General features: G+C 68.2%; 57 protein-coding genes (2 of these 57 running past the window's edge). 31 read left to right on the top strand and 26 right to left on the bottom strand.

Annotation, left to right across the window (positions count from 1 at the left end):
* The 3 genes from BLV31_RS06315 to BLV31_RS06305 form a co-directional block, all read left to right on the top strand.
* Positions 1–373: the final stretch of a class I SAM-dependent methyltransferase gene (locus BLV31_RS06315; RefSeq protein WP_006552681.1), read on the top strand. 383 nt of this gene lie to the left of the window's left edge; 373 of the gene's 756 nt are visible here — the last part of the coding sequence; the start codon falls outside the window, past its left edge; the stop codon is at positions 371–373.
* 22 nt (positions 374–395) lie between these two features.
* Positions 396–1,298, top strand: a complete 903-nt coding sequence (locus tag BLV31_RS06310) for an ROK family protein (RefSeq protein WP_006552682.1) — start codon at positions 396–398, stop codon at positions 1,296–1,298.
* A gap of 106 nt (positions 1,299–1,404) precedes the next feature.
* Entirely contained in the window at positions 1,405–1,836 is a 432-nt protein-coding gene (locus BLV31_RS06305; RefSeq protein WP_024102052.1) for a CBS domain-containing protein, read from the top strand.
* 6 nt (positions 1,837–1,842) lie between these two features.
* Here BLV31_RS06305 and BLV31_RS06300 read toward each other — a convergent pair whose 3' ends face one another.
* Positions 1,843–2,259: an Rv0313 family protein gene (locus BLV31_RS06300; RefSeq protein ID WP_006552684.1), complete on the bottom strand. Its 417-nt coding sequence runs from the start codon at positions 2,257–2,259 to the stop codon at positions 1,843–1,845.
* Positions 2,260–2,369: 110 nt separating this feature from the next.
* On the opposite strand from BLV31_RS06300, the gene BLV31_RS06295 reads away from it, so the two are divergent.
* Positions 2,370–2,891: a nucleoside deaminase gene (locus tag BLV31_RS06295; protein WP_033096317.1), complete on the top strand. Its 522-nt coding sequence runs from the start codon at positions 2,370–2,372 to the stop codon at positions 2,889–2,891.
* A gap of 73 nt (positions 2,892–2,964) precedes the next feature.
* Positions 2,965–4,413: an aldehyde dehydrogenase gene (locus BLV31_RS06290; RefSeq protein WP_006552686.1), complete on the top strand. Its 1,449-nt coding sequence runs from the start codon at positions 2,965–2,967 to the stop codon at positions 4,411–4,413.
* A gap of 88 nt (positions 4,414–4,501) precedes the next feature.
* Here the strand turns inward: BLV31_RS06290 and epsC are convergent, their stop codons facing one another.
* Together epsC and cysK are read right to left on the bottom strand one after the other, a co-directional pair.
* Positions 4,502–5,080, bottom strand: coding sequence for a serine O-acetyltransferase EpsC (gene epsC / locus BLV31_RS06285; protein ID WP_006552687.1), 579 nt, complete (start codon positions 5,078–5,080; stop codon positions 4,502–4,504).
* Positions 5,081–5,088: 8 nt separating this feature from the next.
* Positions 5,089–6,024, bottom strand: a complete 936-nt coding sequence (cysK, locus tag BLV31_RS06280; protein WP_033096318.1) for a cysteine synthase A — start codon at positions 6,022–6,024, stop codon at positions 5,089–5,091.
* A 473-nt stretch (positions 6,025–6,497) separates the two neighbouring features.
* Between cysK and BLV31_RS06275 the strand changes: the two genes are divergently transcribed.
* The 3 genes from BLV31_RS06275 to BLV31_RS06265 are packed head-to-tail and all read left to right on the top strand — an operon-like array spanning position 6,498 to position 8,769.
* Complete coding sequence (locus BLV31_RS06275) at positions 6,498–7,064, top strand: SRPBCC family protein (RefSeq protein WP_039585007.1); 567 nt, start codon at positions 6,498–6,500, stop codon at positions 7,062–7,064.
* Positions 7,064–8,233: a zinc-dependent alcohol dehydrogenase gene (locus tag BLV31_RS06270; protein WP_039585081.1), complete on the top strand. Its 1,170-nt coding sequence runs from the start codon at positions 7,064–7,066 to the stop codon at positions 8,231–8,233. Before BLV31_RS06275 ends, BLV31_RS06270 begins: the two co-directional genes overlap by 1 nt.
* Positions 8,234–8,292: 59 nt before the next feature.
* On the top strand, positions 8,293–8,769 hold the full coding sequence (locus tag BLV31_RS06265) for a VOC family protein (RefSeq protein ID WP_039585008.1): 477 nt from the start codon (positions 8,293–8,295) through the stop codon (positions 8,767–8,769).
* Between the two features lie 420 nt (positions 8,770–9,189).
* Here BLV31_RS06265 and BLV31_RS06260 read toward each other — a convergent pair whose 3' ends face one another.
* The 4 genes from BLV31_RS06260 to BLV31_RS06245 form a co-directional block, all read right to left on the bottom strand.
* Positions 9,190–11,022, bottom strand: a complete 1,833-nt coding sequence (locus tag BLV31_RS06260; protein ID WP_006552694.1) for a phosphoenolpyruvate carboxykinase (GTP) — start codon at positions 11,020–11,022, stop codon at positions 9,190–9,192.
* Between the two features lie 280 nt (positions 11,023–11,302).
* The gene (locus tag BLV31_RS06255) at positions 11,303–11,680 is read right to left on the bottom strand and encodes a DUF6802 family protein (protein ID WP_006552695.1); all 378 of its coding nucleotides are present in this window, start codon (positions 11,678–11,680) and stop codon (positions 11,303–11,305) included.
* A gap of 38 nt (positions 11,681–11,718) precedes the next feature.
* On the bottom strand, positions 11,719–13,104 hold the full coding sequence (locus BLV31_RS06250; protein ID WP_064061928.1) for a hypothetical protein: 1,386 nt from the start codon (positions 13,102–13,104) through the stop codon (positions 11,719–11,721).
* Positions 13,101–13,745, bottom strand: coding sequence for a hypothetical protein (locus BLV31_RS06245; protein ID WP_039585086.1), 645 nt, complete (start codon positions 13,743–13,745; stop codon positions 13,101–13,103). Before BLV31_RS06245 ends, BLV31_RS06250 begins: the two co-directional genes overlap by 4 nt.
* 135 nt (positions 13,746–13,880) lie before the next feature.
* Between BLV31_RS06245 and trmB the strand changes: the two genes are divergently transcribed.
* From trmB to BLV31_RS06230, 3 genes are read left to right on the top strand one after another with little or no spacing between them, the layout of a single operon-like run.
* Positions 13,881–14,627 carry a tRNA (guanosine(46)-N7)-methyltransferase TrmB gene (gene trmB, locus BLV31_RS06240; protein WP_006552698.1) on the top strand — a complete coding sequence of 249 codons (747 nt, stop codon included), beginning with the start codon at positions 13,881–13,883 and terminating at the stop codon, positions 14,625–14,627.
* Positions 14,624–15,316 (top strand): NYN domain-containing protein, encoded by a 693-nt coding sequence (locus BLV31_RS06235; RefSeq protein ID WP_006552699.1) that lies wholly within the window; start codon positions 14,624–14,626, stop codon positions 15,314–15,316. The genes trmB and BLV31_RS06235 overlap by 4 nt, the downstream gene beginning before the upstream one ends.
* A gap of 9 nt (positions 15,317–15,325) precedes the next feature.
* Positions 15,326–18,658, top strand: coding sequence for an MMPL family transporter (locus BLV31_RS06230; RefSeq protein ID WP_064061929.1), 3,333 nt, complete (start codon positions 15,326–15,328; stop codon positions 18,656–18,658).
* Between the two features lie 57 nt (positions 18,659–18,715).
* On the opposite strand, the gene BLV31_RS06225 is transcribed toward BLV31_RS06230, so the two are convergent.
* The 3 genes from BLV31_RS06225 to macS form a co-directional block, all read right to left on the bottom strand.
* Complete coding sequence (locus BLV31_RS06225; protein ID WP_006552701.1) at positions 18,716–19,390, bottom strand: DUF1707 SHOCT-like domain-containing protein; 675 nt, start codon at positions 19,388–19,390, stop codon at positions 18,716–18,718.
* 62 nt (positions 19,391–19,452) lie between these two features.
* Positions 19,453–20,079 carry a response regulator gene (locus BLV31_RS06220; RefSeq protein ID WP_006552702.1) on the bottom strand — a complete coding sequence of 209 codons (627 nt, stop codon included), beginning with the start codon at positions 20,077–20,079 and terminating at the stop codon, positions 19,453–19,455.
* Positions 20,079–21,281, bottom strand: coding sequence for a MacS family sensor histidine kinase (gene macS, locus BLV31_RS06215; RefSeq protein WP_039585011.1), 1,203 nt, complete (start codon positions 21,279–21,281; stop codon positions 20,079–20,081). The genes BLV31_RS06220 and macS overlap by 1 nt, the downstream gene beginning before the upstream one ends.
* Positions 21,282–21,455: 174 nt before the next feature.
* Here macS and BLV31_RS06210 point away from each other — a divergent pair, with 174 nt between their 5' ends.
* From BLV31_RS06210 to BLV31_RS06190, 5 genes are all read left to right on the top strand, one after another.
* Positions 21,456–22,955: an adenylate/guanylate cyclase domain-containing protein gene (locus BLV31_RS06210; RefSeq protein ID WP_039585012.1), complete on the top strand. Its 1,500-nt coding sequence runs from the start codon at positions 21,456–21,458 to the stop codon at positions 22,953–22,955.
* Positions 22,956–23,039: 84 nt separating this feature from the next.
* On the top strand, positions 23,040–24,161 hold the full coding sequence (locus BLV31_RS06205) for a lysylphosphatidylglycerol synthase transmembrane domain-containing protein (protein WP_228044692.1): 1,122 nt from the start codon (positions 23,040–23,042) through the stop codon (positions 24,159–24,161).
* 89 nt (positions 24,162–24,250) lie between these two features.
* The gene (locus tag BLV31_RS06200; protein ID WP_064061930.1) at positions 24,251–24,805 is read left to right on the top strand and encodes a YceI family protein; all 555 of its coding nucleotides are present in this window, start codon (positions 24,251–24,253) and stop codon (positions 24,803–24,805) included.
* A 134-nt stretch (positions 24,806–24,939) separates the two neighbouring features.
* Complete coding sequence (locus tag BLV31_RS06195; RefSeq protein WP_006552707.1) at positions 24,940–25,320, top strand: DUF3054 domain-containing protein; 381 nt, start codon at positions 24,940–24,942, stop codon at positions 25,318–25,320.
* 129 nt (positions 25,321–25,449) lie between these two features.
* Positions 25,450–26,922 carry a peptide MFS transporter gene (locus tag BLV31_RS06190; RefSeq protein WP_033096407.1) on the top strand — a complete coding sequence of 491 codons (1,473 nt, stop codon included), beginning with the start codon at positions 25,450–25,452 and terminating at the stop codon, positions 26,920–26,922.
* Positions 26,923–26,943: 21 nt separating this feature from the next.
* Here BLV31_RS06190 and BLV31_RS06185 read toward each other — a convergent pair whose 3' ends face one another.
* The 3 genes from BLV31_RS06185 to BLV31_RS06175 form a co-directional block, all read right to left on the bottom strand.
* Positions 26,944–27,681, bottom strand: coding sequence for a sulfite exporter TauE/SafE family protein (locus BLV31_RS06185; RefSeq protein WP_006552709.1), 738 nt, complete (start codon positions 27,679–27,681; stop codon positions 26,944–26,946).
* A gap of 134 nt (positions 27,682–27,815) precedes the next feature.
* Positions 27,816–29,495 carry an NTF2-like N-terminal transpeptidase domain-containing protein gene (locus tag BLV31_RS06180; protein WP_072740553.1) on the bottom strand — a complete coding sequence of 560 codons (1,680 nt, stop codon included), beginning with the start codon at positions 29,493–29,495 and terminating at the stop codon, positions 27,816–27,818.
* 78 nt (positions 29,496–29,573) lie between these two features.
* Complete coding sequence (locus BLV31_RS06175) at positions 29,574–31,343, bottom strand: penicillin-binding transpeptidase domain-containing protein (RefSeq protein WP_064060500.1); 1,770 nt, start codon at positions 31,341–31,343, stop codon at positions 29,574–29,576.
* A 193-nt stretch (positions 31,344–31,536) separates the two neighbouring features.
* Between BLV31_RS06175 and BLV31_RS06170 the strand changes: the two genes are divergently transcribed.
* The gene (locus tag BLV31_RS06170; RefSeq protein ID WP_039585018.1) at positions 31,537–33,072 is read left to right on the top strand and encodes an ABC-F family ATP-binding cassette domain-containing protein; all 1,536 of its coding nucleotides are present in this window, start codon (positions 31,537–31,539) and stop codon (positions 33,070–33,072) included.
* Between the two features lie 22 nt (positions 33,073–33,094).
* Entirely contained in the window at positions 33,095–33,907 is an 813-nt protein-coding gene (locus BLV31_RS06165) for an alpha/beta fold hydrolase (protein ID WP_064060499.1), read from the top strand.
* A 16-nt stretch (positions 33,908–33,923) separates the two neighbouring features.
* Here BLV31_RS06165 and BLV31_RS06160 read toward each other — a convergent pair whose 3' ends face one another.
* On the bottom strand, positions 33,924–34,514 hold the full coding sequence (locus BLV31_RS06160; protein WP_041803855.1) for a hypothetical protein: 591 nt from the start codon (positions 34,512–34,514) through the stop codon (positions 33,924–33,926).
* A gap of 328 nt (positions 34,515–34,842) precedes the next feature.
* Entirely contained in the window at positions 34,843–36,069 is a 1,227-nt protein-coding gene (locus BLV31_RS06155; protein ID WP_033096324.1) for an acyl-CoA dehydrogenase family protein, read from the bottom strand.
* Positions 36,070–36,203: 134 nt separating this feature from the next.
* Here BLV31_RS06155 and BLV31_RS06150 point away from each other — a divergent pair, with 134 nt between their 5' ends.
* Positions 36,204–37,322, top strand: a complete 1,119-nt coding sequence (locus tag BLV31_RS06150) for an energy-coupling factor ABC transporter permease (protein ID WP_064060498.1) — start codon at positions 36,204–36,206, stop codon at positions 37,320–37,322.
* Positions 37,323–37,348: 26 nt separating this feature from the next.
* Here BLV31_RS06150 and BLV31_RS06145 read toward each other — a convergent pair whose 3' ends face one another.
* Positions 37,349–37,984, bottom strand: a complete 636-nt coding sequence (locus BLV31_RS06145) for a TetR/AcrR family transcriptional regulator (RefSeq protein ID WP_081263394.1) — start codon at positions 37,982–37,984, stop codon at positions 37,349–37,351.
* Positions 37,985–38,038: 54 nt separating this feature from the next.
* On the opposite strand from BLV31_RS06145, the gene BLV31_RS25780 reads away from it, so the two are divergent.
* The 6 genes from BLV31_RS25780 to BLV31_RS06120 all read left to right on the top strand — a co-directional run bounded on the left by BLV31_RS25780 (position 38,039) and on the right by BLV31_RS06120 (position 42,521).
* Complete coding sequence (locus tag BLV31_RS25780) at positions 38,039–38,131, top strand: putative leader peptide (RefSeq protein WP_363890111.1); 93 nt, start codon at positions 38,039–38,041, stop codon at positions 38,129–38,131.
* A 114-nt stretch (positions 38,132–38,245) separates the two neighbouring features.
* Positions 38,246–38,761: a DUF4242 domain-containing protein gene (locus BLV31_RS06140; RefSeq protein ID WP_016694511.1), complete on the top strand. Its 516-nt coding sequence runs from the start codon at positions 38,246–38,248 to the stop codon at positions 38,759–38,761.
* Positions 38,762–38,768: 7 nt separating this feature from the next.
* Positions 38,769–39,818, top strand: a complete 1,050-nt coding sequence (locus BLV31_RS06135) for an acyl-CoA dehydrogenase family protein (protein WP_006553696.1) — start codon at positions 38,769–38,771, stop codon at positions 39,816–39,818.
* A complete protein-coding gene (locus tag BLV31_RS06130; RefSeq protein ID WP_064060497.1) occupies positions 39,794–40,534 on the top strand; it encodes an ABC transporter ATP-binding protein in 741 nt (246 codons plus the stop codon). The genes BLV31_RS06135 and BLV31_RS06130 overlap by 25 nt, the downstream gene beginning before the upstream one ends.
* Positions 40,531–41,703 (top strand): ABC transporter substrate-binding protein, encoded by a 1,173-nt coding sequence (locus BLV31_RS06125; RefSeq protein WP_006553698.1) that lies wholly within the window; start codon positions 40,531–40,533, stop codon positions 41,701–41,703. Before BLV31_RS06130 ends, BLV31_RS06125 begins: the two co-directional genes overlap by 4 nt.
* A 47-nt stretch (positions 41,704–41,750) precedes the next feature.
* The gene (locus BLV31_RS06120) at positions 41,751–42,521 is read left to right on the top strand and encodes an ABC transporter permease (protein ID WP_202399481.1); all 771 of its coding nucleotides are present in this window, start codon (positions 41,751–41,753) and stop codon (positions 42,519–42,521) included.
* Positions 42,522–42,528: 7 nt separating this feature from the next.
* Here BLV31_RS06120 and BLV31_RS06115 read toward each other — a convergent pair whose 3' ends face one another.
* The 4 genes from BLV31_RS06115 to BLV31_RS06100 are packed head-to-tail and all read right to left on the bottom strand — an operon-like array spanning position 42,529 to position 46,327.
* Entirely contained in the window at positions 42,529–43,002 is a 474-nt protein-coding gene (locus BLV31_RS06115) for a nitroreductase family deazaflavin-dependent oxidoreductase (RefSeq protein WP_064060496.1), read from the bottom strand.
* Between the two features lie 4 nt (positions 43,003–43,006).
* Entirely contained in the window at positions 43,007–43,879 is an 873-nt protein-coding gene (locus BLV31_RS06110) for an alpha/beta fold hydrolase (protein WP_019290848.1), read from the bottom strand.
* Complete coding sequence (locus tag BLV31_RS06105) at positions 43,869–44,510, bottom strand: TetR/AcrR family transcriptional regulator (protein ID WP_006553702.1); 642 nt, start codon at positions 44,508–44,510, stop codon at positions 43,869–43,871. The genes BLV31_RS06110 and BLV31_RS06105 overlap by 11 nt, the downstream gene beginning before the upstream one ends.
* Positions 44,507–46,327, bottom strand: a complete 1,821-nt coding sequence (locus BLV31_RS06100) for an N-acyl-D-amino-acid deacylase family protein (protein ID WP_064060505.1) — start codon at positions 46,325–46,327, stop codon at positions 44,507–44,509. The genes BLV31_RS06105 and BLV31_RS06100 overlap by 4 nt, the downstream gene beginning before the upstream one ends.
* Positions 46,328–46,398: 71 nt before the next feature.
* Between BLV31_RS06100 and BLV31_RS06095 the strand changes: the two genes are divergently transcribed.
* The 4 genes from BLV31_RS06095 (at position 46,399) to BLV31_RS06080 (ending at position 49,611) form a co-directional block, all read left to right on the top strand.
* Positions 46,399–47,460, top strand: a complete 1,062-nt coding sequence (locus tag BLV31_RS06095) for an alanine racemase (protein ID WP_039585027.1) — start codon at positions 46,399–46,401, stop codon at positions 47,458–47,460.
* A gap of 92 nt (positions 47,461–47,552) precedes the next feature.
* On the top strand, positions 47,553–47,999 hold the full coding sequence (locus tag BLV31_RS06090) for an FAS1-like dehydratase domain-containing protein (protein WP_019290845.1): 447 nt from the start codon (positions 47,553–47,555) through the stop codon (positions 47,997–47,999).
* Positions 47,996–48,433: a MaoC/PaaZ C-terminal domain-containing protein gene (locus BLV31_RS06085; RefSeq protein ID WP_019290844.1), complete on the top strand. Its 438-nt coding sequence runs from the start codon at positions 47,996–47,998 to the stop codon at positions 48,431–48,433. The genes BLV31_RS06090 and BLV31_RS06085 overlap by 4 nt, the downstream gene beginning before the upstream one ends.
* A 56-nt stretch (positions 48,434–48,489) precedes the next feature.
* Positions 48,490–49,611 (top strand): PQQ-dependent sugar dehydrogenase, encoded by a 1,122-nt coding sequence (locus BLV31_RS06080; protein WP_033096327.1) that lies wholly within the window; start codon positions 48,490–48,492, stop codon positions 49,609–49,611.
* Positions 49,612–49,614: 3 nt separating this feature from the next.
* On the opposite strand, the gene BLV31_RS06075 is transcribed toward BLV31_RS06080, so the two are convergent.
* The 3 genes from BLV31_RS06075 to BLV31_RS06065 are packed head-to-tail and all read right to left on the bottom strand — an operon-like array spanning position 49,615 to position 52,020.
* A complete protein-coding gene (locus BLV31_RS06075) occupies positions 49,615–50,067 on the bottom strand; it encodes a MaoC family dehydratase (RefSeq protein ID WP_019290842.1) in 453 nt (150 codons plus the stop codon).
* 28 nt (positions 50,068–50,095) lie between these two features.
* Positions 50,096–50,842, bottom strand: a complete 747-nt coding sequence (locus BLV31_RS06070) for a GntR family transcriptional regulator (protein WP_019290841.1) — start codon at positions 50,840–50,842, stop codon at positions 50,096–50,098.
* Positions 50,843–50,868: 26 nt separating this feature from the next.
* A complete protein-coding gene (locus BLV31_RS06065; RefSeq protein WP_019290840.1) occupies positions 50,869–52,020 on the bottom strand; it encodes an acyl-CoA dehydrogenase family protein in 1,152 nt (383 codons plus the stop codon).
* Between the two features lie 212 nt (positions 52,021–52,232).
* Here BLV31_RS06065 and BLV31_RS06060 point away from each other — a divergent pair, with 212 nt between their 5' ends.
* Positions 52,233–53,108: an HpcH/HpaI aldolase/citrate lyase family protein gene (locus tag BLV31_RS06060; protein WP_052227260.1), complete on the top strand. Its 876-nt coding sequence runs from the start codon at positions 52,233–52,235 to the stop codon at positions 53,106–53,108.
* Between the two features lie 5 nt (positions 53,109–53,113).
* Positions 53,114–54,133, top strand: a complete 1,020-nt coding sequence (locus tag BLV31_RS06055) for a MaoC family dehydratase (protein ID WP_064060495.1) — start codon at positions 53,114–53,116, stop codon at positions 54,131–54,133.
* A gap of 69 nt (positions 54,134–54,202) precedes the next feature.
* Here BLV31_RS06055 and BLV31_RS06050 read toward each other — a convergent pair whose 3' ends face one another.
* From BLV31_RS06050 to BLV31_RS06040, 3 genes are all read right to left on the bottom strand, one after another.
* Entirely contained in the window at positions 54,203–54,385 is a 183-nt protein-coding gene (locus tag BLV31_RS06050; protein ID WP_019290838.1) for a hypothetical protein, read from the bottom strand.
* Positions 54,386–54,514: 129 nt separating this feature from the next.
* Complete coding sequence (locus BLV31_RS06045) at positions 54,515–55,585, bottom strand: 2-oxoacid:ferredoxin oxidoreductase subunit beta (protein ID WP_039585034.1); 1,071 nt, start codon at positions 55,583–55,585, stop codon at positions 54,515–54,517.
* Positions 55,582–55,761: the end of a 2-oxoacid:acceptor oxidoreductase subunit alpha gene (locus tag BLV31_RS06040; protein ID WP_064060494.1), read on the bottom strand. It continues 1,755 nt past the right edge of the window; the window shows 180 of its 1,935 coding nt (coding positions 1,756–1,935); its start codon lies beyond the right edge, outside the window — the gene reads right to left on this strand; its stop codon occupies positions 55,582–55,584. Before BLV31_RS06040 ends, BLV31_RS06045 begins: the two co-directional genes overlap by 4 nt.

Raw genomic sequence — 55,761 nt, 5'->3', positions numbered from 1 at the left:
CGCGACGCCGTGGGTGATGGCCGACGAGATGCTGCGCGTCACGCGGCCCGGCGGACTGATGGTGCTGTCGTACACCCTGTGGTGGGGACCGTTCGGCGGGCACGAGACCGGTCCGTGGCACGCCTTCGGCGGCGAGTACGCGGCCCGGCGCTACGCGCGCAAGCACGGCAGGGAGCCGAAGAACCGGTACGGGGTGTCGCTGTTCGACGTGGGCGCGAGCGACGGTCTGCGCTGGGCACGTTCGACACCCGATGGCGAACTGCTCGCGGCCTTCCCCCGCTACCACCCGAGTTGGGCGTGGTGGCTCGTGGACGTGCCCGGCGTCCGGGAGTTCCTCGCCAGCAACCTCGTACTGGTCCTGCGCCGACGCTGACCCGTCGCTTAGTGTCGTCGCCATGACCGCATTGGCCCTGGACGTCGGCGGCACCAAGCTCGCCGCGGCCGTCGCCGCCGACGACGGCACCCCGCTCGAAGCCCGATCCGTGCCGGTCCCCCGGAAGGACGTGTGGGGCGCGTGCGCGGGACTGTTGCGGGAGGTCGCGGAGATCGGCGAGGGACCGGTGACCGCCGTGGGTATCGCTGCGGCAGGACCGGTCGACACGAACGCCGGGACGATCGGCCCGATCAACATCTCCGAGTGGAGCTCCGGCTTCGCACTCGTCGACGCCGTGCGTTCGGTGTTCCCCGACGCCCGCGTCGATCCGGTGATGGACGGCGCGGCCGCGACCCTCGCCGAACAGCGCTTCGGTGCCGGACGCGATGTCGCCGACCTGCTCGGGGTCGTGCTCGGCACCGGCATCGGCGGCGGTCTCGTGCTCGGCGGCCGGATCGTGCGCGGCCGCACCGGAAACGCCGGCCACATCGGGCACGTCGTCTCGCCCTACGGCACGACGGTGTGCGCGTGCGGAGGCGTCGGCTGCATCGAGACCGTGGCGAGCGGCCCGTCGGCGGTGCGCTGGGCCCGTGCCCACGGCTGGGAAGGCCCCGACGGTGTCGCGCTGGCCACGGACGCCGAGGCCGGGGTCGGCGTCGCCGCCGCGGCCCTCGAACGGGCCGGGACGGCACTGGGCCAGGTCATCGCGTCGGCAGCGGCACTGACGGATGTGGGACGCGTGGTCGTCGGCGGCGGCTTCGCGCAATCGGGCGGGCACCTGTGGCGGCCGATGCTCGCGTCGGCGGCCCGGCACGCCCGCCTACGGTTCGTGCAGGACCTGCAGATCGTCCCCGCCGAACTCGGCGCACTGGGCACCCTCACCGGCGCATCGATCGTCGCCGCAGGTCACGACTGGATAACCTGATCGGGCACACCCGGTTTTCCGGCCTACCCTGAGGACCACATCGGAGTCCCGGCGGAAACCGGTGAGGGGCCGCCGGGATGCTCTGCGAGCAGATCGGCGGTACCGGATGCGGATTGCTGACATTGTGCGGAACAAGGGCTCGGCGGTGCACACGGTCGAGCCCGACACCACGGTGTGCGAGCTCATCGGCGACTTCGCGCGGTTCAACATCGGCGCGATGGTGGTGTGCGAGGGCAAGACCGTCGCCGGGATCGTCACCGAACGCGACGTCGTACGCGCCCTGCACGAACGCGGACCGTCGATCCTCGCCGCCCCGGCACACGAACTGATGTCGCGGACGGTGACGACCTGCCTGCCCACCGATTCGGTCGACAGTCTCGCCGAGACCATGACCGAACAACGGATCCGGCACCTACCGGTCGTGGTGGACGCTCGGCTGGTGGGGATCGTCAGTATCGGCGACGTGGTCAAGAGCCGCATCGACGAACTACAGACCGAACGCGACCAGCTCGCCTCCTACATCCACGATGGTGGCTAGAACTGATCAGTTCTCGCCGGTCGCGGCGTCGTCGGGAGCGGTGTCGCCGGTGGCACTCTCCTCTGCGGCACCGCCCTCGGTGGCGCTCGGGCGATCGAGGATGCTCACGCTCATCCCGTAGGGCAGGAACCGCACCGAGCGTCGCGGGTCGGTGTTGCCCTTGAGCGTGCGCAGCGCGTCGAGTTCGGTGCGATGGACCTGGTCGACGCGGGCCACGCCGTCGTCCTCGGTGGTGTAGACGACCCAGACGCCGTCGCCCTTCTCACCGGTGGTCTCGGGCCGCGGCTGCGTGCGCGTCGGCGCCACCGGCGGTTCGAGGAAGGAGAAGATACGGTCCTTCAGTTCCCGCAGTTCCTCACCGGCTTCCCGCACCACGCGGTCGAGATCTTCGGGGTCGAACCCGAACGGATTGTTCTCCGCCATGACATGTCTCCTGACCGTTGGGCACCCTCCAGTGTGGTGACGGTCGCCGATTCGCGCCACCCGGCTCCTCCCCCGCCCTACGGTGCAGTCGAGGGAGGAAGGAGACGTCCATGGTGAACGACACGGATCTGCAGCATCTGCGGCGGTGCGTCGAACTCGCGGAGGAGGCGGTCGCGGCAGGTGACGAGCCGTTCGGGTCGGTGCTCGTCGACGCGGACGGCACGGTCCTGGCCGAGGACCGCAACCGCATCGCCGGCGGCGACCGCACCCGGCATCCCGAGTTCGCGCTCGCGCGGTGGGCGGCCGAACATCTCGAACCCGACCGGCGTGCCGCCGCCACCGTCTACACCTCCGGTGAGCACTGCCCGATGTGCGCGGCCGCGCACGGCTGGGTGGGCCTGGGGCGGATCGTCTACGCGGCGTCCTCCGAGCAACTGGTCCGGTGGCTCGGCGAGATGGGCGTGCCGCCGGCACCGGTACGTCCGCTGCCGATCCGCGAGGTCGTGCCGGAGGCCGTCGTCGACGGGCCCGTTCCCGAGTTCGAGCAGGAGATTCGGCTCCTGCACCGTCGCTGCCATCTCGGGGATCGAGCCTTCCCATCCCGTCCGGTCTGGTCACCCCCTGGTCAATAGTTGTAACGTGTTCTAGTGTTCGAGGTCACACGAATGCGGCCGATACACGAGCACAGCCAGGTGAGGAAGCGACATGACCGACTACGACAAGTTGTTCATCGGCGGCCGATGGGTGGCACCGTCGACCGACGAGAGACTCGAGGTGTTCTCCCCCGCCACGGAAGAGCGCGTCGGTTCCGTGCCCGTCGCGGGACCGCAGGACATCGATGCCGCGGTGTCCGCCGCCCGCACGGCCTTCGACGAAGGCCCGTGGTCGCGCACCACCCCGAGCGAGCGCGCCGAGATCCTCGGCAAGGCAGCAAAGCTCATCGAGGAGCGTCGTGCGGAGATCGGCGCCTCGCTCACCGCGGAGATGGGCCAGCCGCCGGCCTCGGTCGAGATGATGCAGCTGACGTCGGGCCTGGCCACACTCGACTACTATGCGGGGCTTGCCGATTCGTTCCCATGGACCGAGGAGCGCACCGGCCTGTTCGGTCGCAGCCGCGTCAGCCGCGAACCCGTCGGCGTCGTCGCCGCCGTCATCGCGTGGAACGTGCCGCTGTTCCTGATGCTCAACAAACTCGGACCCGCCCTGCTCGCCGGATGCACGGTGGTCCTCAAGCCCGCTCCCGAATCGCCGCTGACGACGAACGTCCTCGCCGAGATCTTCACGGAGGCAGGGCTTCCCGAGGGCGTCCTCTCACTCGTGCCCGGCGGCGCCGAGACCGGCGAGTACCTGGTCTCGCACCCCGACGTCGACAAGATCACCTTCACCGGTTCGACGGCCGTGGGTCGTCACATCGGTGAGATCGCCGCGCGCGGACTCAAGCGCTGCTCGCTCGAACTCGGCGGCAAGTCGGCAGCGATCATCCTCGAGGACGCCGACCTCGACTCGACGATGCCGATGCTGGTGATGTCCGGCCTGATGAACACCGGTCAGGCCTGCGTCGGGCAGACCCGCGTCCTCGCGCCGCGGTCGCGCTACGACGAGGTGATCGAGAAGATGACCGCGACCGCGGCCTTCTTCCCCGTCGGACTGCCCGATACCGAAGGCGCACAACTCGGTCCGCTGATCTCCGCGAAGCAGCGCGATCGCGTCGAGTCCTACATCGCCAAGGGCAAGGAGGAAGGCGCGCGTCTCGTGCTCGGCGGTGGTCGCCCCGAGGGCATCGAGACGGGCTACTTCGTCGAACCGACGATCTTCGCCGACGTCGACAACTCCATGACCATCGCCCGCGAGGAGATCTTCGGACCCGTCATCTGCGTGATCCCCTACGACAGCGTCGACGAGGCCGTGAAGATCGCCAACGATTCCGACTACGGCCTGGCCGGTTCGGTGTACACCACCGACGTCGAGAAGGGCCTCGAGATCGCCTCGCGCGTGCGCACCGGCACGTACGGAATCAACTGGTACGCATTCGATCCGGGTTCACCGTTCGGCGGCTACAAGAACTCCGGCATCGGCCGCGAGAACGGTCCCGAGGGCGTCGAGGCGTACTGCGAAACCAAGTCGGTGCTGTACCCGCTCGGTTACGAGGGCTGATCCCGGAAAAAAAGGGGAGGATATGTACGTTCTCGACGGAGAACTCGCACATATCCTCCCCTCTTTCGTGTTTCGGGAGGACGCGACCTCAGATGTACATCGCGGGATCGATGTACGTCGTCGGATCCACGAGCGGTTCGTGCTTCTTGCGGGACCGGACGGTCGCGGGGATACCCGTTGCGATCGAATCCGCCGGCACGTCGTGGGTGACCACGGCGTTGGCGCCGATCGCGCTGTCGTCCCCGATCACCACCGGGCCGAGGACCTTCGCCCCCGCCCCGACGGTGACCCGGTTGCCCAGCGTCGGATGACGCTTCTCCTTCGCCAGCGACCGGCCGCCGAGCGTCACGCCGTGGTAGAGCATCACGTCGTCGCCGATCTCGGCCGTCTCTCCGATGACCACGCCCATGCCGTGGTCGATGAAGAAGCGCCGGCCGATGGTCGCGCCGGGGTGGATCTCGATGCCGGTGAGGAACCGGGTGAACTGCGCGAGGATCCGCGCAGGTCCCTTCAGGGCGGGCACCTGCCACATCCGGTGCGCGATGCGGTGCGACCAGATCGCGTGCAGCCCCGAATAGACGATGGCGTTCTCCGCGTCGCTGCGCGCGGCCGGATCGTGGCCGCGCGCCGACTGCAGATCCTCCCGGAGAGTGTGCAGGATACCCACGACGGCGATCAGTCCCGGATGTGCTCGAAGAGCGGGGTGGAGATGTACCGCTCACCGAAGTCGCAGACGACGGCGACGATCAGCTTGCCGGCGTTCTCGGGACGCTTCGCCAGCTCGAGGGCCGCCCAGACGATCGCACCCGACGAGATGCCGCCGAGAATGCCTTCCTGGGTGCCCAGATCGCGCGCGATACGAATCGAATCCTCGAACGACACGTCGACGATCTCGTCGTAGACCTCGCGGTCGAGCACGTCGGGCACGAAGTTGGCGCCGATGCCCTGGATCTTGTGCGGTCCGGGCTCGCCACCGTTGAGGATCGGCGAGTCGACCGGCTCGACACCGACGACCTTCACGTCCGGCTTGTACTCCTTGAGCCTGCGGCCCGCGCCCGTGATGGTGCCGCCCGTACCGATGCCGGCCACGAAGATGTCGACCTCACCGGCGGTGTCCTTCCAGATCTCCTCACCGGTGGTGTTGTAGTGGATCTCCGGGTTCGCGGGGTTGCCGAACTGGCGGGCGAGGATCGCGTTCTCGGTGTTCGCGACGATCTCCTCGGCCTTCGCGACGGCACCCTTCATGCCCTCGGAGCCGGGGGTGAGGACGATCTCGGCGCCGTAGGCGCGGAGCATCACGCGACGCTCGGTCGACATCGTCTCGGGCATCGTGAGGATGACCTTGTAGCCGCGCGCAGCGCCGACCATGGCGAGCGCGATACCGGTGTTGCCGGAGGTGCCCTCGACGATGGTGCCGCCGGGCTTCAGCTCACCGGACTTCTCGGCGGCGTCGACGATCGCGACACCGATGCGGTCCTTGACGCTGTTGGCCGGGTTGTAGAACTCGAGCTTCGCGGCGACGGTGGCGCCGGCTCCCTCGGTCAGACGGTTGAGCTTGACGATCGGGGTCCGTCCGACCAGCTCGGTGACGTTGTCGTAGATCCTGCTCATGCTCGATCCTCCTCATGGCCACACACGGCGGCTCGGGTCGCGGTCTCGGTCTATTGCACCATTTCGCCGTCATCGGACGACTCGGCGGGCCCATCGATGTACGAACGTATCCGTACGCCGTCGTTATTCCCCGGCGAGTCGGCGTGTCGTCGCCCGGCCCGGCCTCGACGGGTTCGTGCCCCGCGAGATTTCGGATCGGCTCGACCGGGTTTGCCCGGCCACCGAGCACGGGTAGCCGACCATATGAGTCGTCACGATCTTCCCGTCCCCGATTACGACGAACTGGCGCCGGGCACGCTCGCGCCGAGGATCCGTGCACTCGACGAAGCACAGTGGACGATCACCCCCCCCGCTACGGCACGGTGTCGCCGAACAGACGCCGAAACGCGGAAGACCCTGACTAGACCGAACACCGAACACCGAACACCGACCCGAGCATCCGAGCATCCGAGCATCCGAGCAAGGAGACGACCGTGGTCGACTTCAACAGAGTCGTGCAGAACGCGAGCCGAGTCGTGGAGAACGCGAACAGGGCGATCGACGACGCCGGTCGCTCGGTGGGCGGATTCGTCCGGCGCGCCGTCGACCGGCCCGTCGACGCTCGGAAACCGCAGACGGTGACCGTCGCGGCTCCGCGCGCACAGGTCATGCAGTTCTGGCGCGATCCCGAGAACCTGAGCAGAGTCTTCGGCGACCACGTCCGGGTGGAGACGGTCGAAGCGAACCGGCTGCGCTGGACCTGGGAGAGCCCCGGCGGGACGACGACCTGGGACACCCGCATCGACGTCACCTCGGAAGGACTCGCGTTCGTCGGCGAGGACGACGCGGACACCCCGGGTCCGCGCGTAGTGCTCGCGGTGTCCGACGCGCCCCGGGGCGGCACCGAGATGACCCTGCGCGCCGAGGTTCCCGTCCCCGATCTCGTCACCGGCGCCCTGACCTTCACTGCGCTCTACCGTGCGCGGGCTCTCATGCAGACCGGTGAGATCCCCACCCTGCAGGGCAGTCCGAGTGCCCGTGCATCGGAAGGAGACGCGTGATGCGAGCCCTGTGCTGGATAGGGGTGAACGAGTTGTCGGTGGAGACGGTCGACGATCCCGGCCTGGTCAACCCGCACGACGTGATCGTGGCGGTCCGCCTCACCACGACCTGCGGGTCCGATCTGCACTTCCTCGGCGGGTACCTGCCGGGGATGCGGGAGGGCGACGTGATCGGCCACGAGTTCATGGGCGAGATCGTCGACACCGGCCCGGAGGTGACGAACGTGCGGGTCGGCGACCGGGTGGTCGTGCCGTCGTTCATCGGATGCGGGAAGTGCCCGTACTGCGCCGACGGCCTGCACGCGGTGTGCGACACCACCAACCCGAACGCCGCGATGCAGCAACCCGTGCTGGGCTATCCCACCGGCGGAATCTACGGCTACACCCATCCCTTCGGCGGGTACCAAGGTTCGCACGCCGAGTACATCCGCGTGCCCTTCGGCGACGTCAACTGCTTCCAGATCCCCGACGGTGTCGGCGACGAACAGGCCCTGTTCCTGTCGGACGCGGTACCGACGGGCTACATGGGCGCCGACTTCTGCGACATCACCCCGGGCGACACCGTGGCGGTCTGGGGCGCCGGCGCCGTCGGTCTCATGGCCGCGGCAAGCGCGAAGATCATGGGCGCCGACAGGGTGATCGTGATCGACCGTTTCCGAGACCGCCTCGACCGCGCCGCGAAGAAGGTCGGCGCCGAAACCGTGGACTACGCCGAGGTCGACAGCGTCTACGAGACGCTCCGCGAGAGCACCGGCGGACGCGGACCGGACGCCTGCATCGACGCTGTGGGCATGGAGGGTCACGGAACCGGCGTCATGCAGGCCTACGACAAGGTCAAGCAGGCGCTGCGGATGGAGAGCGACCGCGCGACCTCTCTGCGCGAGGCGATCCTGTCCTGCGGCAAGGGCGGAGTCGTGTCGGTGCTCGGCATCTACGGTGTCACCGACAAGTTCCCGATGGCGGTGCTGACGAACAAGAGCTTGACCCTGCGGACGGCGCAGCAACATGGCCAGCGGTACGTGCCCACCCTGTTCGAACACGTCCTCGAGAGCAGGTTGGACCCGAGTTGGCTCATGACGCACGACCTTCCGCTCACCGACGCGGTACGCGGCTACGAGATGTTCAAGAACAAGGAGGACGACTGCCTGCGCGCGGTCTTCCGCCCCTAGGTCGTCACCGGTCGGATTTCTTCAATACGAGCGCACGGTCGGCGTCCGACACTGGCGCCATGACGAATTCGGTGAACCCCATCCCCGAGGGATACACCTCCCTCACCCCCTTCCTCGTCGTCGACGGTGCCTCCCGCGCGATCGACTTCTACTGCGACGCGTTCGGAGCGACCGTCGTCGAGCGGATGGACGGCCCCGACGGGACGGTGATGCACGCAGAGCTCGACTTCGACTACGGCCGACTGCAATTGAGCGATCCCCATCTCGGCATCGGCCTGCACGCGCCGAGCGGAACGAACGACGTCGACCATTCGTACGTGCTGTACTGCGCGGACGCCGACGCCGTGTTCGCGCGGGCCGTCGCCCTCGGTGCCCGGGTGTTCGAGGAACCGTCGACCTTCGTCACCGGCGACCGGTTCGCGTCGATCCTCGATCCGTTCGGTCATCGGTGGGCCGTGATGACGCGGGTCGAGAACGTGCCCGCGGAGGAAGCAAAGCGACGGCTCGACGAGTGGGCGGCAACGCAGAACGCGTGAGGTGTAAAGCAGTTGCCCACGGAGCACCCTTCGGTGCACGCTGACTAGGATCTTCCTCCCGGATGTTCCGTACGAGAGCCGGGGGGATCAGTGTTCGACAAGAGGCGTGCGCAGAAGCGATTCGACGACGGCGTGATGGCCCTGGGCTATTTCGTCAAGGGAAGGTGACAGCGCACGGACTGCGCCGTCGCCCGGCAATGCCCCCACCAGTGCCGCACACTTCCGACCGATACGACTCGAACCACGCACGAGACGACCCGCTCGCCGACGGAAGTAGTTGCAGTGCATCGTGGAACTACGTCACCGGTCGGCGTGGCACAACCGAGATATCCGCTGTGAACGATTTCCCGGATTTCACCCCACAGACGGCGAATGCCGCCCCCGGGAAACCGGGAACGGCATTCGTCGTCGTGTACGGACTCAGCCGAGGCGCTGCTTGAGGGCCTCGAACTCGTCGCGGATGCCCGAGGGCACCTTCTCACCGAGGAACTCGAACCACTCGGCGATGCCGTCGATCTCGGACTTCCACTCCTCGACGTCGACCTTCAGGGCCTCGTCGACGTCGGCGGGATCGACATCGAGACCGTCGAGCGTGAGGTCGGCGGCGCTGGGCACGTAGCCGATCGGCGTGGACTGCGCGCCGGCCTTGTGCTCGATGCGGTCGACGATCCACTTGAGCACGCGCGAGTTCTCGCCGAAGCCGGGCCACAGGAAGCGGCCGTCGTCGCCGCGACGGAACCAGTTGACGTAGAAGATCTTCGGCAGCTTGTCCTCGTCGGCGTTCTTGCCGAGCGTGATCCAGTGGTTCAGGTAGTCGCCGGCGTTGTAGCCGAGGAAGGGCAGCATCGCCATCGGGTCGCGACGGACGCTACCGACCTTGCCCTCTGCCGCGGCGGTCTGTTCGGACGACAGGGTCGCGCCGAGGAAGGTGCCGTGCTGCCAGTCGAAGGACTCGCTGACGAGGGGCACCGTCGTCTTGCGGCGGCCACCGAACAGGATCGCGGAGATCGGCACACCCTGCGGGTCGTCCCACTCGGGGGCGAGGATCGGGCACTGCGACATCGGGGTGCAGTAACGCGAGTTCGGGTGCGCGGCGTTGGTGCCGGACTCGGGGGTCCAGTCGTTGCCCAGCCAGTCGGTGAGGTGCGCCGGGGTCTCGCCGCCGATGCCCTCCCACCAGATGTCGCCGTCGTCGGTCTTCGCGACGTTGGTGTAGATGGTGTTGCCGGCCTCGATGGTCGCCATCGCGTTCGGGTTCGAGTCGGCGCTGGTGCCCGGCGCGACGCCGAAGAAGCCGAACTCGGGGTTCACGGCGTAGAGGCGGCCGTCCTTGCCGAAACGCATCCACGCGATGTCGTCGCCGAGGGTCTCGGCACGCCAGCCCGGAATGGTCGGCTGGATCATCGCGAGGTTGGTCTTGCCACAGGCCGACGGGAACGCCGCAGCGATGTAGTAGGCCTTCTCCTCGGGCGAGATCAGCTTGAGGATCAGCATGTGCTCGGCCAGCCAGCCCTCGTCGTGCGCCATGGCCGACGCGATGCGCAGCGAGTAGCACTTCTTGCCGAGCAGGGCGTTGCCGCCGTAGCCGGAGCCGAAGCTCCAGATCTCACGGGTCTCGGGGAAGTGGGTGATGTACTTCGTGTCGTTGCACGGCCACGGGACATCCTGCTGACCGGCCTCGAGCGGCGCACCCACGGAGTGCAGCGCCTTGACGAACGGACGGTCGGTGCCGAGCTTCTCGAGAGCCGCGCTGCCCATGCGGGTCATGATGCGCATCGAGACGACGACGTACTCCGAGTCGGTCAGCTCGACGCCGAGCTTCGGGTCCTCGGCTCCGAGCGGGCCCATGCAGAAGGGCACGACGAAGAGGGTGCGTCCGCGCATGCTGCCGCGGTACAGCTCGGTCATCGTGGCACGCATCTCGTCGGGGTCGACCCAGTTGTTGGTCGGGCCCGCGTCGATCTCGTTCTTCGAGCAGATGAAGGTGCGCGACTCGACGCGTGCGACGTCCGACGGATCGGAATTGGCCAGGAACGAGTTCGGCTTCTTCTCGTCGTTCAGACGCGTGAAGGTGCCTGCCTCGACCAGCTGAGAGGTCAGACGGTCCCATTCCTCATCGGATCCGTCGGCCCATACGACACGATCGGGCTGGGTGAGCTCGGCAATCTCCTGGACCCAGGCAAGCAACTCGGCATGCTGGGTCGGGAGCTTGTCGTCGGTACCGTTCAAACCGGGAATGGTCGCTGAGGTCATCAAAACTCTCCTGGGGTGTGCCCGGAACCGGGATCCCACCTCCGACCTGCACGTTCTTCTGTGCGGACGAGGGCAGACCCGGGCTTGCCCCTCTCGGCAGGGGTACCACCTACTTCGTCCGTGGCCGAACAGGCGAAGTAGGCGCCGGATGTCCTTTTCATAGAGGTTAACGTCGGAATGTCGACCGGCGTCACTCGGGGCCGGTCGGAAATCTCACAGAAACGATTCAGAACTTGCGCACAATACCGTCCCCTCCCCCTGCTGCGCAGCCGGATATGAATCACTTCGACTCTTCTCCGTGGTGTACGTCGTATTCAAGGCTACCTGTGTCCAGTCGACTCCACCGACCCGATCCGTCGAGCTCGCGACAGTATTCCCACACGCCGTAACGGCCGTCGTCCGCGATCACCGAGAGGCGATCGCTGCTGCCGTCGAGATCGGTGTCGGTAGCCACCACCAGACCGTCGCCCCAGTCGCCACCGACTCCCCAGTGCTCGGTATCGGCGACGACCGTCTCGGCGGCGCCGTCACCGTCGAGGTCGGTCGTCGGGGCGAGCTCGTCGGCCCAGGCGGCCAACTCGGACGGATCGAACCCGGACGGATCGAAGGGATCGGTGAACGGCTGGGGTGTGCCACCCGAGCCGGCGAATTCGGCCATCGTCTCCCCTTTCCGACCCGGCACGCGCCGGATCGCTCCTATCCGGTTGGACGCACCCCGGCACCTTGCGGTTCCGGGATGTGTCCGAGTGCCGCCAGGTCGCGTTCGCACGCGGCGGTGCGGGCACGCCGCTCGCCCCGGCGACGGGCGATCTCCGCGTCGATCGCGGCGACGCGTTCCCGCACGCGGGTCGCGTGCCGGTCGCGCGCAGCGACCGCGAGCGCGGTGGACTGCAGTTCCGTCTCGTGGATGCGGGTGCGGATCCAGGTGTCGAGTTCCGCCCGTACGGTCGCGAGCTCGTCGGCGATCCACCGCCGCATCCGGTCGCGGTAGGCGATTCGCCTACGGATCCGCATCAGCCATCCGGCGGCCGGAACCGCGCACGCGATCGCGACCACCAGCGACATCCAGCCCGGCAGGTCCCCGAACGGGGTGAGGAGCAGTCTGCCGAGACCCGCGCCTGCCGACGCACCGAAGACCACCGTCAGCGTGTCCTCCATCGACCGCGCGGTCTGCGGTGGGCGGGCGGTGCGCGTGGGTTCCGGCGCCGGAGTGCCCGGTGCGATCCGGGCCGTCTCGTCGGTGAGCCGCGCACACAGGTCGTCGACGTGGGTGTCGATCGTCGTGACCACCGCATCCGCGTCCGCGGTCTCGAGCACCTCGCCCGCGGCGGTGGACGCCGCCCGCACGCGCATCGCGACCTCCTGCAACAGCGTCACCTGAAGCCGGCGCAGGTCGGGGCCGGAGGTCGCGGGTGGTGCTGCGGTTGTGAGGCGGGAGCGCTCCGCACGCAGGCCCCCTTCCTCGTCCTCCGCGCTCAGTCGTCCGATCTCCTCCTCGATCATCGGCCGGGTGGCGGCGACGACCGCGGCGCGTGCTCGTCGCGGGTCGTGTGACGACCGGACCGTGGCGGCCAGGACGTCCCGCAGTTCGACGAGTCCGGACGCGGTGAGCAGGGTCTGCCGGACCGCCTCGCTCGCGTCGTCCTCGAGTTCGCGTGCCCGCCGAGCGGCCGCGGCGCTCACGGGCAGGACCACGACCCTCGGCAGCCAGGATGCGTGCCGCTGCAGGATCTCGACGTCGGCGTCGCGGACCGCACGCCAGTCGGGAAAGCGGTCGATGCCCGTCAGTGCGCAGACGACCTCGATCGACTCGGCTGCCGCCGAGCGGACGAGGTCGAGTTCGGTGCGGCCGATCGTCGCCGACGGGTCGAACACCACGAGGGTGACGGCGCGGCCGTCGTCCGTGATGTCCAGCCCGCCCAGAGGTCGTAGCTCCGCTGCCAGCGTGTCGGCGCCGGAACCGGGCACTCCGACGACCCGCACGCCGGTCGCGGCCGGCCGGTGCAGTCCCATCCATCCGCGCGGGTTCCATCGGCGCAGGACGTCGTCGGCCGGATCCACGAGTCCGCTCGGCGGTGTCACCGTAGTCCCGCGGCGACGGACTCCATCGGGTCCAGCCCGACCAGGTCGAGTGTCTGTTCGACGAGTTCGCGCACCTGCGGTGCCGCCGGGACGCCCGCCACGACCCGGGCGAGCTCCTCGTCACGTAGGCGGCGCGCCACGACCGCACGCGCGGCGAGCCGTTCCCCGAGCAGTTCCTCATCGCGGACCGCGACCACCTGATCCGGCGGCACCCCCGTCGCACGCGCGACGAGAGCGCACTCGCTGTCATCCGTCCCACCCGTCACCACGAGGACGAGGCGACAAGGATCCACGGCCGTCAGCGCGGCGCGGTCGGCCGGATGGGCGACGGCCGGGTCGAGACGACGCGGCACGACGTAGACGACGACGTCACCGTCGAGGACCGGGTCGGGACCGTCCGGCGTGTCCACTGCCACTCCGCCCACGGCCGCGTCTACTCGCCCACCCTCGATATCGACCCTGCGGAGCAGCAGTTCGCGTACCTGCGTCTCGACGCTCTCCCGGCCGGTCCCGGCCCGCCCCGCGACCTGCACCCGCAGCGCGGCCGTATGCTCGGTCAGCGCCCTGCGAATCAACCGCCCTGCCTGCGCATCCAGTTGTTCGACCTGCGCGGCGAGGTGGTGCCACAACTCCCCCGTCATGATCCCCCGATCGTCGGCGGAAATTGTCGCAGAGAGATCGCTGACAGGCAGCCGAACGAATGCTTCCCTGAGAAAACACTGTGGCCACTCAGGTCACTCCCGCCACACACTCTCGGAATACGCGACAATGGACCGGTGAACGAAGCCGATCAGCACACCACCGAGACGCTCGAGGAGCGCCCGACCCGCGGGAACCGCCTATACCCCAGGGTGACGAGTTTCCGGTCCCGCCGTGGATCGCTGACCGACCCCCAGCAGCAGTGCTGGGACCGTCGTTGGCCCGAACTCGGCAAGGAAGTCGGCGACGAACCGCTCGACGTCGACGCCTGGTTCGGTCGCTCCGCGCCCCTCGTCCTCGAGATCGGATCCGGAACAGGAACCGCCGCGGTCGCTATGGCCCAAGCCGAGCCCGAGGTGAACCTCATCGCCGTGGAGGTCTACAAGCCCGGCATCGCCCAGACACTGCAGAACATCGAACGCAGCTGCAACACCGACGCGCCGATCCGGAACCTGCGGATCCTGCGCGGCGACGCCGTCGAGGTGCTCGAGAAGATGCTGACCACCGCGTCACTCACCGGCGTGCGGGTGTTCTTCCCGGATCCGTGGCCCAAGGCCCGCCACCACAAGCGCCGACTCCTGCAGGCCCCGACGTTCGCTCTGATCGCCGACCGATTGAAGCCCGGTGGAGTGCTGCACGTGGCCACCGACCACGCCGATTACGCCGAGGCCATCGCCGAGGTGGGCGATGCCGAACCGCGCCTCGCCCGCTTCACCGGCACCTCCCCGATCAGCCTCGAACGCCCCGTCACCAAGTTCGAGGACAAGGCACACCAGGTGGGTAGCGCTATCAACGAGTTCGTCTGGGGGAAGATCGGAGCATGAGTGTCCATGAAGAGCTTCCCGGCGTGACCGACCCCTCCGCGATCGACGGTGTCGAGCCGGTCCGAAAGGTCCTGCTCGTCTGGGACGCACCCAACCTCGACATGGGCCTCGGCGCGATCCTCGGCGGCCGGCCCACCGCGGCCTACCGCCCGCGCTTCGACGCTCTCGGCCGGTGGCTGCTCGGACGCACCGCCGAACTGTCGCGTCTGCACTCCGCGACCCTCGAACCCGAAGCCACGGTGTTCACCAATATCGCCCCCGGCAGCGCGGACGTCGTCCGCCCCTGGGTCGAGGCCTTGCGTAATGTGGGCTTCGCGGTGTTCGCCAAGCCGAAGATCGACGAGGACAGCGATGTCGACTCCGACATGCTGGACCACATCGAGCTGAGGCACCGGGAAGGTCTCGCGGGTGTCATGGTGGCCTCCGCCGACGGGCAGGCGTTCCGTGAACCCCTCGAGCGGCTCGCACAGGAGGGCATCGCGACCCAGGTGCTCGGTTTCCGCGAGCACGCCAGCTGGGCGGTGACCTCCGAGATCATCCAGTTCCTCGATCTCGAGGACATTCCCGGTGTGTTCCGCGAACCGCTGCCCCGCGTCAGCCTGGAATCGCTGCCCGACGAGGGTGCCTGGCTGCAGCCGTTCCGACCGCTTTCTGCTCTCCTGGTGGGGCGCAAGAGCGTCGCCGAATAGGAGACTTACGTGTTCGACCGTTGGGGAGAGCTCGTCTACCGCGCGCGCTTCACCGTCATTGCGGTGATGGTCGCGGGGTTGCTCGCGCTCGCCGGGTACGGGCTGAGCCTGAACGATCACCTCAGCCAGAGCGGCTGGGACGATCCCGGTTCGGAGTCCGTCGCCGCTGCCAAGCTCGCCGACGGCACCTTCGGCCGCGACACCGCGGGCGACGTGCTGGTGCTGTACACGGCACCCGAGGGCAGCACGGTCGACGATCCCGAGTTCGCGGCGAAGGTCACCGACAGCCTGAACTCGCTGGTCGCCGAGCATCCCGACGAAATCCTCAAGATCAACGGTGCGTACTGGCCCACCGACGACGCGCCGTCGCTGCCGTCGCTGGCCGATCCGTCGCGTCAGCACGCGATCGCGTCGGTCGCGATCGCCGGCGAGGACGACACGGAGCTGACCGGCAACTTCCGCGAGATCAAGGACGCCTTCTACATCGACGGCGTCGACGTGCAGCTCGCCGGTCTGCAGCCGATCTCCGGCGCACTGAACGACACGATGGCCAACGACATCAAGCGCATGGAGATCCTCGCGATCCCGGCCGTCGGCATCCTGTTGTTCTTCGTCTTCGGCGGCGTCGTCGCGGCCGCTCTCCCGCTGATCACCGGTGGTCTCACGATCGTCGCGGCGAACGGCATCGTCCGGTTGATCACCAACTTCACCGAGGTCAACTCGTTCGTCGCACCGGTCGTCTCACTGATCGGCCTGGGCCTGGCGATCGACTACGGCCTGTTCATGGTGTCGCGGTTCCGTGAGGAACTCGCCGAGGGTTACGACACCCCGGCGGCGGTGCGACGCACCGTCGTCACCGCAGGTCGCACGGTGGTGTTCTCGGCGACGATGGTCGTCACCAGCCTCGGTGGTCTCGTGCTGTTCCCGCAGGGCTTCCTCAAGTCGGTCGCCTACGGCGCGATCTCGGCGGTCTCACTGGCTGCCCTGCTGTCGATCACGATCCTGCCCGCCATCCTGAGCATCCTCGGCAGGCGCATCGACAAGTTCGGCATGAAACGCTTCGGGCAGATCCAGTCGAACGAGCAGGTCGAGAACAGTTTCCTCGGCCGCCTGTGCCGCTGGGTGATGGTCAACCCGATGAAGGTGACCATCCCGACGGTCATCGGCCTGCTGCTGCTCATCATGCCGCTGACCGGCATCAAGTTCGGCGGCATCAACGAGACCTACCTGCCGCCCGAGCACCCCACGCGCGTCGCGCAGGAGACCTTCGACGAACTGTTCCCCGGCCAGCGCGCCGAGCCGGTCAAGCTCGTGGTCCGCGGCGCCGAGGGCGGCGACCTCAACAAGATCATCACGACGGCGAGCGAAGCTCCCGGCCTCGTCGAGAAGTTCCAGATCACCGGCCCCGCGAAGGACGGCGTCCGTGTGCTCAAGGCCGGTCTGACCGACCGCAACGAGTCCGCCGACACCGTCGAGTACCTGCACGCAGCCGAATGGCCCGAGGGTGTCGAAGTGCTCGTCGGCGGCACCCCGGCGATCGAGCAGGACTCCATCGGGGCCCTGCTCGAGACCCTGCCGCTGATGGTCGTGGTCGTCGTGCTGTTGACGACGTTGCTGATGTTCCTGGCGTTCGGCTCGCTCGTGCTGCCGGTCAAGGCCGTGTTGATGAGCGCCCTGGGTCTCGGCTCGACGCTGGGCATCCTCACCTGGATCTTCATCGACGGCAACGGCGCCGACCTGCTCAACTTCACCCCGGGGCCGATCATGTCGCCGGTGCTCGTGCTGATCATCGCGATCGTGTACGGCCTGTCGACCGACTACGAGGTGTTCCTGCTCTCCAGAATGGTCGAGGCGAGATCGATGGGGGCGAGCACCACCGAGTCGATCCGTATCGGTACCGCCCACACCGGTCGCATCATCACCGCGGCCGCCCTGATCCTTATCGTCGTCACCGGTGCCTTCGGGTTCTCGGAGCTGGTGATGATGAAGTACATCGCGTTCGGCATGATCGCCGCGCTGATCATCGACGCGACCGTCATCCGCATGTTCCTCGTGCCCGCCGTGATGAAGCTGCTCGGCGACGACTGCTGGTGGGCTCCGGCGTGGATGAAGCGGATCCAGGAGAAGATCGGCTTGGGCGAGCCGATCCTCGCCGACGAACTGATGCCCGAGGACGTTCCCGAGCTCATCACCGTCGGCATGTTCGGGCCGGCGACGGTCGCGGCCACGGGCGCGCACCGCTTCCCGGCAGGTGCCTTCGAGGGCGGCTCCGACCTCACGCAGCCGCTGCCCAAGATCGCTCCGCCGAGGCCGGCCGCCGAACAGCGCAAGCTCCGCGATCTCACGCCGCCGCCGGTGCGACGGCAGGCCCCGGGCCGCCCCCCGGTCCGTCCGGCCGCGCCCGCGTCCGGTCGTCCCCCTGCTGCTCCGCGGAACGGCGAACGGGTGCCGCCCGCAGCCGGGCGTCCGATGCCGGCGAGCCGTCCGGTGCAGCCCGGTACGGGTCCGGGGCGTCCGTCGCGTCCGATCCCGGAGCCGCGTCGTCGCCCGGAGGGTCGGCCGCCGGTGGACGAGCGCAACGGCTCGGCTCTTCCGGGGCTCGGAGGCCCGGAGAAGGGTGTCCCGGAGAAGCCCGAACGTCGTGCCCCCGAGATGCCGCAGCGCGATGTCACGCAGCGCGGTGCGCTCGATCAGACACAGCGCGGTGCGCTCGATGCCACACAGCGCGGTGCGTCCGACCCGTCGTCGCCGTCGTCGGTGCCTCCGCTCCCCCGCCGTCAGCGCGGGGAGGTTCCGCCGCCGCTGCCGCAGTCCTTCATCCGACCGCCCGCTGTCCCGGGCGATGCGGAAGCTCTGCCCGGTGCCCCGGCTCCGCGTCCGAGCGAACCCGGCACCGGTCGTGGACGGGATCCGCAGGCGATCGAGAACTGGCTGTCGCAGTTGCGCCGTACGTCGCCCGGCGGGGAGTCTTCGGCCCAGCGACCGAGGCCCACTTCCGACGCACCGCGCCCCTCGGCGCCGGACTCGCAACGTCCCCCGACATCGGAGGCCCAGCGACCTCCGGCGCAGGGACCTGCCCGACCGCCCGTGCCGGGCACTCAGCAGCCGCCGACGCAGGGCATGCAGCCGCCGACACAGAACGGTCCCCGTCCGCCTCTGCCCTCCCGGTCCCGTGGTCCGGAGCAGCCGCCCCGCCCGGCCGGCGAGCGGCCGGAAGCGCGAGCGGACGAATCGCAGCCGGAGCAGAACGACGCGGAGTCGCGGAGGCGTGGACGCCACGGTCCCGACAGCGGCCGTTCGATCAGCGTCAGTGAGCTGATCGCCCGGCAGCGTCGCGACTGATCTGACGAACGAACTCGAGGCGACCCGCAGAGCGGGTCGCCTCGGGTGTTTCCGGGGTCAGCTGCCGTTGAAGAACTTCCGCAGCCGCGTGGACAGCGGATGGGTGACGTTGAAGCTCCCGCCGCGGACCTTGCCTGTCACCACGACGTGCAGCGGTCCGTACGGCGCTCCGCCGCGCACCTTCGACGACACGCTCGACGCGACGTTCTCGACGCCGTTGACGTCGGCCGTGGCCTCGGCGGGGAGCACGATGTTGATCGAGCTGAGGTAGTCGCTCACGTCGATCCGCACGACCTGCGTCTGCATCACCGCTTCGGTGAAATCGAGGGTCACGGAGGACGCGACGGTGTCGAGAACGACGGCGGGCGGCACGTGCCAGCGACCCTTGCGTTCGATGCCGGAGACGCGGCCCTTGATCACGAGAGGAGCGCCCTGGCCGGTCGCGGGGAAAGCAGCTGCACTCGGCGCGGGGTAGCCGGCCGCACTCGGCGCCGGATAGTGCGCCTGCGACATGCCCGGCAGATTCTGCTCCTGGAACTCGGGCCGGATCTGGATACCGGGCAGGTCGACGAGCACCTGGTTCAGGTCGCCTCGGGTCTTGGCCGCGAGGACGGTGTCCATCCGTTCGGTGAACTCCCCGAGCGAGAGCATTCCCTGCCCGACCGCCCGCTGCAGAAGTTCGCCGACGTGCTCGCGCTCGGCGTCCGACACCCGCAGATCCTTCGGTTCCATGCCCTGAGCTTAACGGGACGAACGGTATGCCTCCGAAGTCGTCGGAGCCACTGTGCGGAGCGCTATTCGAGGCCCTGTTCGATGACGTAGCGGGTGAGTTCGACGCGGTTGGCGAGCTGCAGTTTGCGTAGCGCCGCTTGGACGTGGTTCTCCACCGTGCGGTGGCTGAGCGTCAGTCGCGCTGCGATCTGTTTCGCCGACAACCCTTTCGCGACGAGACGCAACACTTCGGTCTCCCGGCCGGTCAGGGTCGGTGGGGGTCTCCGGTCGGCGACGTCGTTCGACATCCGGCGGTACTCGCCGAGCACGAGCCCGGCCAGTCCGGGGGTGAAGACGGCCTGTCCCCGCGCGGTCGCGAGGACGGCGTCGACGAGTTCGTGCACCGAGGCGCTCTTCACGAGATAGCCGGACGCGCCCGCCTTGACCGCGCCGAGGACGTCGTCGCGTTCGGAGGACGCCGACAGGACCAGCACCCGGCTGTCCGGGGAGACCTCGAGGACCGCGCGGGTCGCCTCGGTGCCGGTGCCGTCGGGCATCGCCATGTCCATGAGCACGACGTCGGGGCGGACGACGGCGGCACGGCGCGCGGCGCTCGCGACACCGTCGGCCTCGGCGACGACGGTGAACCCGGCCTCCTCGAGGTCACGTCCGACGGCGTTGCGCCAGATCGGGTGGTCGTCGACCACCATCACGCTGACGGTGCTGCGTTCTTCTGTGCTGTTCTCGTGTGTTTCCGCGCTGATCTCGGCCACTCATTCCCCTTCGGTACCCGGATCTCCCATTCGGTTCCTTCGCCTACATCGCTGTCGAGCAGTGCGACGCCGCCGAGCCATTCCGCTCGCCCGACGATCGACTTGGACACCCCCATGCGTCCCTGTTCGCGAGCTTCGTCGAGTCTGCCCGGTTCGATCCCGACGCCGTCGTCCCGGATGCTGAGTACGATCTCGTCGCCGAGATCCTCGAGGAGGATGTAGGCGGCGGCACCGGCGCCGGCGTGCAGTTGCGTGTTCGACAGCGCCGCTGTCGTGAGCGCCGCGAGTTCCTCCGCTCGATCCCGCGGGATCATGATCGGGCCGGCGGGCGCGGACACCGTCGCACCGGTCCCGGCCCTGGCCCGGACGAGGGCGGTGAGGTCGGCATGCTCACCGCCGCGGTCGACGTCGGTGTCCTGTTCGGAGATCAGCTGCCGCAGCGCGGTCTCCTGTTCGCGGGCCAACTCGGCGAGTTCCGTCGCATCACCGCCCAGCTCGAGTCCGCGCCGCTGCACGAGCGCGAGCACCTGCAGCACGCCGTCGTGCACCTGCCGGGCGAGCCGGTCCCGTTCCTCGGTGGCCGCTGCCACGCGCACGGCCTGCTCGAGTTGCCGGTGCGCACTGCGCGCGGTGGTGGTGGCGAAACCCATTGCCACACCGCACGCGACGAGCACCGGCGCCGTCGCGTCGCGCCACAGGTCGAGGTTGATCTGGTCGCGCACCACCGCGCTGACGACGGACATCAGCAGCGCCGAGCCGATGCCCGTGAGCGGACCGCCGAGGATCGCGGCCGACAGCACGGCGTTGGCGACCCACAGCGTGGTGGGCATGGTCTGGTGGTTGCTGTACCAGTCGTGGTCGGCGACCAGCCGGGTCGCCGCCATCAACGCGACGGCGAGGATCTGGTCCACCACGGTGACCGTGCGGCGCAGTCGTGCCTCGCGGGAGAGCAACACCGCCGAGACGAGCGACCACGTCACGAGCACCCCGGTGAAGAACCACGACAAGCCCGGACGGGTGTAGTTCACGACGGTCGAGAACTGCGATCCCACCGCATATGCGACGGTCACGAGCCGGAAGACCTGGGCGGCCCGCCACAGGGGTGCATCCGCGTCGGGACCGGTCGGAGGCGGCCTCATGTGTACGTTTCGCACCTTTCGTCACAGTAGGTGGGGCGAGTGAATCCAACCACTCCGCGCCTCCAACAGTGACCGCCCCATCCTGTGACCGTCCGCACAGTGGTTTGATTTGAAGTCGTGCTGAGGTCGTACCGAGCTGTCGCCGCCACCTTGCGGAGTCGTTGGCCGCTCTACATGGTCTCCATGGGCGCGTCGAACCTGTTCGGTGCGATGCTCGTGTTCGCCTTCGTCCGGTACGGCATCCCCATCGCCGAGACCGACGCCATCATCGCGGATCGGGTCCGCAACTTCGCGGTCTTCGCGGTGTACCTGGTCTTCGCCGGCATCGTGAGCCTCGGCGCCGCAGCGATCACGCTGCGCTCTGTCGTCCGGTGGCAGCTCCGCGGCGGCCCGCCCACCCGGGCCGAACAGATGGCGGCCCTGCACGCCCCGCTGCGACAGGCGATCGTGCACCTCGGTCTGTGGCTGCTCGGCGGCGTGCTCTTCGTCTTCCTCACCGCCGAGGAGATGCCGTCGCTCGCGGTGGCGGTCTCGGTCACCGTCGCAATGGCCGCGACCAGCACCTTCGGTTTCACCTACATGCTCGGTGAACGCATCCTGCGGCCGGTCGCCGCGCGGGCGCTGAGCGAGGGAAACTTCGACCGGACGATGGCTCCCGGCGTCGGCACGCGCCTGGCCATGACCTGGGGCCTGGGCACGCTCATGCCGGTCGCCGGGATCGTGCTGCTGTGCGTGACGCAGTTGAGCGCCAACACCGACTTCGACGCCGACGCGCTCGCCCTGTCCGTGCTCGCTCTCGCGGTGACGTCGATCGGTCTCGCGCTCGTGTTGTCGCTGCTGACGTCGGCGCAGATCTCCGACCCGATCAAGCAGTTGCGCTGGGCGATCGAACGCGTGCAACGCGGCGCCTCGGGAGTGCAGGTCGAGGTGTTCGACGGCAGTGAGATCGGACGCCTACAGGTCGGCTTCAACCGCATGATGGCCGAGTCCGACGAACGCCGGCGTCTACGGGAGTTGTTCGGTCAGCACGTCGGTGAGGACGTCGCGCGCCGGGCCCTGCAGTACGGCACCGAGCTCGGTGGTGAGACGCGCTACGTCGCGGTGCTGTTCGTCGACATGGTGGGTTCGACGGCGACGGCCGCCGAGCGCCCACCGAGCGAGGTCGTCGAACTGCTCAACGAGTTCTTCCGTGTCGTCGTCGAGGTGGTCGACCATCATCACGGCTTCGTCAACAAGTTCATGGGCGACGCGGCATTGGTGATCTTCGGCGCTCCCCTCGACCGGCCGGACGCCCCCACGGCGGCGCTCGCGGCGGCCCGCGAACTGCGTTTCGCTCTGGACGAGATCACCGGACTCGATGTCGGGATCGGCGTGTCGGCGGGACTCGCGGTGGCCGGCAACATCGGCGCGGCGGAGCGCTTCGAGTACACGGTGATCGGCGACCCGGTCAACGAGGCCTCGCGCCTGACCGAGCTGGCGAAACTGCGTCCGAGTAGGGTTCTCGCGTCGTCGAGCGCGTTGTACTTCGCGGACGACGAGGAGCGCAGCCACTGGGAACTCGGCGACGAGGTGCAGCTTCGCGGCCGGCGGCGGATGACCCATCTCGCATGGCCGGTTCGCTATCCCGGAGCCCCCGGAGAAGCGAACGGGACGGACACTTCGACGGACGAGTGACGGTCCGTCCCGCGACACCCGCGAACGACGCGGAACGGCCACAGCGCCCTCTTCGTGACCCGACGGTCGGTTACGGTGAACAGCGTGGCGCAGCCGCACGACGATCCTCCATGCCCCGACGCCACGCCGCGTCGGGGCTCGTTCCGGTGGATCAAGTGGGTGTCGGCGATCGCCCTCGTGGCTCTGCTGACGGTCGAGGCGATCTACCTGTGGCCGACGATGAGCGACTCGTGGCGCGCGGTCACGGAGATGCACTGGGGCTGGTTCGCGGCGGCCGTGCTGGCGCAGATGATCTCCCTCAGCGGCTTCGCGGGAGTGCAGCAGCGACTGCTCCGCGCCGGCGGGGTGCGCGTCGGGCACTGGCGTTCGGCGTCGGTGATCTACGGCAGCACGGCGATGGCGGTGACCCTACCCGCAGGTCCGGTCTTCTCCACGGCCTTCACCTACAAGCAGACCCGCAAGTGGGGTGCGACCCCCGTGGTCGCCTCGTGGCAACTCGCGGTTTCCGGCGTCATCGCGGCCGTGACCCTGGCGTCGGTGGGCATGATCGGTGCGTTCGCGGTCGGCAGCCGGATCAGCCCCGTCACTCTCGTGTTGTCGCTCGCGGGCGCGATCGCGTTGATCTTCGGCCTGCGGTACGTCGCGAAGAACCCCACGTCGATCGAGGCGGCGGGCACGTGGGTGCTCCGTCGGGTCAACCGCATCACGAGGAAGCCGAGGGACACCGGCTTCGACGTCTTCGAACGCACCCTCGCGCAGCTCGAGTCCGTCGAACTCGCGCGTCGCGACGGTGTGGCCGCGGTGGCGTGGTCGGCCGTGCACCGTGCAGCCGATGTCGCGTGCCTCGGACTGGCGTGTTGGGCTGTCGGCGGCTCCCCGTCGGTGGCGGGGTTGTTCATCGCGTTCGCGGCGGCGAAGGCCGTGGGCAGCGTGCCGCTCGCACCGGGCGGCCTCGGATTCGTGGACGGCACCCTCATCGCGACGCTCACCGCTGCCGGGCTGAGCGCGTCGCAGTCGCTGGCAGCGGTCTTCGTGTATCGGATGGTGAGCTTCGCGTTCGTGGCCCTGGCGGGCTGGGCCACCGTCGCCGCGATGTACCGGGGCAACGGACCCGACGAGATCGATCCGATCGCCGAGCGCGCAGAACACGAGCGCAGCGCCCTGGAGCGGCGGCGTCGTCCGGTCGAGAATCCCGAGCCGGCGTGATCCACCTCACGATGTAGTTGCGCATGCAACTATTTGGTGGCATGCTTGTCGACAAGCAGTTGAAAGTTTGACCATCGAGGAGGACCACCATGACGACCGCCACCACCACCTTCCCCGGCCTGACCACCGGCACCTGGGCCATCGATCCCGTCCACTCGAACGTGGGCTTCACCGTCCGGCACCTCGTCGTCAGCAAGGTTCGCGGCACCTTCGAGAACTTCTCCGGCGCCATCACCGTCGCCGAGGACGGCACCGCATCGGTGAACGCCGAGATCGACGTCAAGTCGATCAACACCAAGAACGCCGACCGCGACGCGCACGTCCGCTCCGCCGACTTCTTCGACGCCGAGCAGTTCCCCGTCGCCACCTTCACCTCGACCGACGTGCGTGCCGACGGTGATAACTACATCGTCACGGGCGACTTCACGCTCCACGGCGTCACCCGCCCGGTCAACCTGAAGCTCGAGTTCAACGGCGTCAACCCCGGCATGGGCCAGGGCCCGGTCGCCGGCTTCGAGGCCACCACCGTCATCAACCGCAAGGATTTCGGCATCAGCATCGAAATGCCGCTCGAAGGCGGCGGAGCCGTCGTCGGCGACAAGATCACCATCACCCTCGAGATCGAGGCCGGCCTGCAGGCCTGACCCCTCTCGCACAGACAGCGCCCCTGCTCCGGCAGGGGCGCTGCCGCGTTCCACCCGCTCTACCGGTCCGGATCGTGCTCGAGAGCACGCGCCGGAGATTCCGACGCGCCCCGCGCCGCCGCTACTCTGGACCCGTGAAGAAGTACATCCCGGCGTTGGCGATCGACGTCGTTCTCGTCGTCGTATTCGCCGTGCTCGGTCGTTCCAGTCACGACGAAGTGCTCGATCTCGTGGGGCTCGCAGGAACGGCGTGGCCGTTCCTCGGCGGCCTCACCGTCGGATGGTTCTTCACCGCGTGGCTCTACCGCGACAAGTTCGACGCCTTCGCGGCCGTTCCCACCGGACTGCTCGTGTGGGTGAGCACCCTCGTCGTGGGGATGCTGCTGCGGGCCGTCACCGGTCAGGGCACCGCAACCGCCTTCATCATCGTCGCGACGATCTTCTTGGGCCTGTTCCTGGTGGGCTGGCGCGTGGTCGTCGGACTGCTCCAGCACCGCAAGGTCGACGCTCACTGACCTCGCCGAGGTCGACCAGTACCGACCCTCCGGTCGCAGCTCTCGCACTCGCACGCGAAGTGTGATCTGCGACCGCGGGATACGCGAATTTTTCGCGCTCGCGCCCCGTGCGGTGGAACAGTGGAGATCATGTCCACGCTGGAACCACCTACTCTGACCGGGTCGCGATCCGACCATCGGTTCTTCGGTCAGCCACTACCCCTGGCCAACCTGTTCGGTGTCGAGATGTGGGAGCGATTCTCCTTCTACGGCATGCAGGGCATCCTGATCTACTACCTGTACTACTCGGCATCCGAGGGCGGGCTGGGGATCAGCCAGGGGGCTGCGACCTCCATCGTCGGCGCCTACGGCGGCACGGTCTACCTGTCGACGATTCTCGGGGCGTGGATCGCCGACCGGCTGCTGGGTTCCGAACGGACCCTGTTCTACAGCGCCGTGCTCATCATGTTCGGCCACATCGCGCTCGCGGTGCTGCCCGGTTTCGTCGGGGTGGGTATCGGCCTGGTGCTGGTCGCGTTCGGTAGCGGTGGTCTGAAGGCCACGGCGACGTCGATCGTCGGCGATCTCTACGACGAGCAGGACCCGCGACGCGACGCCGGTTTCTCCATCTTCTACATGGGCGTGAACATCGGCGCGCTCGTCGGCCCGCTGCTCACCGGCTTCCTACAGACGCGTTACGGCTTCCACTGGGGCTTCGGTCTCGCCGCGGTCGGCATGTTCCTCGGCCTGCTGCAGTACACGATCTATCGCAAGCATCTCGGCGACATCGGCAAGGTGCCACCCCATCCGCTTCCCGCCGAGACGCGCACGAAAGCCGCCGGGATCGGTCTGGTCGCCGTGGTCCTCATCGCGGTCGCCGCGCTGACCGGCCTCGTCACGACGAGCAACATGTCCGACATCGTCGTCGCCCTGACCATCATCGCGACGATCACCTACTTCGTCCTCATGCTGTCGAGCAAGCAGATCACGCCGGTCGAGCGCAGCCGGGTGCTGTCGTTCATCCCGATGTTCATCGCGAGCGCGGTGTTCTGGTCGCTCTTCCAGCAACAGTTCACGATGGTCGCCGTCTACGCCGACACACGCCTGGACCGTAATCTGTTCGGGTGGGAGTTCCCGCCGTCCTGGGTGCAGTCGATCAACCCGGTCTTCATCATCCTGTTCGCGGGTGTCTTCGCCGCCGTGTGGACCAAACTCGGACCGCGTCAGCCCTCGTCGCCCATCAAGTTCGCCGCAGGCACGATCATCATGGGCATCGCCTTCCTGTGCTTCATCCCCATGGCCGGTGGCGGCCCCAACAGCGCTCCGCTGCTCGGACTGGTCTTCATCCTGCTGCTGTTCACCTTCGCCGAGCTGTTCCTGTCCCCCGTCGGACTGTCGCTGTCGACGAAGCTCGCGCCGAAGAACTTCCACACGCAGATGGTCGCGTTGTTCTACCTGTCCGTCGCATGCGGTACGGCCATGGCCGGCACCCTCGCGGGGTTCTACGACGAGAACAACGAGGTGCCGTACTACCTGTGGATCGGCGGAGCGTCGATCGCAGTGGGCATCGTGCTGGCCCTCTTCGCGCCGCACATCAAGAAGCTCATGCACGGCGTGCAGTAGCACCACTGCACAGGACGCTGCTCAGCGGAGAGCGAGCCATACCGCCAACCCGAACCCTGCGAGCGCGACACCCACGCGCAGCAGGTTCGGGGGTATGCGCCGCACGAGCGGCGGACCGCAGTAGCCACCCGCGAACGCGCCGACGGCCATGGCGGCCGCCGCACCCCAGTGCACGGGTCCGAAGACTGCGAACCCGATCGCCGCGACCAGGTTGGCGACGCCGAGCAGGTAGCTCTTGAGGATGCTCGCGCGCCAAATCTGCTCGGACGTGCAGATAAGCACCAGCGCGTAGAAGACGACGCCGGCGCCGGCACCGAAGTATCCGCCGTAGACCGCGACGACGAAGACCGCCACGGAGAACACCCGCGGCAGGTCGCGACCGCCGGCCAGGGTGCGGATGCGTGGTTGGAGCAGCAGCGCGAGAGCGGCGAGCGCGACGAAACCCGGAACGATCGCCTCGAACGAGTCGGGCGGCGCGACGAGCAGGACAGCCGCACCGACCACGCCGCCGAGCGCGGCGTAGAGCGTCCACCACCACACGCGGGGGCCGGTGTCGACGACCTCCCGCGCCGAATTGGTCAGCGCCCCGACACCCACACCGACCATCGCGACGGTGTTGGTGACGTTCGCCGCGACCGGCGGGAGGCCGACGGCGAGCAACGCCGGATACGAGACGATCGACGCCAGGCCGGTGACGAACCCGACGACACCCGCGAAGAATCCGGCAACCACGAGCAGTGCCAGGTCGAGGACGGTCACGGTCGCTCAACGTACCTGTACGCCGCGGACCGGCCTCCGGCGGATCAGCGCACCATGGACCGGCCTCCGGCGGATCAGCGCACCATGGACCGGCCTCCGGCCGATCAGCGCACCATGGACCGGCCTCCGGCCGATCACTCCCCGAGCAGGGGTTCTCCGAGCTTGCGCAGGAAGGTGTCGGCCATCTTGATCGCGCGGTCGCCGCCGTCGGCATCGGCGACGAAGACCGCGAAGGCCAGGTCGCCGCCGGTGTAGCCGAAGAACCAGCGGTCCTCACCGCTCGCCGCGGCGATACCCGCGAGACCGGCGTGTCCACGGAGGAAGGACGCCGGACCGTTCTGCACGTTGTCGATCATCATGCCGCGCAGGGCGTCGATCACAGAACCGGGCAGCGCCTCGGGGGCGTCGTGGACGACCGTCTCCTGGCCCTGCACGATCGTCGGGGCAGCGACGCTGCCCCGTGCGACCGAGGCGGCCAGCACCGCGGCGCCGAGCGGCGTGATCAGGTTCTCGTCGGAATCCGATCCGGCGAACTGGACAACTCCGGAGCGGTTGTGCCCGATCTGCGAGGTCTCGAACTCGAAGCCCGGCACGTCGTAGTCGACGCCGAGGCCGAGGCGACGGGCGGTCGAGGCGACGTCATCGGATCCCACGTCGTTCGGATCGACGCCGCGCTCGAGGCCGGCCGCGAGCCGGACCGGATCGAGAACGCCGCCGGCCGGGTAGAGACCGTGGGTGATGACGGGACCGAGTTCCATGGCCCAGTTGTTGACGTCGGCGGCGAGGATGCCACCGGTCGAGGGCTGGATGGCGACCACCGCGGCCGGGGTACCTGCGGTGACGACCGCTTCCTTCGCGGCGAGCTGCACCTGGGAGTCGACGGTCGCCTGCAGGTCCGGAGGCGGCGGGCCCTGGAAGCCCGCCACCTGGATCGGGCCCTCCTCGGGATCCTCGAGGGTGACCGCCCAGCCTGCCGTCCGGTCGCGTTCGAGCTGCCAGGCCGAGCGCAGCGAGTCGAGCAGCGGCGTGGAGATCCGCCGATCGGCGCTGATCAGGGTGGGTGTCGTGAGCACCTCGACCCCGGGGATCGACACGATGCCGCCCTCGAGGAACTGGTAGTCCTGGTCGCGGAGCTTGACCGCGGTGATCCGGTTTCCGGGGTTCTCCGCCATCCGCTCCTGCATCAGCTGGGCGGTGATGACGGGTGCGACCGGCTCGAGAACCGCCGCGAGACGAGTGGTGGTGTCGACGGGGTCGGGCATCGCCGCCGGGTCGAGCACCACGGCGTTGATGGTCTGTTCCTCCATGAGGAGGCGGCCCGTGCGGTCGAAGATCTTCGGCGGCGCGGCGTCGGTGCGCACGTGGTGGACGGTGCGTCCGCCGGACAGGTCGGGGACGACGACCTCCGGGTCCCAGGACACACGCCAGCCGACGGCGAGCTTCCGCACCGAACCGGTGACCTGATACGACCAGTCCTTGCCCTCACCGAAATTCCAGCCGGCGGAGAGCGTGAAGTATCCCGAGTCGTCGTTGAGTTCGACCAGCTGGGTGACGTCGTAGTCGACGGTGCCGTCGGACAGACCGTCGTACATCTGCGAGATCGTTTCCTCCGCCGCGTTCGGGTAGGAGGTCAGGGCCGCCGCTGCGCCCGCATCACGATCGTCGAGGGCGGCAACGAAGTCGTCGACGAGGCGTTGCGCCTCGCTTCGAGAATCCGAGAACACAACCGTCGTCAGAGCGACGACAGCCACGACGAGGCACACGGTCAGCGCGACGATGCGCCCCCGCTTCCCCCGCCAATCACGAAATCTCATATGTAACAACCTTCACTTCAGTCACACGAGATACCAGCACGCGTTGTGCACGAACACATCACAATTGCGCCACGCGTCCTACCCCCTCAGCCATCGACCCGCCGCCTCGACGGCAGGGGCGGAGCCGTCCGCCCCCGACACGAACACCGCAAAGGCAAGATTATCCTGTGATCCGATAAACCAGCCGTGCGCCCCGACGTTGTCACCGTACTCCGCCGTCCCCGTCTTCCCCGTCAGATCGGGAATGTCGCGCAACGTGCCGGCTGTACCCTCGATCACAGTCTCGCGCATCATCTCTCGCAGTGCCGTCAGCACGTTCTCGGGCATCGGTTCGGCCTCCCGATCCGCGGTCGCCGGCTGCCCCTCCACGATCGTCGGAACCGGCGTGCGGCCGTTCGCCGCCGAGGCTGCGACCAGCGCCATCCCGAAAGGCGACGCCGTCACCCGACCCTGTCCGATCGCTGCCTCCACGCGGGCAGCATCGGTGTCTGCGACCGGCACGTTACCCGTGACCGTGACGAGACCGGGCGTGACGTAATCGATGCCGAGACCGAAGCGTTCCGCGGTGGCGCGCAGGGCGTCGGGCGGCAGGTCCAGAGCGAGCTGCCCCATGGTCGTATTGCACGAGAACGCGAACGCGGTGTGCAGCGGCACGGGGCCGAGATCGAAGTTCTCGTCGTTCGGGATCGTTCGTGAGCCGACCGAGGCGATGCCCGGGCACGGCAGCACGGTGTCGGGTTCGGCGAGCCCGGCATCGAGCGCCGCCGCCGTCGTCACCACCTTGAACGTCGACCCCGGCGGATAGAGGCCGGTCGCGGCGATCGGCCCCTCGGCGTCGGCCGCGTCGTTCTGGGCCATCGTGCGGATCGCGCCCGTCGAGGGTTCGATCCCGACGATCACCGCGGGCGTGTCGAAACCCGCGAGGACCTCCTCGGCCCGTCGCTGCAGGTCGAGGTCGATCGTGCTGGTCAGGTCGGGTGCCTCCGGTCCGGCTTCGCCGGCGACCTGGCTCGTCGTGCCGTCCGCCGCGACCCGCCGGATCACCCAGCCGGCCGAGGCGTCCTGCCCCTCCTGCCACAGTTCGGCGAGGCCGGACCACACGGGCGAGGCGAGGTCGCGCTCGGTGGTGAGCAGACGGGTCTGCGGCACGAGCGTCACGCCGGGCAGCGCGGCGAGGCGATCCTCGATCGGTGCGAGGTCCTCCTCACGCAGTGTGATCACTCCCGCAGCGCCGCCGGCGGCCACCGCGACCTGCTCGGCGAGACTCTCCGCCGTGATCGTCGGGACGACCGTGGCCAGCACGGGAGCGACCGCGGCGGGATCGGCGGTGGCATCCAGGTTCACGACGGTGACGACCTGCTCCCCCATGAGCGGCCGCCCGGCCCGGTCGAAGATCGTCGGCGGGGCGCCGACGGTGGTCAGATACTCCAGCGACGCGCCGCCCGCCAGTTCCGGTGACAGCACCGTGGGGTCCCAGCGGACCCGCCACGCGTCGGCCTCGGGGTCCTCCGTCGCGCTGCCGGTGGTGCGGTACGACCAGTCGCGGCCCTCCCCGAAGTTCCACGTCACGTCGAGGTCGAAGGTGTCGCCGTCGCCCGTCCCCGCGACACTCACGGTCGGGTCGTCGTGGCCGAGGCCGGCGAAGAGGACATCGATCGCGGACTCCGCGGCTACCGGATCGGTGGTCAGCGCTGCCGCTCCGGAGACGTCGCCGGCGTCGAGAGCGGCAGCGAACTCCTCCGCGATCGTCTCGGGCTGATCGGGGCCGAGGGCACACGCCGACAGCGACAGCACCGTGACTGTCGCGACTCCCATACCGATCAGTCGGATCCACACGGTCCCGATCATGCCTGCACTTTCGAGCCCGTGCCTGTTATCGCAGGTAGGAGTCGGGGTGAAATATTCGGTTGCATCCCGGACGGTGCGGGCTCACCATGGTGTTCGCATCCCGTACCCGTCGATCGGAGAAGTCCGTTGCTCCTGTGAGAGGTCCCGTCCCCCGCGCACTCGCGCAATCGACCCTCACCCTTCGGGAGCCATCATGTCTTCATCCGGTATCACGCTGTCCGCACTCTCCTACGCCCATCCGGACGGCACCGTCGCCGTGCAGGATCTCGACGCCGTCGTCCCGGCGGGGCGGATCGGCCTGGTGGGACGCAACGGAAGCGGGAAGACCACCCTGCTCCGGTTGATCGCGGGTGAACTCCGCCCGACCTCCGGTTCGTCGACGGTGCGGGGACGGGTCGCCTACCTCCCTCAGGACGTGACCCTCGATCCGACGGTGCCGGTCGATTCCGTCCTCGGCATCGGAGATATCCGAAAGTCCCTGCGCCGCATCGAATCAGGATCGTTCGACGATCGGGACTTCGAGGTCGTAGCCGATCGGTGGGACATCGAGGACCGCGCTCTTGCGCTCATGCATCGCGTCGGCCTCGACCGGATCCTGCACGACGTCGGGGATTTCGACCGCACCGTCGGTCAGCTCTCCGGCGGGGAGACGGTGCTGCTCGCCTTCACCGCACGCCTGCTCGACGAGCCGGACGCGCTGTTGCTCGACGAGCCGACGAACAATCTCGACGCCGACGGACGTGCGCGCCTGCAGGATGCGCTCGACCGGTTCCCCGGCACGGTGCTCGTCGCCGGGCACGACCGGGAACTGCTCGACCGCATGGACTCGATCGCCGAACTGCGCAACGGGGCTCTGCGCCTGTTCGGCGGCGGATTCGGCGAGTACGAACGGATCGTCGCGGAGGAGCAGGAGGCGGCACGGGCCGCAGTGCGGGACGCCCGTAACGACGTGCGGCGCCAGGCACGCGAATTGGCGGCGGCGCACGTCACGCTCGCCCGGCGGCAACGCTACGGGCAGAAGATGTACGAGCAGAAGCGCGAACCCAAGATCGTCATGGGCGCGCGCAAACGGCAGGCGCAGGAATCCGCCGGGCGATTCCGCCGTGAGCACGAGGAGGATCTGACCACTGCACGGGAGAACCTCGATCGCGCGAAGGACGCCGTGCGCGACGATCCGGAGATCCGCATCGACCTGCCCGGAACCGCGGTTCCACCCGGCCGGCGTGTGGCGGACGCACCGCTCGAGATCGTCGGGCCGGAACGGATCGCGCTGCGCGGCCCCAACGGGTCGGGGAAGACGACCCTGCTGCACCGCATCGTCGAGGCGGAACCCCACGTTCCCTTCGCGTTGCTCCCGCAGCGGCTCGACATCTTCGACGACGATCGTTCGGTCGCGGAGAACGCCGAGGATCGTGCGCCGCACCTGACTCCGCAGCAGGTGCGGGCACGTCTGGCGCGCTTCCTGTTCCGCGGCCGGCACGCCGAGGTCGCCGTGGGGGCACTGTCGGGTGGGGAACGACTGCGGGCCGCGCTCGCGATCGTGCTCGCGGCCGATCCCGCTCCGCAGTTGTTGCTGCTGGACGAGCCCACCAACAACCTCGACCTGGCCGGTCTCGCGCACTTGACCCAGGCCCTGCGTGCCTACAGCGGTGCGCTCGTGGTGGTCTCGCACGACGAACGATTCCTGGAGGAGGTGGAGGTGGATCGGTCGGTCGAGCTCGGGCGGTGAGCCGTTCGGCGATACTGCTGGGATGAGCCACGCGACGAATCCCGCCGACGGCACCCGGATCCGGTTCACCACGGCAGGTCCCGAGGGGGCACCGGTCGTGCTGCTGGTCCACGGCAGTGCCCTGTCGTCGGCGGTGTGGCGGGCCTTCGGCTACGTGAAGGCACTCAGCGGGGATTTCCGGCTGGTCATGCCCGACCTGCGTGGGCACGGCCGCAGCGACACCCCTCACGACGAGGACGCCTACGCGATGGACGCGATCGTCGGGGACCTGCTGGCCGTCCTGGATGCGGCCGGGGTCGACCGGGTGCACTACGTCGGCTATTCGTTCGGCGCCCGTGCGGGACTCGCGCTCGCCGTCGACGCTCCGGACAGACTGTCGAGTCTGACGCTGCTCGGCGGGAGCGCACGCCCCCAGGCGGGATCGATGGACGCGATGTTCTTCCCCGGCACCGTCGACGTGCTCGAGCGCGAGGGCATGGACGGTTTCGTCCGTGCCTGGGAGGAGCGGCGTCGCACGCCGGTCGATCCCGCGACGCGCTCGGCCTTCCTGAAGAACGACGCGCAGGCTCTCGCCGCCTATTTCCGCCGGTCGGATCGGGAACCGGGGATCGACGACGAGATGCTCGCCGACATCGACGTGCCCGTGCTCGCCGTCGTCGGGTCGGACGATCGCCTGCGCGTGGAGGACACCCGCGCGTTGTCGCGCACCGTCCCCGGTGCGCGACTCGCGATCCTGCGCGGGGTGGACCATGCCGAGACGGTCTCGGCCGCGCTGCCTGCGGTCGAGACCTTTCTCTCGGCACGCGCCGGTCGGAAACCGACCGACACGCTCTGATGCTCAGGCCGGGCGCTCAGGCCGGGACGACGACCTGTTCCCGCGGTGTCATCGCCGGCACCGGCCGGGACTGCTGCGCCCTCCGGTGCGGTGCGACCGCGGCCTTCTCCTGCGCAACACGGGCCACCGCCTGCTGCCGGCCGGCTCCGGATGCCTCCGCGAGCAGCGCCGACACCGACCGCTTCATGACCTCGACGGCTTCGGGCACCGGCAAACGCAGTACGTCCCGCAGCGACACCCAGGTGGGCCAGGTCGTCGACACACCCAGCAGGTTCTCGATGTGGGTGCGGACGGTGCCGTCGACGCCCTCGAACTGGTCGGAGAACAACGCCCCGATCTCGTATCGCGCCCGGTCGAGATAACGCACGCGGTTGCGCTGCAACTCGCGCGAGAACGGCACCCGGATCTCGGACGACCGTGCGAACGGCGCGATGTATTCGAGCATCTCCGCCCGCTGCCTGCAGTAGGCGTCGATCCGCTCCTCGAGCGGCAGCGACGGATCGATCGGCTCGTAGGCGTCGACCTGGCGCCGCATCAGCTCGGCGCCGGTGACGGCGAACAATGTCTCGAGGTCGCCGAAGTGTCCCCACAACGATCGCAGGGACACCCCGGCCCGCGAGGCGATCTGCGCCCCTGTGGGTTTGAGCTCTCCCGCCCTGATGAGCGCGATATGAGCCTCTATGACGGCCTGCCGGGTGCGCTCTGCGCGAGCGCTCCTGCCGTCCGTCGTGACCGACGGCTTTTCGCCGTCCCTTCGTTCCGCGTACATCGCTCCCCCGATTTCCGCTCGGACTCCCCTCCGGACCGGTCGCTCCCCTCGTCGGCGACCGGCATAACTTTTCTCATGGCGAACAATAGTCGACACAGTGGGGGAATTGTCATCCCCCCTCCGAAAATTGTCCTTTTTGCTAATTTCGAGCGGTCGTATTCAGGGCTTACTGTGCGAGCAATCCCTTCGCGATATGTGTTACTTGAATTTCGTTACTACCGGCGTAGATCATCAACGATTTCGCATCACGCGCAAGTTGTTCGACGCGATATTCGGCCATGTATCCGTTTCCTCCGAACAGCTGCACGGCCTCCATCGCCACCTCGGTCGCAGCCCGCGACGAGTACAGCTTCATCGCCGACGCCTCCGACAGGCTCACCGGCTTCCCCGCCTGCGTGCGTTCGATCGCGCTGAAGACCATGTTGCGGACGTTCACCCGCGCGATCTCCATCTCGGCGAGCTTGAGCTGGATCAACTGGAACTGTGCGATCTCCTTGCCCCACAGCTTCCGCGACTTCGCGTACTCGGTGCACAGCTTCAGACACTGCTCGATGATGCCCAGGGCCAGATAGGCGATGCCGATACGTTCGGTGGCGAAGGATTCGCGCGCGCTGTCCTTGCCGTCGCTGCGACCGCCGTCCTCGGTCTCACCCAGCAGCCGGTCGCGGGTCAGGCGCACGTTATCGAAGAACAGCTCGCCCGTCGGCGAGGAGTTCATGCCCATCTTCTTGAAGGGCGGGCTCTGGGTGAGCCCTTCCATGCCCTTGTCCAGCACGAATGCGAGCACCTTGCGGTCGCGGCGATCCACCGAGGAGTCGCCCTCGTCGAGCTTCGCGTACACGATGATCACGTCGGCGTACGGACCGTTGGTGATGAAGGTCTTCTGGCCGTTGAGGACGTAGTCCTCCCCGTCGCGGCGCACCGTCGTCTTCATCCCGCCGAAGGCGTCCGAACCCGAATCGGGTTCGGTGATCGCCCACGCTCCGACCTTCTCGAAGGTCACCAACTCGGGCAGCCATCGCTTCTTCTGCGCGAGGGTGCCGCGGCTGCGGATCGTGCCCGCGGTCAGGCCCAGGCTGACGCCCAGCGAGGCGATGAGCCCGAGGCTCACCCCGGCGATCTCGATATTGAGCAACGCCGCCATCCCCGGCGACCCGCCGGTACCACCGGACGACCCCGAAGGCTTCTCTCCGCGTTCCTCTTTCGCGAGGGCGCGTTCGAGCGACTCACGGGCCATCTCGTCGATGCCGAAAGTCGCGTACAACTTCCGGATGATGTCGTACGGCGGCAGTTCTCCCGATTCGAGACTGTCGACGTGCGGGCGGATTTCCTTCTCGATGAAACCGCGAAGCGCATCGCGGAACATGAGGTCTGTGTCGGACCACTCGTACATGACGCAAATATAGAACGGGTTTCACTTTTTGCCCAGGCTCCCGTCCCGCCGAGCTCTCGAAAACGCTCCGCCTCCCCCGATGCCGGTACTAGCCTTCGCCGCAGAGCACTCCGTCGGTGGGAGGGACATCGGAGATGGTCGATACGAGTGGGTTCGCCGGCACGGACGTCCTCGCCCTGCACATGGGCGACGGCCTGATCGCCGACCGCGCGTCCGCGTGGTTCTTCGTCATCGCCGTGATCGGGGTCAGCATCGCCGCCTGGTACGCACGCAGCGACCTGAGCAAGAGGTCGGTGCCCACTGCGGCGGTGGTCTGCGCCCTGTTGTTCGCCCTGCAGGTGGTCGACGTTCCGGTGCTGCCGGACGCGAGCGGCCACGTCGTGGGCGGCGCGCTCGCGGCGATCCTGCTCGGCCCGTTCGTGGGTGCGGTCGCATTGACGATCGTCCTCGTGGTGCAGGCCTTCGTCTTCGCCGACGGCGGCCTGTCGGCACTGGGCGCCAACGTCACGAACATGGTGCTCGTCGCCATCGCCGCCGGTTTCCTCGCCGCGACGGCGCTGCGCGCACTGTGCGAACACCACGGGGTGCGGCGGTTCGTCATGCTCGGTCTGGTCTCGTTCGTCGCAGGGTTCGTCTCGGTCCTCGCGGCGGTGACGGGTTTCGTCGTCGAGTACGCCCTCGGCGGCACCTTTGCGGTTCCGGTGTCGAACATCGGATTCCTCTACGCCACGCACATTCCCGTCGGGCTGGTCGAGGGTGTGGTGACGGCCGCCGTCGTGCTCGCCGTTGCGCGGATCTCCCCGGAATCCGTCCATCTCACCCGGCTTCCGGTCAATCCTCTCGACGCGACCGCCTCGCCGCCCCCGCCTCCGCGTCCGCGCGCTCGCGGGACGCTGTTCATCGGCCTGGCGTTCACCTCGCTCGTCGTCGCGGGGATCCTCGCGCCGCTCGCCGTCGACACCCCCGGCGCTCTCGAGGTCGCCACCTCACGCGGCTGCGAGATCGACTCGCTCGCCGAGGATCTCACAGGCGACTGCATGGCACGGGACGTCGAGGAACATCGGCTCGCCGACAGCGCACTGGCCGACTACACCATCGACGACCGTCCCGGTTCGACGGGTGTGGCCGCGGTGCTGGGAACGCTCGGCACCTTCGTGTTGGCCAGCGTGTGTTTCCGCGCTCTCGTGCCGCGGCCGGCAATCTCCGCGACCACGGAGCGCCGCACACAGCAACGGAGCAACTCGGCAGGCTGAGTCCACAGGTCGACGCGGACCCCGGGTCAGCGGGGGAGATGCGTCTCGATGATCGCTGCAGCCATGTCGCGGCCGAGCCGGATCGGTTCGACGGAGTGCTCGAACTTGCTGCCGGACAAGGCACCGTCGTAGATCAGTTGCACGCGCCCGGCCACCACCTCGGATTCGGTCACCCCGGAGAGATTCAGCAGGTCGACGAGCGTCGAATTCAGCCATTCCCGGTGCGCGAGCACCGGTTCGAGAGGCTCCTGGGGGAATTCCGTCGCGGCGTTGGCGTACTGGCATCCCCGGAAGTTCTTCTTCGGCGCCGACTGCATCGCGAGATCGAAGAAGGTGAGGATCTTCGCGATCGGATCGTCGAGCGGTTCGGCGGCGGCGTGCCACCGCTGCCGGTCGCGCTGGTCGAGATCCTCCAGATAGGCGAGCACCAGTGCATCCTTCGACCCGTACGACGAGTAGAGGCTCGCGCGGGCGACGCCGGCCTCGGCGAGGATGCGGTCGATGCCCACCGCACGGATGCCGTGCTCGGCGAAGAGCGTGCTCGCGGTGTCGAGCAGACGTGTGGAGGGTGAGGGCTTGGACGGCGATCGCTCGGCTTTCCCCTTCGGACCGGCCGTGCCCTTCGGAGTGCCGATCGATTCACTCTCGACGAACGTACGCACGTACCCAGAGTAACGGACAGGGCGCGATAGACAGACCGTTCTATTCACAGTACGGTGGAGCACGTGACACACAGCCTTCTGACTCGCCGCCTGCACGTGGATCTCGTGCGGGTGTCGACTGCTGCGTGTTGTCGCTCCTCTCTCTGACCGGCCTCGTCTGCGTGCGCCGCATGCCGTAGTCGCCCCGTCCGAAGACGAAACGGCGCCCCGCCGTGCCCGGACCGGTCACAGTTCCAACCCGCTTTCCCGGAAGGTGACCCCATGTCGCTGTATCTCTACGAACTCGTCCCCACCGAGGGCCAGGCCGAAGCTGCCATCAAGGCCTTCGACGATGCTGTCGTCGCCGCCGGCGGCGAACTGATCGAATCGCAGGTCACCACTGGCGGCACGCGCGTCTTCGCGATCGCCGAGTTCGACGCCTGCCGCCCCGCCCAGCTCGAGTCGGCCTCCCTCGATGTCGCCGAGATCGTCGGCCCGAACGAGGTCCGTCTGGTCGGCGCCGAGCTCGACCAGATCAAGGCCACCCGCCCCGAGGCCGGTTACCTCGTCGAGTGGGACATCCCCGACACCATCGACATGGAGACCTACCTCGCGCGCAAGAAGGCGAATTCACCGAAGTACGCCGACGTCCCCGAGGTGAGCTTCCTGCGCACCTACGTCCGCGAGGACATGGACAAGTGCCTGTGCTTCTACAACGCCCCCGACGAGGCCGCCGTCGTGCGCGCCCGCGAGGTCGTCAGCACGCCCATCGACCGTCTCCACTCCCTCGAAGGATAAGCATCCGATGACCGCGGCCATTGACCGGACGAGCGAGGAACAGCGCGCGGCGATCGCAGAGTTCGTACGCGATCGCGCAGCTGCTCTCGATCGCGGAGAAACCGACATCCGCACCGACATCGCCCGTACAGGCGAGCTCGGCCTGCTCCGCAAGGGGCTGAGCGGGGAGTGTCTCTCCGAGATGGTCGCGGTCATCGACGAGGTCGCCGCCGAATCGCTCACCGTCGGCTTCTCGCTGTGGGCGCAGCGCATGGCGCTCGAATACATCGATCGCGCACCGCAGTTCCTGCGCGATCGTTACCGGGACGACCTCGCGTCCGGCCGCACGATCGGCGTCACCGCCATGGCCGCGGCGCTCAAGCATCTTGCCGGTCTCGGCGAGCTCCCCCTCGTCGCCGAACGAACCGACGACGGCATCACCGTCACCGGCCCGATCCACTGGGCGTCCAACGTCTTTCCCGACTCGGTGATCGTCTTCCCGGCCCGCACCGCCGACGGGGATCGCCTCGTCGCCGTCGTCCGCGCCGACGCCGAGGGCATCACCATCGCGGATTCACCCGAACTGCTCGCGCTCGGCGCCACGTCGTCGACCTCGCTGAAGCTCGACGGTGTGCGGATTCCGCAGTCGCACATCCTCACCGAGGATCTCGCAAACTTCTGCGGTTCGATCCGGCCCACCTTCATGATGCTGCAGACCTCGTTCTGCGTCGGCATGGCACGCGCATCGCTCACTGAGGCCGTCGGCCGTCTTCACGGACTGGGCGAGCAGTTCACCGGTGAGTACGAAGAGCTTTCGGCGCAGTACGAGTCACTGCGCGAACGGCTGTACCGCTTCGCCACCGATCCCACCTCGATCGCTCCTGCGGAGTTCATCCGCCTGCGTCTCGACGGTTCGGTCGTCGCCGTCGCCGCGACCCGCCTCGAAGCGACACTGCGCGGCGGTGCCGGATACGCGACGGCCAGCGCCACCAACCGCCGATTCCGTGAGGCGGCCTTCCTGCCCATTCAATCGCCGTCGGAAGGACAGCTTCGGTGGGAACTGTCGCAGTACGAATAGCGAACGGATACAAGAGTTTCGCCGGTCGCCGTAGCCCGGTTCTCCAGGGGGTGGATCTGGATATCGCGACCGGCGAGTTCCTCGTGGTGCTCGGCAGCAGCGGTAGCGGCAAGTCGACGCTGCTGCGGATCGTCGCGGGTCTCGATCACCTCGATCGCGGTTCCGTCGACTGGCCCGACACCGAGGGCGACAACCGTCCGCACACCGGGATGGTCTTCCAGCAGCCCTTCCTGATGCCGTGGCTCACCGTGCGCGAGAACATCGCCTTCGGTGGACGGTTCGCCGCGCACCGCGAGCGGTTCGACACCGCCTACGCCGATTCGCTCCTCGAGCGTTTCGGCCTCTCCGCGCTCGCCGGCTACTACCCCGACCAGCTGTCCGGTGGTCAGGCCCAGCGCATCGCCGTCATCCGCGCCGTCGCGGTGCGTCCGCGACTGCTGCTGCTCGACGAACCGTTCAGCGCCCTCGACCCGGCCACCCGCTCCGATTTGCGGTCGTGGCTCGGCGAACTCGCGCGCGATCTCGGTTTCACGACGGTCCTCGTCACCCACGACATCGACGAGGCGCTCGAACTCGCCGACCGCATCGCACTGTTCGGGAGTTCGGTTGGGGTGCAGCAGGAATGGGCGCTCGGCGGCATGTCTGCGCTCGACCGCGACGCGCTGCGTCCGGCCATCCTGGCGCACTACCGCGATTCGTCGCTGTCCGCGACATGACCGATCCGGGTCTGTTCAGCCGTCGCACCCTCATGCGCGGTGCGCTCGGCCTCGCGGCAGCCGGGGGTATTGCCGGCACGATCGACCTCGCGCGCACCGCGACCACCGACCGCGCCAATCGCACGGGGCAACTGCGCATCGGCTACCTGCCGATCACCGACGCCGCGCCGCTGCTCGTCGCGCACGGGTCGAGCCTGTATCCCTCCGGCGTCGTCGATTCCGCGAAGCCGGTGCTCTTCCGCAGTTGGGCGTCGCTCGCCGAAGCCTTCATCAGCCGGCGCGTCGACGTCGTGCACCTGCTCATGCCCATGGCGGTCCAGTTGCGGTACAGCCTGGGTAGTTCCGTGCGGATCCTCGGCTGGAACCACACCAACGGCTCGGCGCTGACTGTCGCCCCGCACATCACCGACCTGAGCGATCTCGCAGGTCAGACGGTGGCGATCCCGTTCTGGTGGTCGATCCACAACATTGCTCTGCAACAGCTGTTGCGGGCGCACGGACTGACACCGGTCGTGCGGGAGGCGCCGTCGAAGTCCGCCCGTACCGTGGGCCTCGTCGTGATGGGTCCGTCCGACATGATCCCGGCCCTGGCGAACGGCTCGATCGCCGCGTTCACCGTCGCCGATCCGTTCAACGCCGCCGCGGAGGTCCGCGGGGTGGGGCGGATCCACCGTTTCCTCGGTGATGTGTGGCGCGACCACGCGTGCTGCGCCCTGCTCGTGCACGAGGACCTGATCGAACGCGACCCCGTCGCCGTACAGTCCCTCACCGACTCGGTGGTCTCCGCCCAGTTGCAGATCGGCGCCGACCGTCAGGCCGCGGCCGCGATGTTGTCCGCCGGATACCTTCCGCAGCCATTGCCCGCGATCACGAAGGCCCTCACCTATCCCGACCGCGAGGCCGGCACGATGCACCCGCAGTGGCAGCCGCAACGCATCGGGTACCAGCCGTTCCCCTTCCCGACCTTCACCGCGGCACTGATCGAGGCGATGCACGACACCGTCGTCGACGGCGACACACGGTTCCTCTCTCGTCTCGACCCTGCGACGGTGCACGACGACCTCGTCGACGACCGCTTCGTCCGCACATCCCTCACCCGCGTCGACGGCACCGATGCCTTCGGCCTTCCCGCCGATCTCACCCGCACAGAGGAGGTCGATCCTTCGTGAGCGCCCCGACCGGCACGGCGCCGGAGACGGCCCGCACCGTCCGGCAGCTGCCCCTCGTCCCCCAGGCCGTCGCCATCGTCATCGCGATCGCCTTGTGGTGGCTGGTGACGACGGTGCTCGTCGCGCCGGATTCGCTCGTGCGGGACTTCGCCCCGCAGTACGTCTTCCCGGCGATCGTCGACCTGTTCGCACGCGGCGTCCTGCTGCCCGACACGCTCGCGAGCCTGTGGCGGTTGCTGGTGGGTCTGCTGATCGCCGCGACGCTCGGCATCCCGCTCGGGTTGCTGATCGGACTCAACCCGTTGGTCGAGCGCGCGACGATGCCCATCATGCAGTTCCTGCGGATGATCTCGCCGCTGTCGTGGGCGCCGATCGCCGTGGCGTTGTTCGGCATCGGCCACCAGCCCGTATTCTTCCTCATCGCCGCCGCCGCGATCTGGCCGATCGTCATCAACACGGCGGCCGGTGTGCACGGCATCGACCAGGGCTATCTGATGGTGGCCCGCTCGTTCGGTGCGACGCGACTCGAACTGCTCACCACCGTCGTCCTGCCGGCCATCCGCGCGCAGGTGCAGACCGGTCTGCGGGTCGGTCTCGGTATCGCGTGGGTCGTGCTCGTCCCCGCCGAGATGCTCGGCGTGCGGTCCGGTCTCGGCTACCAGATCCTCAACGCCCGCGACCAGCTCGCCTACGACCAGGTCATGGCCGTGATCGTCGTGATCGGTTTCCTCGGGTTCTGGCTCGACTGGGCGGCGCGGCACCTGCTGCGCGAACGGCGGAGGCCGGTGAGCGTCGAGGAAGCCGACCGCCCGCTCTGACCTGCGATCAGGACTCGAGCGGCGTCAGTACGAAGACGGGGAGCACCCGGTCGGTGCGCTTCGCGTACAGCGCGTAGTTCGGCCACGTCTCCAGCAGCACCTGCCACAGCCGCGCGCGTTCGTCGCCCTCCGCGATCCGCACCGACACCGCGTGCTCGTGCCCGTCGTACAGCACCTGCGCCTGGTCGGCCGCGCGCAGGTTGATCGCCCAGGACGGGGCTTTCGGGTGTCCCCAGTTCGACCCCACCACGAGCCATCCCCCGTCGTGCGGCACACACAGCAGCGGTGTGGACCGCGACACCCCGCTCTTGCGGCCCTTCACGGTGAGCACGAGCGAGGGCAGTCCCGCGATCGCGAGCAGGGTGACCTTGCCGCGCGTGGCCCGTTGGATGGTCTTGTCCACCGCGATGATCGGCTGTGAATACCGCGGCAACCACGGCAACGCTCCGATACGGACGGCGACCGGTCGGAGCGGATTCATGCGGTCATCTCCCCCAGGCTGCCAGCAGCGTCCGGGCTGCGGCGACGACGGCCAGCGGCTGATCGATCATCGGATGGTGGCCCGAGGCCGGAAGATCGATCAACAACGCATCAGGACCCAGATTGTCGACCATCCGCCCGTAGAGCGCGTCGTCGATGATGCCGCGTTCGCAGCGGAAGTAGGCGACGGCGCATCCCGGACTCATCGCCTCGAGGCTACGGCGCCCCTCACGTCCCATGCGGAGATTGTCGAATTTCCACGACCAGCCGCCGTCGACCTGCTTCAGCGATCCGCGGGCGATGTGCTCGAGCACGTAGGGTTCGGCGTCGTCCTGCGGCGGCACGAGGCGGAATCGGGCGACGGCGTCCTCCGCCGCGGCGTACACCTTCGGCGGTCCGGCGTTCGCGACGGCCTTCGCGCGCATCTCGAGTTCCTCGGGCGTCATGTCGCGGATCGGCGAATCGATGATCACCACACCGGCGAGTTCGTCGCCGTGGAGATGTGAGGCGGCGAACGAGACGATCCCGCCCATGCTGTGACCGATGAGGACCGGTGGACCGCTGATACCGCCGGCGCGGGCCGCAGCGACGACCTCCGCGGACCACGCTTCCAGGGTGTAGTGCTCGCGGTGGTCACTGTCGCCGTGACCGCTCAGATCGAGCGCGACGACACGACGTCCGGCGGCAAGCTGCGGGCCGATGTGGTCCCACCACCCCGAATGCGCCATGCCGCCGTGGACCAGCACGATGCCCGGCAGACCGGATTCGCCCCACGCCCGGTAGGCGATGGTCGCACCGGCTGCCTCGACCTTCCCGGTCTCGACGGGCGTGGCCAGGGCGTCGACGAACCACTGAGGAGCAGATCCACTATTGCTCATTATTCGAACTTATGTCAGATGTGACGAGCGCCAACATCCGGGCCATCAGTTCGATCCGTCGCACCTCGAGTTCCGGCTGCGGATGCACCGTCGACGCCAGCGCTTCGCCGTCGAACATGTGCACGAGCGACAGCAGGAGGGTGTCGAAGACGTCGGCCGGGAACCGTGCCGCGACAGGCAGCGACCTGCCGAGATCGACGATCTGGGCGTGGTAGCGCTCGGCCATCGGCGTTAGATGCTCCCGCAACGCCGGGTCGGTGCGCGCCGCGCCGAGCAGTTCGTACCAGGCTGCGTTCATCGGGGCCCGGCAGGCGGTGCGCAGCAGTTCGAGGCACACCCGCAGCGACTCGGAGATGTCCGCGTGCTCGTCACCGAGCGCCGCGAGACCCGCTTCGAAGTTCGCGAACTGGCGTTCCCGGACGGCGTCGGCCGCCGCGATCATCAGGTCGAGTCGCGTGGGGAAGTGCCGGAACACCCCACCCGACGACACCCCCGAACGCCGGCACACCTCACCGATCGTGGTCGCGGTACAACCGAGCTCGGCGAGGGCAGTGATGGTCGCGTCGAGGATGCGGCCGATCGTCTCCTCCCTGCGCTCCTGCTGGGTACGGCGTACTACGGATGCACTCACGCGACGGGCTCACCCGCCGAGATGCGCATCGGCGCGGGTCCGCGCTCCTCCACCCCGGCGCGCAGGAACCGGCCGGTGCCGACGGTATGTCCGTAACCGGGCACGAACTCGCCGTCGCGGAAGACCACCCGGCCGGCGACCGCCGTCGCCGTCACCGCGCGGTCATTGCGGTTGACCATGCGGCGGATTCCGCCGAACTCCTCGAGCGGCGACTCGTGATAGGCATCGACGTCGGCGTTCAGTCCGGCAGGATCGACGACGACGAAGTCGGCGCGGTCGCCCACCCGCAGGTGGCCGGCGTCGATTCCGTAGAAGTCACCGAGTTCGCCGGTGAGCTTGTGGACGGCTTCGGGCAGCGGGAGGAACGGCCTGCCCGCCTTCTCGGCGTCGTGGACGCGGCGGAGCAGGCAGATCGCGAAGTTGTAGAAGGCCATGTTCCGCAGGTGGGCGCCGGCGTCCGAGAACCCGACGGTGACGCCGGGCGTGCGGATGAGCCGGTCGGCGACCTTGCTTCGGTCGTTGGCGATCACGGTGTGCCACCGGAACTTCCTGCCGTACTCGACGACGAGGTCGAGGAAGGTGTCGACAGGATGCAGCTTCCTCTCGCGCGCGACGTCGCCGATCGACCGGCCGACGAGCGAGGCGTCGGGACATTCGACGATCCGGGTGTCGTCGAAATCGCGGTGCCACACGCGCGGTGAGAACTTCTTCTCGAAGTCCTGCCGGAACCAGCGGCGGTAGGCCTCGTCGCGCAGCAGGTCGTTGCGGACGAGTTCGTCCTGCAGATGCAGTGCGGCACGGCCTGATCCGAACTCCTCGAAGACGACGAGGTCGATGCCGTCGGAGTACACCTCGAAGGTCGTGGGCAGGTGTTGCCAGCGGAAGGCACCCTTGCCGATCCGGTTGGCCGCGAATGCAATCGGACCGAAGATGCGGTTGACCCACCGTTCGGCCTTCGTGTCGGCCGCTGCGAGCACCGACGTCTTCATCGGCTTGCGCCCGATGCCCGTGCCGGCGAGGGCGAAGAACACGACGTCGTACTTGGTGTTGAGGTTCGGCACGGCCTGCAGGGTGCGACCGCGTCGGCGCAGGATCTTGTGCAGGCGGCGGAATTCCGACCACGACGCGTGGGTCGACGGCAGGGTGCGCGAGCGATAGCGGTCGCCGTCCATCTTGTCCCACGGGTTCGTCATCGTCGACACGCCGAGGAAGCCCGCGTCGAGGGCGTCCTCGATGCGGGCGTCGATCTCGGCGAGTTCGGCCCGGGTCGGTCGGTTCGCCGACTCGGTAGAGCGTCCGAGCCCCATCACCGACGCGCGGACGTCCGAATGTCCCACGAAGGCCGTCACGTTCGGGCCGAGCGGAAGCTTGTTCAGCGCCTCGATGTATTCGCGGGGCGTGCTCCACGTCTTGGACTTCTCGAGGGCTGAGAGGACGTGCTCGCGCGGGAGTGCTTCGACGCGACTGAACAGGTCGGCAGCGTCGACCGGCGGCACGAAGACCGTCGAGATCGAGCAGTTGCCCATGAGCACGGTCGTGACGCCGTGCCGCACCGACTCGGACAGACCCGGACCCACGAGCACTTCGGCGTCGTAGTGGGTGTGGGTGTCGACGAAGCCCGGCATCACCCAGCGGCCGTGCGCGTCGACGACCTCGGTGTTCGGGCTGGCAGGAAGGTCGTCGGAGGTCGCGGTGACGACGACTCCGTCGCGGATACCGAGGTTGCGGACGACGCCGGGTGCGCCCGTCCCGTCGAACCAGAGACCACCTCGGACGATGACATCGAAATCCCCGTAATTGTGATCCACACCACTCATGGCGCGAGGGTACATGAAAAAGAGGCCGCGCACTCTCTAAATTCCCGGTTCCGACGGTCTACGGTTCGGCCATGGACCTCGACATCACCCCGGCACTGCTCGTCGACCGCGACATCCTCGACCGCAACATCGCGCGGATGGCGCAGTCCGCCGCCTCACGAGGCCTGTCGCTGCGACCCCACGCGAAGACGCACAAGTGCTCCGAGATCGGACGACGCCAGCTCGGTGCGGGAGCCCGCGGCCTGACGGTCGCGACCGTCTCCGAAGCCGAAGTCTTCGCCGACGAGGGCTTCGACGACCTGTTCGTCGCGTACCCGCTGTGGGTCGACGCTGCCCGCGGTGCACGGCTGCGCGCGTTGACCGACCGGGTGCGCCTGACGGTCGGGATCGATTCCGCGACCGGAGCCCGGCAATTCGTCGAGCACGCCGGCACCGCGATCGGGGTGCTCGTCGAGATCGACAGCGGGCACCACCGCACCGGCGTGTTGCCCGAACAGGCCGGAACCGTGGCGTCGGCGGCCCGCGAGGCGGGCCTCGACGTGCGCGGCGTCTTCACCTTCCCCGGCCACTCGTACGCACCCGACGCGCCCGACAGCGCAGCACGGGAGGAAGCCGACGCACTGGCGGCAGCAGCGGCGTCGCTACGAGCAGCGGGGATCGAGCCGACCGTGATCAGTGGGGGTTCCTCCCCCACGGCACATCTCGACGTGCCCACGGTTGCAACCGAGTTGCGTCCCGGCGTGTACGTCTTCGGTGATGCGCAGCAACTCGAACTCGGCGCGGTGAGCGAATCCGACATCGCGCTGACCGCCCTGGCGACCGTCGTTTCCGCTCGCGACGAGGTGATCGTGCTCGATGCCGGTTCCAAGGCGCTCGGCGCCGATCGAGCCGCGTGGGCCACGGGGTACGGACGCATCCTCGGGGAACCGGACGCGCGCATCACCGCACTGTCGGAGCATCACGCGACGGTGCAGTGGCCGGAGGCATCGACCCGCCCACAACTCGGCGACAGGGTGCGGGTGATCCCCAACCACGTGTGCAATGCCGTGAACCTCGCGGACGAGTTGATCACGGTCTCCGGCGACGCGGTAGTCGAGCGATGGAAGGTCGCGGCACGAGGGTGCAACACGTGATCCCGAGACGGTCCCCACACGATCACCTCGAATTCGGCGTGTAGGTCACGAACACGACACCGATCCTCCCCGTACGTCGCTACGCTGCGTTGATGCCGCTGAACCCCGACCTTGCCGGACGCATCTTTCCGCCGACGTCCTATCTCGTCGGCCGGGAGAAGATCCGGGAATTCGCCCGCGCCGTCCGATCGACGCATCCGATCCATCTCGACCCGGAGGCAGCCCGGGCCGCCGGCTTCCCTGATGTCGTGGCTCCTACGACCTTCACCACCGTCGTCCAGAGTCCGTCGGTGACACAGCTTCTGGAGACGCCGGGTACCGGTCTCGAGCTGCACCGGGTGGTGCACGGGTCGGAGAAGGTCGAGCACCGGCGCCCGATCGTGGCCGGCGACGATTTGACCGCGACGCTCACCATCACGGAGGTCACCGAACGCGCCGGCAACCACATCCTGTCCACGATCTGCGAGATCCGGGACGACACGGACGATCTGGTCGCGGTAGTCACTTCGACACTGCTTCACCGAGGAGACGACGCATGACACTCGGCACCGCAATACGATTCGACGAACTCGAGGTCGGTGCGGTCATCGCGAAGACCGAACTGACGGTGACCCGCAGCGATCTGGTCCGCTACGCCGGTGCCTCGGGCGACTTCAACCCGATCCACTACGACGACGTCGTCGCAGCCGGCGAAGGGCTCCCCGGCGTGCTCTGCCAGGGAATGCTCACCGCAGCCCTCGCCCTGCAGACCCTCACGGAACGGCTCGGCGATCCCACCGTGGTCGTCTCCTACGAGACACGGTTCACGCGACCCGTTGTGGTCGACCCGATGCACGGTGCCGTCCTGTCGGTGTCTGCGAAGGTCGGCCACCTCGACGAGGCGGAGCGCACCGCACGGATCGATATCACCGTATCCGTCGACGACCGGCGGGTGCTCGGCAAGACCCAGGTCCGGCTCGCGTTCTCGTCCTGACTCCGAGCGCCGGGAATTCGCCGACGGAACGGACCTCGGTAAGAGAGGATCGACCCATGTCGCGGACACTTCTCGCCGGCTTGGCCGCCGCAGCAACAGCCGTGTACCTCGGGGCATGTGCGTCCCCGTCGAGTCCGTCCGTCGAGGAGGGTCCCGCCGGGGTGAGCCGTACCGTCACCGAGCCCTCGACGCCCGGGACAGGTACTCCGCGCGTGACCGGCACCGTCGCGTCCGGTCTCGACACTCCGTGGGGAGTTGCTTTTCTTCCCGGTGGTTCTGCACTGGTGACCGAGCGCAACACCGGCCGGATCGTCGAGATCACCGACGGCGAGGTCCGCGAGGTCGGTCGCGTCGGAGAGACCCTCGCGCAGGGCGAATCGGGACTGCTGGGAATCGCGGTGTCGCCGACCTTCGACACCGACCGCTTCGTGTACCTGTACGTGACAACCGGCAGCGACAACCGGGTACTCCGAGCCGTTTTCGACGGCACCACGCTCGCCGAACCGGAGGTGATCCTCGACGGTATCCCGGCCGGACGGATCCACGACGGCGGGCGGATGATCTTCGGTCCCGACGGGATGCTGTACGTCGCGACCGGCGAGGCGGGCGAGCGCGAACTCGCCCAGGATCCGGAATCACTCGGCGGCAAGATTCTTCGCATCACCGGCGACGGCGAACCCGCGCCCGACAACCCAGATCCGGCGTCGCCGGTGTACTCGCTCGGTCACCGCAACGTGCAGGGACTCGCATTCGACGACCGGGGACGGTTGTGGGCGTCGGAGTTCGGGCAGAACGACGTCGACGAGCTGAATCTCGTGACGGCCGGTGCGAACTACGGCTGGCCCGTGACCGAAGGGGCAGGGGGCTCCGGCGAATTCGTCGATCCGGTCCTCACCTGGCCGGTCTCGCAGGCGTCGCCGTCGGGCCTGGCATGGTTCGACGGCAGCCTGTGGATGGCAGGCCTGCGCGGAGAACGCCTCTGGCGCATCGATATCCCGGATACTGATGTGCAGGACACCGCAGTCACCGCGACCGACTTCTTCGTCGGCGAGTACGGACGATTGCGGACCGTCGTCGCCGCGCCGGACGGCTCACTGTGGCTGACGACGTCCAATCGGGACGGTCGCGGCAGCCCGACCGACGACGACGACCGCATCCTCCGGATCGAGATCTCCTGACGATCAGGGGACGAGAACGACCACCGTCTCGGCGACCAGTGCCGGACGCGCTCCACCCTCGATCTCGATGGTGTATCCGACGACGAGGTTCGCACCCTTGGCGGTGCGCTCGAGCGATGTGAACTCGGCGCCGGCACGGATCCGCGAGCCGACGGGGACCGGCGCGGGATAGCGAACCTTGTTGCTGCCGTAGTTGACCTTCATCTTCAGGCCCTCGAGGGAGAAGATCTGGGTGCCGAGCACCGGCAGCAGCGACAGGGTCAGGTAACCGTGGGCGATGGTCTTGCCGTACGGGCCGTCCTTCGCACGCTCGGGGTCGACGTGGATCCACTGGTGATCACCGGTGGCCTCGGCGAACAGGTCGATGCGCTTCTGGTCGATCTCGAGCCAATCGCTGTAGCCGAGGTGCTCGCCGACGGCCTTCTCGACCTCGTCGATTCCGTTGAGAACCCGCATTGTTGCTCCTGTCGATGTGCGGCGACGGTCAGAGACCGGCTCGCCTGAGGGTGACGCGATAGGTGTAGTGCTCGGGCAGAAAGTAACTCACCGACAACTCGGTGGGCACGCCATCGTCGTTCGAGTACAACCGGTCGACGCGCAGCAAGGGATGTCCTACTTCACAATTCAGTTCGGTCGCCACCTGTTCGGTGGCGAGCGCGACCGTGATGGACTGTGCGGCTTCGACGATGGGACTGTCGAGATGGGGTTCGAGCAGGCCGATCATCGTGTTCCGGCTGGACGCACCCGCTTGGAGCTCCGGCGAGTCGAGTACGTGCGCGGCGACGGGTTCGGGCAGATGAACGGTGGTGAGTACGAAGGGGATTCCGTCGTGCAGACGCTTGAAGACCGCGGTGTACAGCACGTCGGTGTCGAGGCGGAGCCGGCTCGCCGCATCGATGTCGACCCCGCGCCGCAACGGCGAGACGATCTGCATGACCGTGTCGGCCGACAGAGCGAGCAGATCCTCGATCGAGCCGAGCTGGCGCCGATAACGCCGGCCCGACTCGTTCGCGAAGGTGCCGCGGCCGGGAACACGGTAGACGATGCCGTCGGCCACGAGATCCTGGAAGGCGCGACGCACCGTCTGCCGGCTCACGCCGTGTTCCTCGGCGAGTTCGGCCTCGGTGGGCAGCCGCGTGCCGTCGCTGTACCGTCCCGCCTCGACGGCCTCCCGGAGCTGGCGCGCGAGTTGCGCGTAGGCCGGTTCCGTTTCCCGCACCTTGTAGTCCATGACGGACCGATCCTAGCGGCCGGTCGTCACAGTCCGCCGCGTGCTACGAGCTGGCTCGCGATGACGTTGCGCTGGATCTCGTTGGTGCCCTCGCCGACGATCATCAGCGGCGCGTCGCGGAAGTAGCGCTCGACGTCGTACTCGGTGGAGTAGCCGTAGCCGCCGTGGATGCGCACCGCGTTCAGGGCGATCTCCATCGCGATCTCCGAGCAGTACAGCTTGGCCATACCGGCTTCCATGTCGCAGCGCTCGCCGCTGTCGTACTTCTCCGCCGCGTAGCGCGCCAGCTGCCGGGCCGCGGTGAGCTTGGTGGCCATCTCCGCCAGGTAGTTGCCGATGGACTGGTGCTTCCAGATCGGCTGACCGAAGCTCTCGCGCTGCTGCGCGTAGGCGAGGGAATCCTCGAGTGCAGCGGTCGCGACACCGAGGGCGCGGGAGGCGACCTGCAGACGGCCGGTCTCGAGGCCCTTCATCATGTGGGCGAAGCCCTTGCCGGGCTCGCCGCCGAGGATCGCGTCGGCGGAGATGCGGTAGCCATCGAAGCTCAGCTCGCACGACTCGACGCCCTTGTAACCCAGCTTGGGCAGGTCGCGTGAGACGGTCAGACCCGGGCCGTGCTCGACGAGCACGACGGAGATGCCCTTGTGGCGCGGCTGCGCGGTGGGGTCGGTCTTGCACAGCAGCGCGATCAGCCCCGAGCGACGCGCGTTGGTGATCCACGTCTTGGCACCGTTGATGACCAGCTCGTCGCCGTCACGCTTGGCGGTCGTCGTCATCGCTTGCAGGTCGGAGCCGCCGCCGGGCTCGGTCAGCGCCATCGTCGCCCGGATCTCACCGGTGGCGAGCTTGGGCAGATACTTGCTCTTCTGCTCCTCGGTGCCGAACAGGGTCAGCAGCTTGGCGACGACGGTGTGCCCGCCCATCGCACCCGACAGCGACATCCATCCGCGGGCGAGTTCCTCGGTGACCTGGACGTAGCAGGGCATCGACACCGGCGAGCCGCCGTACTCCTCGGGCACGGCGAGCCCGTAGATGCCGATCTGCTTCATCTGCTCGATCCACTTCTCGGGGTACTCGTTGGCGTGCTCGACCTCCTGCACCGACGGCTTGACCTCCCGATCGATGAAGTCGCGGACGGTCTCGACCAGAAAAGTCTCTTCGTCGTTCAGGTAGGTCACGGGGCATCCTTCGTTGGGGACGGGCCACACGGACCCGGCAAACTTTGTACGGCCATTTTGTGGACCGAGCTCGGACGTTGTCAACGCAAGGACCGTCATTCGACGTCGTGATTGCAGAGTTTTCGACGATACGAACGACTGCACCTTCCTATGAGCACACCTCTCCGTGGGGTGGCATACCGCCAACAATGGCCGTACATTTAGCGCCGTCATTGCCGACCGAACTCCCCGAGGTCCCCGTGTCTTCCGAGCAACACCTCCGCCGGCGCGCCGTTCTCGTCGCCCCCGGCTCCGACGAACGCAAAGCCGGTAAGGCCCTCGCCTCCGCCGCCGACGAGGTCGTCCTCGACCTCGAGGACGCCGTCACCGCCGACCAGAAGGACGCCGCCCGCGAACTCGTGGCTCCCCTGGTCCGCGAACACGGCGCCGCACGCACCGTCTCCGTGCGCATCAACGGACGCGGCACGCCCTGGTTCGAGGACGACCTGCGCACGTGCGCCGCACTCGGCGACGCCCTCGCCTCGATCGTGATCCCCAAGGTCGAGAGCGCCGACGACCTCGTCGAGGCCGACCGCATCCTCGGCGATTCGACCGTCCCGGTGCAGGCCCTCATCGAGACCCCCGCCGGCGTGCAGCGCATCGACGAGATCGTCGCCGGGCCCCGGGTTGCCGGCGTGATCATCGGCTACGCCGACCTCGGCGCCTCCCTGGGCCGCGCTCGCACCGCCGCGCCCGAGCACTGGCTCTACGTGCAGGACCGCGTGCTGCACGCCGCCCGCGCCGCGGGTGTCCAGGCGATCGACGGCCCGTTCCTCGGCATCGCCGACGACGACGCCTTCCGTCACTCGGTGCAGTGGGTGTCCGATCTCGGATTCGACGGCAAGTGGGTCATCCACCCTGCGCAGATCACCTCTGCTGCAGCGGCCTTCACGCCCACCGACGATCAGGTCGACGCCGCCCGCAAGGTTCTCGCCGCGCTCGAGGAAGCCGAGAACCGCGGCGCCGGAGCCGCCCAGCTCGACGGGCAGATGCTCGACGAGGCCGTCGCCGTCGCCGCCCGCCGCACCCTGTCGAAGATCGGAGCCTGAAAGCCATGACCACCTCGTACGTCGGCGGACCCTATTTCGACGAACTGACCGTCGGTCAGGTCTTCGACACCGCCCCCGCCGTGACGCTCACCGACGGCCTCGCCGCCGCGCACCAGAGCATTCTCGGTGACCGCCTGCGCCTTCCGCTCGACAAGCACCTCTCGGCCGCCGTCGCGGGTGGGCCGGTCGCGCACGCCGGTTTCGTCACCGACATCGCGATCGGGCAGTCCACGCTCGTCACGCACCACGTCAAGGCCAACCTCTTCTACCGCGGCCTGCGTTTCCGCCGCTTTCCGCACATCGGCGACACTCTCTACACCACCACCGAAGTCGTGGGGCTGAAGGAGAATTCGGTCAAACCCAGACGCAGGCCCACCGGACTCGCGGCGCTGCGCATGAATACCGTCGACCAGGACGGCAACACCGTCCTCGACTTCTACCGCTGCGCGATGCTGCCGCTGAGCGAGAACCCCGACCCCGACCGCGTCGTGCACTCCGACGACCTCTCGGCCATCGGACCGCAGGACGAACCGCAGTGGTCCGCGCCCGCCGACTGGGATCTGGATGTCTACCGGTCGAAGGTGCCGGGCGAGCACTTCGACAAGTCCCTCGCCGGTGCCGTGCTGCAGTCCAGCGGCGATGTCGTCTCGAGCGCACCGGAACTCGCGCGCCTGAGCCTCAACATCGCGGCGACGCACCACGACGAGCGGGTCGGCGCGTCGGGTCGTCTCGTGTACGGCGGCCACACCATCGGCCTGGCCTTCTCGCAGGCGACGCGCGCGCTGCCGAATCTCGTGACGGTGCTGGGTTGGAAGTCGTGCGACCACACCGGTCCGGTGCAGGAGGGCGACACCCTCACCAGCGACCTGCACGTCGAATCCGCCGAGCCCCTCGCCGAGGGCGGTGGCGTGCTGAACCTGCGGTCGGTCGTCTACGCGCACCGCGGCGGTGCCGCGAACGGCAACCGCGGCGGTGCCGAGCCGGCGCCCGTGCTGGATTGGCGGTTCACCGCACTCATGGCCTGACAGCCCCTGCCGAAACCGACGTTGTGCGCGAAATCGTTTGGGAAATCGCGAACAATGTCGGTTTCGTCGTTATGCGTCGACTCGTTTGACGAGACGGATGGCGCCGAGCGGGTCGAGCATCTCGGGGTGCGACTGCCTGGCCCGTTGTTCGGGAGTGCTGCCGTGCCGTTCGGCGATCCGGAACAGCCCCGCGTACTCACGATGGGCGCGTTCGCGACGCGGATCGGGTGGGGTGAAACCTTCCTCGGACATGATCCCAGGACGGCGCGTGAGCAAGTTGTTGTCAACAAATTGTTCACACATGCCCGATCCGCAACGACTTCGACCATCCGCCACAGCAATTGCGGCGGCGAATAGCCAGGACGGTAGCGGCTACGGGCATCAGGGCACGGTCCACGTGTTGTCGCCCCGCAGCAACTGCTGCAGGTCGGCGGTGCCGGACTCCCGCGCGGTCCGCACCCGAGCGCGCTCCGCGTCGTCGTAGGTCGTCCGCCCGACCTGCCGCACGATCCCCGTGACGACGTAACGAAGGTCCTGGTCCGACAGCCGCGACAGCGCGTACGCGTATTCGGGGTCGTCGGTGTGCGCGTCGTGCACGACGATGTCGGCGGCGTCCACCTCGGAGCGTTGCGCCACCCGCAGACCGAAACCCTTTCGGACGACGCACCGCTCGTCGTCGACGCCGAAGATGATCGGTTCGCCGTGCCGCAGCGGGATCAGGTGCGACAGCGCTTCGTCCTTGCGCAACACGTCGAACGAGCCGTCGTTGAAGATCGGGCAGTCCTGCAGGATCTCGACGAAGGCCGCACCGCGATGGTGTGCCGCCGCGCGCAGGACCTCCGTCAGTCCGGCGCGATCGGAGTCGAGAGCACGTGCGACGAAGGACGCCTCGGCGCCGAGCGCGAGCGACAGGGTGTTGAACGGCGCGTCGACCGACCCACCGGGTGAGGACTTGGTGACCTTGCCGACCTCCGAGGTCGGCGAGTACTGCCCCTTGGTCAGGCCGTAGATCCGGTTGTTGAACAACAGGATCCGCATGTTCACGTTGCGACGCAGGGCGTGGACGAGATGGTTGCCGCCGATCGACAGGGCGTCGCCGTCGCCGGTCACGACCCACACCGACAGATCCGGACGCGTCACCGCCAGACCGGTCGCGAGTGTCGGGGCGCGTCCGTGGATCGAGTGCACACCGTAGGTGTCGAGATAGTAGGGGAAGCGCGACGAGCATCCGATACCGGAGACGAACACGAGATTCTCACGCCGGACACCCAATTCGGGCAGCAGGCTGCGGACCGTCGCGAGGATGACGTAGTCGCCGCAACCCGGACACCACCGCACTTCCTGGTCGGACGTGAAGTCCTTCGCCTTCTGCGGGTCGTCCGTCCGGGGCACACCGTCGAGTGCGTCGGTGTGCGGGCGGAGTCCGAGATCGTGGCCGAGGAGTCCGGTCATGCTCGTGCCCTCTCTGCTGTCGGGTCGAGTTTCGTCGACGAGGCGACCGCGGCCGGCGTCCGGGATCGTTCGGTGTCGGCGAGTGTTCCGGCGAACTCGGCTTCGATGGCGTCGTGGAGTTCGTCGGCGCGGAACGCCATGCCGGATACCTTCGTCACCGGCTGGATGTCGGCATC

It is taken from the genome of Rhodococcus pyridinivorans (assembly GCF_900105195.1).
In the GTDB taxonomy this organism is placed as follows: domain Bacteria; phylum Actinomycetota; class Actinomycetes; order Mycobacteriales; family Mycobacteriaceae; genus Rhodococcus; species Rhodococcus pyridinivorans.
Note: the sequence above shows the minus strand (reverse complement) of the source record. Positions and strands in the feature narration are given on the sequence as shown.

What these genes read in the sequence shown, in the direction of transcription:
- BLV31_RS06310 (WP_006552682.1), top strand. Translation starts at nt 396, where the DNA reads ATGACCGCATTGGCCCTGGACGTCGGCGGCACCAAGCTCGCCGCGGCC.
- BLV31_RS06305 (WP_024102052.1), top strand. Translation starts at nt 1,405, where the DNA reads ATGCGGATTGCTGACATTGTGCGGAACAAGGGCTCGGCGGTGCACACG.
- BLV31_RS06300 (WP_006552684.1), bottom strand. Translation starts at nt 2,259, where the DNA reads ATGGCGGAGAACAATCCGTTCGGGTTCGACCCCGAAGATCTCGACCGC.
- BLV31_RS06295 (WP_033096317.1), top strand. Translation starts at nt 2,370, where the DNA reads ATGGTGAACGACACGGATCTGCAGCATCTGCGGCGGTGCGTCGAACTC.
- BLV31_RS06290 (WP_006552686.1), top strand. Translation starts at nt 2,965, where the DNA reads ATGACCGACTACGACAAGTTGTTCATCGGCGGCCGATGGGTGGCACCG.
- cysK (WP_033096318.1), bottom strand. Translation starts at nt 6,024, where the DNA reads ATGAGCAGGATCTACGACAACGTCACCGAGCTGGTCGGACGGACCCCG.
- BLV31_RS06270 (WP_039585081.1), top strand. Translation starts at nt 7,064, where the DNA reads ATGCGAGCCCTGTGCTGGATAGGGGTGAACGAGTTGTCGGTGGAGACG.
- BLV31_RS06265 (WP_039585008.1), top strand. Translation starts at nt 8,293, where the DNA reads ATGACGAATTCGGTGAACCCCATCCCCGAGGGATACACCTCCCTCACC.
- BLV31_RS06260 (WP_006552694.1), bottom strand. Translation starts at nt 11,022, where the DNA reads ATGACCTCAGCGACCATTCCCGGTTTGAACGGTACCGACGACAAGCTC.
- BLV31_RS06255 (WP_006552695.1), bottom strand. Translation starts at nt 11,680, where the DNA reads ATGGCCGAATTCGCCGGCTCGGGTGGCACACCCCAGCCGTTCACCGAT.
- BLV31_RS06245 (WP_039585086.1), bottom strand. Translation starts at nt 13,745, where the DNA reads ATGACGGGGGAGTTGTGGCACCACCTCGCCGCGCAGGTCGAACAACTG.
- BLV31_RS06235 (WP_006552699.1), top strand. Translation starts at nt 14,624, where the DNA reads ATGAGTGTCCATGAAGAGCTTCCCGGCGTGACCGACCCCTCCGCGATC.
- BLV31_RS06225 (WP_006552701.1), bottom strand. Translation starts at nt 19,390, where the DNA reads ATGGAACCGAAGGATCTGCGGGTGTCGGACGCCGAGCGCGAGCACGTC.
- BLV31_RS06220 (WP_006552702.1), bottom strand. Translation starts at nt 20,079, where the DNA reads ATGGTGGTCGACGACCACCCGATCTGGCGCAACGCCGTCGGACGTGAC.
- macS (WP_039585011.1), bottom strand. Translation starts at nt 21,281, where the DNA reads ATGAGGCCGCCTCCGACCGGTCCCGACGCGGATGCACCCCTGTGGCGG.
- BLV31_RS06210 (WP_039585012.1), top strand. Translation starts at nt 21,456, where the DNA reads ATGGTCTCCATGGGCGCGTCGAACCTGTTCGGTGCGATGCTCGTGTTC.
- BLV31_RS06200 (WP_064061930.1), top strand. Translation starts at nt 24,251, where the DNA reads ATGACGACCGCCACCACCACCTTCCCCGGCCTGACCACCGGCACCTGG.
- BLV31_RS06190 (WP_033096407.1), top strand. Translation starts at nt 25,450, where the DNA reads ATGTCCACGCTGGAACCACCTACTCTGACCGGGTCGCGATCCGACCAT.
- BLV31_RS06180 (WP_072740553.1), bottom strand. Translation starts at nt 29,495, where the DNA reads ATGAGATTTCGTGATTGGCGGGGGAAGCGGGGGCGCATCGTCGCGCTG.
- BLV31_RS06175 (WP_064060500.1), bottom strand. Translation starts at nt 31,343, where the DNA reads ATGATCGGGACCGTGTGGATCCGACTGATCGGTATGGGAGTCGCGACA.
- BLV31_RS06170 (WP_039585018.1), top strand. Translation starts at nt 31,537, where the DNA reads ATGTCTTCATCCGGTATCACGCTGTCCGCACTCTCCTACGCCCATCCG.
- BLV31_RS06165 (WP_064060499.1), top strand. Translation starts at nt 33,095, where the DNA reads ATGAGCCACGCGACGAATCCCGCCGACGGCACCCGGATCCGGTTCACC.
- BLV31_RS06155 (WP_033096324.1), bottom strand. Translation starts at nt 36,069, where the DNA reads ATGTACGAGTGGTCCGACACAGACCTCATGTTCCGCGATGCGCTTCGC.
- BLV31_RS06150 (WP_064060498.1), top strand. Translation starts at nt 36,204, where the DNA reads ATGGTCGATACGAGTGGGTTCGCCGGCACGGACGTCCTCGCCCTGCAC.
- BLV31_RS06140 (WP_016694511.1), top strand. Translation starts at nt 38,246, where the DNA reads ATGTCGCTGTATCTCTACGAACTCGTCCCCACCGAGGGCCAGGCCGAA.
- BLV31_RS06135 (WP_006553696.1), top strand. Translation starts at nt 38,769, where the DNA reads ATGACCGCGGCCATTGACCGGACGAGCGAGGAACAGCGCGCGGCGATC.
- BLV31_RS06125 (WP_006553698.1), top strand. Translation starts at nt 40,531, where the DNA reads ATGACCGATCCGGGTCTGTTCAGCCGTCGCACCCTCATGCGCGGTGCG.
- BLV31_RS06115 (WP_064060496.1), bottom strand. Translation starts at nt 43,002, where the DNA reads ATGAATCCGCTCCGACCGGTCGCCGTCCGTATCGGAGCGTTGCCGTGG.
- BLV31_RS06110 (WP_019290848.1), bottom strand. Translation starts at nt 43,879, where the DNA reads ATGAGCAATAGTGGATCTGCTCCTCAGTGGTTCGTCGACGCCCTGGCC.
- BLV31_RS06100 (WP_064060505.1), bottom strand. Translation starts at nt 46,327, where the DNA reads ATGAGTGGTGTGGATCACAATTACGGGGATTTCGATGTCATCGTCCGA.
- BLV31_RS06095 (WP_039585027.1), top strand. Translation starts at nt 46,399, where the DNA reads ATGGACCTCGACATCACCCCGGCACTGCTCGTCGACCGCGACATCCTC.
- BLV31_RS06090 (WP_019290845.1), top strand. Translation starts at nt 47,553, where the DNA reads ATGCCGCTGAACCCCGACCTTGCCGGACGCATCTTTCCGCCGACGTCC.
- BLV31_RS06085 (WP_019290844.1), top strand. Translation starts at nt 47,996, where the DNA reads ATGACACTCGGCACCGCAATACGATTCGACGAACTCGAGGTCGGTGCG.
- BLV31_RS06080 (WP_033096327.1), top strand. Translation starts at nt 48,490, where the DNA reads ATGTCGCGGACACTTCTCGCCGGCTTGGCCGCCGCAGCAACAGCCGTG.
- BLV31_RS06075 (WP_019290842.1), bottom strand. Translation starts at nt 50,067, where the DNA reads ATGCGGGTTCTCAACGGAATCGACGAGGTCGAGAAGGCCGTCGGCGAG.
- BLV31_RS06070 (WP_019290841.1), bottom strand. Translation starts at nt 50,842, where the DNA reads ATGGACTACAAGGTGCGGGAAACGGAACCGGCCTACGCGCAACTCGCG.
- BLV31_RS06055 (WP_064060495.1), top strand. Translation starts at nt 53,114, where the DNA reads ATGACCACCTCGTACGTCGGCGGACCCTATTTCGACGAACTGACCGTC.
- BLV31_RS06050 (WP_019290838.1), bottom strand. Translation starts at nt 54,385, where the DNA reads ATGTCCGAGGAAGGTTTCACCCCACCCGATCCGCGTCGCGAACGCGCC.
- BLV31_RS06045 (WP_039585034.1), bottom strand. Translation starts at nt 55,585, where the DNA reads ATGACCGGACTCCTCGGCCACGATCTCGGACTCCGCCCGCACACCGAC.